This window comes from Rhizobacter sp. P2_G4, assembly GCF_056403575.1.
The window spans coordinates 1,285,079-1,340,010 of the sequence record NZ_JBFUFG010000001.1 but is presented as its reverse complement, the minus strand read 5'-3'; the positions used below and the strand labels follow the sequence as shown (position 1 = coordinate 1,340,010).

At 66.5% G+C, this 54,932-nt stretch carries 54 protein-coding genes (2 of these 54 running past the window's edge); 36 read left to right on the top strand and 18 right to left on the bottom strand.

What is annotated here, in order from left to right; translation table 11 throughout:
• Positions 1–398, top strand: the 3' portion of a protein-coding gene (locus AC1DYS_RS06265; protein ID WP_477897096.1) for an SDR family oxidoreductase. 352 nt of this gene lie to the left of the window's left edge; only the last 398 of its 750 coding nucleotides appear in the window; the start codon falls outside the window, past its left edge; it ends in the stop codon at positions 396–398.
• 41 nt (positions 399–439) lie between these two features.
• Here AC1DYS_RS06265 and AC1DYS_RS06260 read toward each other — a convergent pair whose 3' ends face one another.
• Both AC1DYS_RS06260 and AC1DYS_RS06255 read right to left on the bottom strand, forming a co-directional pair.
• Complete coding sequence (locus tag AC1DYS_RS06260; protein WP_477897094.1) at positions 440–1,450, bottom strand: alpha/beta hydrolase; 1,011 nt, start codon at positions 1,448–1,450, stop codon at positions 440–442.
• A 52-nt stretch (positions 1,451–1,502) separates the two neighbouring features.
• Entirely contained in the window at positions 1,503–2,456 is a 954-nt protein-coding gene (locus AC1DYS_RS06255) for a LysR family transcriptional regulator (RefSeq protein WP_477897092.1), read from the bottom strand.
• Between the two features lie 87 nt (positions 2,457–2,543).
• On the opposite strand from AC1DYS_RS06255, the gene AC1DYS_RS06250 reads away from it, so the two are divergent.
• The gene (locus AC1DYS_RS06250) at positions 2,544–2,921 is read left to right on the top strand and encodes a nuclear transport factor 2 family protein (protein ID WP_477897090.1); all 378 of its coding nucleotides are present in this window, start codon (positions 2,544–2,546) and stop codon (positions 2,919–2,921) included.
• Positions 2,918–3,937 (top strand): zinc-dependent alcohol dehydrogenase family protein, encoded by a 1,020-nt coding sequence (locus AC1DYS_RS06245; protein ID WP_477897088.1) that lies wholly within the window; start codon positions 2,918–2,920, stop codon positions 3,935–3,937. The genes AC1DYS_RS06250 and AC1DYS_RS06245 overlap by 4 nt, the downstream gene beginning before the upstream one ends.
• Before the next feature lie 7 nt (positions 3,938–3,944).
• Here the strand turns inward: AC1DYS_RS06245 and AC1DYS_RS06240 are convergent, their stop codons facing one another.
• Positions 3,945–4,952, bottom strand: coding sequence for an NAD(P)H-binding protein (locus tag AC1DYS_RS06240; protein WP_477897297.1), 1,008 nt, complete (start codon positions 4,950–4,952; stop codon positions 3,945–3,947).
• Positions 4,953–5,047: 95 nt separating this feature from the next.
• Between AC1DYS_RS06240 and AC1DYS_RS06235 the strand changes: the two genes are divergently transcribed.
• The 3 genes from AC1DYS_RS06235 (at position 5,048) to AC1DYS_RS06225 (ending at position 7,328) form a co-directional block, all read left to right on the top strand.
• Positions 5,048–5,968 (top strand): LysR family transcriptional regulator, encoded by a 921-nt coding sequence (locus AC1DYS_RS06235; protein ID WP_477897086.1) that lies wholly within the window; start codon positions 5,048–5,050, stop codon positions 5,966–5,968.
• Between the two features lie 102 nt (positions 5,969–6,070).
• The gene (locus tag AC1DYS_RS06230) at positions 6,071–6,463 is read left to right on the top strand and encodes a COG4315 family predicted lipoprotein (protein WP_477897084.1); all 393 of its coding nucleotides are present in this window, start codon (positions 6,071–6,073) and stop codon (positions 6,461–6,463) included.
• A 196-nt stretch (positions 6,464–6,659) separates the two neighbouring features.
• Positions 6,660–7,328, top strand: coding sequence for a L,D-transpeptidase (locus AC1DYS_RS06225; RefSeq protein ID WP_477897082.1), 669 nt, complete (start codon positions 6,660–6,662; stop codon positions 7,326–7,328).
• Between the two features lie 22 nt (positions 7,329–7,350).
• Here AC1DYS_RS06225 and AC1DYS_RS06220 read toward each other — a convergent pair whose 3' ends face one another.
• Together AC1DYS_RS06220 and AC1DYS_RS06215 are read right to left on the bottom strand one after the other, a co-directional pair.
• Positions 7,351–8,043, bottom strand: a complete 693-nt coding sequence (locus AC1DYS_RS06220) for a Bax inhibitor-1/YccA family protein (protein WP_477897080.1) — start codon at positions 8,041–8,043, stop codon at positions 7,351–7,353.
• A gap of 51 nt (positions 8,044–8,094) precedes the next feature.
• Positions 8,095–8,856 carry a TerC family protein gene (locus AC1DYS_RS06215; protein WP_477897078.1) on the bottom strand — a complete coding sequence of 254 codons (762 nt, stop codon included), beginning with the start codon at positions 8,854–8,856 and terminating at the stop codon, positions 8,095–8,097.
• Positions 8,857–8,948: 92 nt separating this feature from the next.
• Between AC1DYS_RS06215 and nhaR the strand changes: the two genes are divergently transcribed.
• The 9 genes from nhaR (at position 8,949) to AC1DYS_RS06170 (ending at position 17,324) form a co-directional block, all read left to right on the top strand.
• A complete protein-coding gene (nhaR, locus tag AC1DYS_RS06210; RefSeq protein WP_477897076.1) occupies positions 8,949–9,839 on the top strand; it encodes a transcriptional activator NhaR in 891 nt (296 codons plus the stop codon).
• A 643-nt stretch (positions 9,840–10,482) separates the two neighbouring features.
• Positions 10,483–11,157: a hypothetical protein gene (locus AC1DYS_RS06205; RefSeq protein WP_477897074.1), complete on the top strand. Its 675-nt coding sequence runs from the start codon at positions 10,483–10,485 to the stop codon at positions 11,155–11,157.
• Positions 11,154–11,879 carry an ABC transporter ATP-binding protein gene (locus AC1DYS_RS06200; RefSeq protein ID WP_477897072.1) on the top strand — a complete coding sequence of 242 codons (726 nt, stop codon included), beginning with the start codon at positions 11,154–11,156 and terminating at the stop codon, positions 11,877–11,879. Before AC1DYS_RS06205 ends, AC1DYS_RS06200 begins: the two co-directional genes overlap by 4 nt.
• A complete protein-coding gene (locus AC1DYS_RS06195) occupies positions 11,876–13,108 on the top strand; it encodes an ABC transporter permease (protein ID WP_477897070.1) in 1,233 nt (410 codons plus the stop codon). Before AC1DYS_RS06200 ends, AC1DYS_RS06195 begins: the two co-directional genes overlap by 4 nt.
• Positions 13,109–13,152: 44 nt before the next feature.
• Positions 13,153–13,893 (top strand): outer membrane lipoprotein-sorting protein, encoded by a 741-nt coding sequence (locus AC1DYS_RS06190; RefSeq protein ID WP_477897068.1) that lies wholly within the window; start codon positions 13,153–13,155, stop codon positions 13,891–13,893.
• Positions 13,894–13,895: 2 nt separating this feature from the next.
• Positions 13,896–15,155, top strand: a complete 1,260-nt coding sequence (locus AC1DYS_RS06185) for a hypothetical protein (protein ID WP_477897066.1) — start codon at positions 13,896–13,898, stop codon at positions 15,153–15,155.
• Positions 15,156–15,239: 84 nt separating this feature from the next.
• Entirely contained in the window at positions 15,240–15,989 is a 750-nt protein-coding gene (locus AC1DYS_RS06180; protein ID WP_477897064.1) for a class I SAM-dependent methyltransferase, read from the top strand.
• Positions 15,986–16,732 (top strand): sulfite exporter TauE/SafE family protein, encoded by a 747-nt coding sequence (locus AC1DYS_RS06175; protein ID WP_477897062.1) that lies wholly within the window; start codon positions 15,986–15,988, stop codon positions 16,730–16,732. Before AC1DYS_RS06180 ends, AC1DYS_RS06175 begins: the two co-directional genes overlap by 4 nt.
• A 94-nt stretch (positions 16,733–16,826) precedes the next feature.
• Positions 16,827–17,324, top strand: coding sequence for a GFA family protein (locus tag AC1DYS_RS06170; protein WP_477897060.1), 498 nt, complete (start codon positions 16,827–16,829; stop codon positions 17,322–17,324).
• A gap of 7 nt (positions 17,325–17,331) precedes the next feature.
• On the opposite strand, the gene tesB is transcribed toward AC1DYS_RS06170, so the two are convergent.
• Complete coding sequence (gene tesB, locus AC1DYS_RS06165) at positions 17,332–18,207, bottom strand: acyl-CoA thioesterase II (protein WP_477897058.1); 876 nt, start codon at positions 18,205–18,207, stop codon at positions 17,332–17,334.
• Between the two features lie 165 nt (positions 18,208–18,372).
• Here tesB and AC1DYS_RS06160 point away from each other — a divergent pair, with 165 nt between their 5' ends.
• Positions 18,373–19,482 carry a phospholipase A gene (locus AC1DYS_RS06160; RefSeq protein ID WP_477897056.1) on the top strand — a complete coding sequence of 370 codons (1,110 nt, stop codon included), beginning with the start codon at positions 18,373–18,375 and terminating at the stop codon, positions 19,480–19,482.
• A gap of 31 nt (positions 19,483–19,513) precedes the next feature.
• Here the strand turns inward: AC1DYS_RS06160 and AC1DYS_RS06155 are convergent, their stop codons facing one another.
• Entirely contained in the window at positions 19,514–23,092 is a 3,579-nt protein-coding gene (locus AC1DYS_RS06155; protein ID WP_477897054.1) for an indolepyruvate ferredoxin oxidoreductase family protein, read from the bottom strand.
• Between the two features lie 192 nt (positions 23,093–23,284).
• Between AC1DYS_RS06155 and AC1DYS_RS06150 the strand changes: the two genes are divergently transcribed.
• On the top strand, positions 23,285–23,869 hold the full coding sequence (locus AC1DYS_RS06150; protein ID WP_477897052.1) for an Lrp/AsnC family transcriptional regulator: 585 nt from the start codon (positions 23,285–23,287) through the stop codon (positions 23,867–23,869).
• A 60-nt stretch (positions 23,870–23,929) separates the two neighbouring features.
• Here AC1DYS_RS06150 and AC1DYS_RS06145 read toward each other — a convergent pair whose 3' ends face one another.
• Positions 23,930–25,891 (bottom strand): acid phosphatase, encoded by a 1,962-nt coding sequence (locus AC1DYS_RS06145; RefSeq protein WP_477897050.1) that lies wholly within the window; start codon positions 25,889–25,891, stop codon positions 23,930–23,932.
• A gap of 154 nt (positions 25,892–26,045) precedes the next feature.
• Here AC1DYS_RS06145 and AC1DYS_RS06140 point away from each other — a divergent pair, with 154 nt between their 5' ends.
• The 11 genes from AC1DYS_RS06140 to AC1DYS_RS06090 all read left to right on the top strand — a co-directional run bounded on the left by AC1DYS_RS06140 (position 26,046) and on the right by AC1DYS_RS06090 (position 39,052).
• Positions 26,046–26,966, top strand: coding sequence for a LysR substrate-binding domain-containing protein (locus AC1DYS_RS06140; RefSeq protein WP_477897048.1), 921 nt, complete (start codon positions 26,046–26,048; stop codon positions 26,964–26,966).
• Positions 26,967–27,206: 240 nt separating this feature from the next.
• On the top strand, positions 27,207–29,312 hold the full coding sequence (locus AC1DYS_RS06135) for a bifunctional rhamnulose-1-phosphate aldolase/short-chain dehydrogenase (protein WP_477897046.1): 2,106 nt from the start codon (positions 27,207–27,209) through the stop codon (positions 29,310–29,312).
• Positions 29,313–29,331: 19 nt separating this feature from the next.
• The gene (gene rhaI / locus AC1DYS_RS06130) at positions 29,332–30,624 is read left to right on the top strand and encodes an L-rhamnose catabolism isomerase (protein ID WP_477897044.1); all 1,293 of its coding nucleotides are present in this window, start codon (positions 29,332–29,334) and stop codon (positions 30,622–30,624) included.
• A gap of 133 nt (positions 30,625–30,757) precedes the next feature.
• Entirely contained in the window at positions 30,758–31,687 is a 930-nt protein-coding gene (gene rhaS, locus AC1DYS_RS06125; RefSeq protein ID WP_156154290.1) for a rhamnose ABC transporter substrate-binding protein, read from the top strand.
• Positions 31,688–31,829: 142 nt separating this feature from the next.
• Entirely contained in the window at positions 31,830–33,386 is a 1,557-nt protein-coding gene (locus AC1DYS_RS06120; RefSeq protein ID WP_477897042.1) for a sugar ABC transporter ATP-binding protein, read from the top strand.
• A complete protein-coding gene (locus tag AC1DYS_RS06115; RefSeq protein WP_477897040.1) occupies positions 33,383–34,366 on the top strand; it encodes an ABC transporter permease in 984 nt (327 codons plus the stop codon). The genes AC1DYS_RS06120 and AC1DYS_RS06115 overlap by 4 nt, the downstream gene beginning before the upstream one ends.
• Positions 34,363–35,346 carry an ABC transporter permease gene (locus tag AC1DYS_RS06110; protein ID WP_477897038.1) on the top strand — a complete coding sequence of 328 codons (984 nt, stop codon included), beginning with the start codon at positions 34,363–34,365 and terminating at the stop codon, positions 35,344–35,346. Before AC1DYS_RS06115 ends, AC1DYS_RS06110 begins: the two co-directional genes overlap by 4 nt.
• Positions 35,346–35,660 carry an L-rhamnose mutarotase gene (locus tag AC1DYS_RS06105; RefSeq protein WP_477897036.1) on the top strand — a complete coding sequence of 105 codons (315 nt, stop codon included), beginning with the start codon at positions 35,346–35,348 and terminating at the stop codon, positions 35,658–35,660. The genes AC1DYS_RS06110 and AC1DYS_RS06105 overlap by 1 nt, the downstream gene beginning before the upstream one ends.
• Positions 35,661–35,670: 10 nt before the next feature.
• Entirely contained in the window at positions 35,671–36,969 is a 1,299-nt protein-coding gene (locus tag AC1DYS_RS06100; RefSeq protein WP_477897034.1) for an FGGY-family carbohydrate kinase, read from the top strand.
• A 107-nt stretch (positions 36,970–37,076) separates the two neighbouring features.
• On the top strand, positions 37,077–38,153 hold the full coding sequence (locus tag AC1DYS_RS06095) for a GGDEF domain-containing protein (protein WP_477897032.1): 1,077 nt from the start codon (positions 37,077–37,079) through the stop codon (positions 38,151–38,153).
• Positions 38,150–39,052 carry an EamA family transporter gene (locus AC1DYS_RS06090; RefSeq protein WP_477897030.1) on the top strand — a complete coding sequence of 301 codons (903 nt, stop codon included), beginning with the start codon at positions 38,150–38,152 and terminating at the stop codon, positions 39,050–39,052. The genes AC1DYS_RS06095 and AC1DYS_RS06090 overlap by 4 nt, the downstream gene beginning before the upstream one ends.
• Before the next feature lie 654 nt (positions 39,053–39,706).
• On the opposite strand, the gene AC1DYS_RS06085 is transcribed toward AC1DYS_RS06090, so the two are convergent.
• The 7 genes from AC1DYS_RS06085 to AC1DYS_RS06055 form a co-directional block, all read right to left on the bottom strand.
• Positions 39,707–39,979 (bottom strand): DUF2164 domain-containing protein, encoded by a 273-nt coding sequence (locus AC1DYS_RS06085; protein WP_477897028.1) that lies wholly within the window; start codon positions 39,977–39,979, stop codon positions 39,707–39,709.
• A 17-nt stretch (positions 39,980–39,996) separates the two neighbouring features.
• Positions 39,997–40,944 (bottom strand): branched-chain amino acid ABC transporter permease, encoded by a 948-nt coding sequence (locus AC1DYS_RS06080; RefSeq protein WP_477897026.1) that lies wholly within the window; start codon positions 40,942–40,944, stop codon positions 39,997–39,999.
• Between the two features lie 4 nt (positions 40,945–40,948).
• The gene (locus AC1DYS_RS06075) at positions 40,949–41,836 is read right to left on the bottom strand and encodes a branched-chain amino acid ABC transporter permease (RefSeq protein ID WP_477897024.1); all 888 of its coding nucleotides are present in this window, start codon (positions 41,834–41,836) and stop codon (positions 40,949–40,951) included.
• Between the two features lie 202 nt (positions 41,837–42,038).
• Entirely contained in the window at positions 42,039–43,244 is a 1,206-nt protein-coding gene (locus AC1DYS_RS06070; RefSeq protein WP_477897022.1) for an ABC transporter substrate-binding protein, read from the bottom strand.
• Between the two features lie 30 nt (positions 43,245–43,274).
• On the bottom strand, positions 43,275–43,979 hold the full coding sequence (locus AC1DYS_RS06065) for an ABC transporter ATP-binding protein (RefSeq protein WP_477897020.1): 705 nt from the start codon (positions 43,977–43,979) through the stop codon (positions 43,275–43,277).
• 1 nt (position 43,980) lies between these two features.
• Entirely contained in the window at positions 43,981–44,760 is a 780-nt protein-coding gene (locus tag AC1DYS_RS06060) for an ABC transporter ATP-binding protein (protein ID WP_477897018.1), read from the bottom strand.
• Positions 44,757–45,575, bottom strand: a complete 819-nt coding sequence (locus tag AC1DYS_RS06055) for an IclR family transcriptional regulator (protein WP_477897016.1) — start codon at positions 45,573–45,575, stop codon at positions 44,757–44,759. Before AC1DYS_RS06055 ends, AC1DYS_RS06060 begins: the two co-directional genes overlap by 4 nt.
• 275 nt (positions 45,576–45,850) lie before the next feature.
• Here AC1DYS_RS06055 and AC1DYS_RS06050 point away from each other — a divergent pair, with 275 nt between their 5' ends.
• The 6 genes from AC1DYS_RS06050 (at position 45,851) to queC (ending at position 50,379) form a co-directional block, all read left to right on the top strand.
• Entirely contained in the window at positions 45,851–46,390 is a 540-nt protein-coding gene (locus AC1DYS_RS06050) for a cytochrome b (protein WP_477897014.1), read from the top strand.
• Positions 46,391–46,406: 16 nt separating this feature from the next.
• Positions 46,407–46,973 (top strand): YceI family protein, encoded by a 567-nt coding sequence (locus AC1DYS_RS06045; protein WP_477897012.1) that lies wholly within the window; start codon positions 46,407–46,409, stop codon positions 46,971–46,973.
• Between the two features lie 42 nt (positions 46,974–47,015).
• Complete coding sequence (locus AC1DYS_RS06040) at positions 47,016–47,582, top strand: YceI family protein (RefSeq protein WP_477897010.1); 567 nt, start codon at positions 47,016–47,018, stop codon at positions 47,580–47,582.
• A gap of 113 nt (positions 47,583–47,695) precedes the next feature.
• A complete protein-coding gene (locus AC1DYS_RS06035; protein WP_477897008.1) occupies positions 47,696–48,307 on the top strand; it encodes a YceI family protein in 612 nt (203 codons plus the stop codon).
• A 57-nt stretch (positions 48,308–48,364) separates the two neighbouring features.
• Positions 48,365–49,645 carry a glutamate-5-semialdehyde dehydrogenase gene (locus tag AC1DYS_RS06030; RefSeq protein WP_477897006.1) on the top strand — a complete coding sequence of 427 codons (1,281 nt, stop codon included), beginning with the start codon at positions 48,365–48,367 and terminating at the stop codon, positions 49,643–49,645.
• Complete coding sequence (queC, locus tag AC1DYS_RS06025; RefSeq protein ID WP_477897004.1) at positions 49,642–50,379, top strand: 7-cyano-7-deazaguanine synthase QueC; 738 nt, start codon at positions 49,642–49,644, stop codon at positions 50,377–50,379. Before AC1DYS_RS06030 ends, queC begins: the two co-directional genes overlap by 4 nt.
• Before the next feature lie 217 nt (positions 50,380–50,596).
• Here the strand turns inward: queC and AC1DYS_RS06020 are convergent, their stop codons facing one another.
• Positions 50,597–51,283, bottom strand: coding sequence for an ArsR/SmtB family transcription factor (locus AC1DYS_RS06020; RefSeq protein WP_477897002.1), 687 nt, complete (start codon positions 51,281–51,283; stop codon positions 50,597–50,599).
• A complete protein-coding gene (locus AC1DYS_RS06015) occupies positions 51,280–52,035 on the bottom strand; it encodes a sulfite exporter TauE/SafE family protein (RefSeq protein WP_477897000.1) in 756 nt (251 codons plus the stop codon). Before AC1DYS_RS06015 ends, AC1DYS_RS06020 begins: the two co-directional genes overlap by 4 nt.
• A gap of 105 nt (positions 52,036–52,140) precedes the next feature.
• Between AC1DYS_RS06015 and AC1DYS_RS06010 the strand changes: the two genes are divergently transcribed.
• Both AC1DYS_RS06010 and AC1DYS_RS06005 read left to right on the top strand, forming a co-directional pair.
• Positions 52,141–52,734, top strand: coding sequence for a LemA family protein (locus AC1DYS_RS06010; RefSeq protein ID WP_047487319.1), 594 nt, complete (start codon positions 52,141–52,143; stop codon positions 52,732–52,734).
• Between the two features lie 13 nt (positions 52,735–52,747).
• Complete coding sequence (locus AC1DYS_RS06005; protein WP_477896997.1) at positions 52,748–54,631, top strand: M48 family metalloprotease; 1,884 nt, start codon at positions 52,748–52,750, stop codon at positions 54,629–54,631.
• An 18-nt stretch (positions 54,632–54,649) separates the two neighbouring features.
• Here the strand turns inward: AC1DYS_RS06005 and AC1DYS_RS06000 are convergent, their stop codons facing one another.
• Positions 54,650–54,932 carry the 3' portion of a BLUF domain-containing protein gene (locus AC1DYS_RS06000; protein WP_477896995.1) on the bottom strand. Its footprint extends 137 nt past the window's final position, so the window shows 283 of its 420 coding nt (coding positions 138–420); its start codon lies off the right edge, out of view; the stop codon is at positions 54,650–54,652.

Sequence of the window (54,932 nt, the reverse complement as noted above, 5' to 3'; positions counted from 1 at the left end):
AGATCCAGGCCCTGCTGCCGCTGCTGAAGCCGGGCGCGTCGATCGTGATCAACGGCTCGATCAATGCCCACCTGGGCATGCCCAACTCGTCGGTCTACGCAGCGAGCAAAGCAGCGCTGATTTCGCTGGCGAAGACGCTGTCAGCCGAACTGCTGCCACGCGGCGTGCGCGTGAACGTGGTCAGCCCCGGCCCGGTGACCACGCCGCTGTACGGCAAGCTCGGAATGGACGCGAAGACGCTCGAAGCCACCGCCGCACACATCGAAAGCCAGGTACCGCTGGGCCGCTTCGGCACGCCGCAAGAGATCGCCTCGACCGTGCTGCACCTCGCGGCGCCGGAGTCGGCCTTCATCGTCGGCACCGAGATCATTGCCGACGGGGGCATGAGCCAGCTGTGAAGCTGGCGGTGTCAAGGTGCCAGCTTTGAAGCCGGCGGCGTTCAAGGGGCCTGCGGTGCGCTGCGGGCCTGCTTGATCACGTCGAGCGTGGCGTCGATGACGGCCCGCGGCTTGTCGACATGGATGGAGTGGCCGGCGCCCGGCACCAGCCGGTTGCTGCCCCGCGTCGACAGCTTGGCGATCTCGTCGTGCATGGCGTTCACCTCGCGCTCCGCCGCCTTGTTCAGCTCGCTCTGCGGCTTGCCCGGCGGCTGGAACGGGCTCTTGCCTCGGGTGAGATAGGCCAGCGGCAGGTTGCCGAAGCTCTTGCGCACTGCACGCAGCTGGTCGGCGCTGATCGTCTCGTGGTCTTCTTCCGACTGGTTGGCCTCCCAGTACCCGACGCTGGCGCGCTTGCTCAGGTACGCCTTGGCGAGGCTGCCCGTGAGCATGGGCGGTGGCTCGCCCACGCACTGCCCGTGCAACTCGCTGCCCGGCACCAGCCCGCCGCGCTGTGCGGCCGCGGTGCAGGCTTGGCTGATCTTGGCGTACTCGCCCATCAGCTTGCCATAGAGGCCGTCAGTGACGCGATTGAGCCGCGAGGTTTCGTCTTCATGCCCGGCGTCGACGAGCACAAGGCCGGCCACTTCTTTCGGGTACGTGTAGGCATAGAGCTGCACCGTCATGCCGCCATACGAGTGGCCGACGAGCACGTAAGGCGGCTTGATCCCGGCGCTCGACAGCAGGCGGTGCAGGTCGTCCATCGCGTTGGCGCTGGTGCCCGGCCGCGTGCTCACATCGCTGAAGCCGAGGCCGGCGCGGTCGTAGACGCAGGCCCGTGTCTTCGAGGCAATCACCGGCTGCACGCGCAGCCAGTCCCACCCGGCCAGCCCGCTGCCCGAATCGAAGACCACGGTCGGCGAGCCGTTGCCTCTGCAGAAGAGGTTCATCTTGCGGCCGTTGCCGACGTCGACGAGCGTGTTCGGGTGGGCGTAGTCGTCCACGCCGATGAGCGGCGCAGCAAAGGCCGGTGATGCAAGGAGCAGGGCTGCGACGGCGAAGCTGTTTTTCATGAGACGCGTGTCCAAAGGCGTGATCCCAAGACCAGGAGAGCCAACCCGCAGTCTATGCCGCCCTCTGCCGCACCAGTGGGAGGCTGGTGACGCGCGGCGCAGCTTTCTCCAGCACGCGCCAGAGGCGCAATGCCGAGGCTTCGACCTCCTTGCGCCAGATCAGCCGCCACGGCCGGCGCAATGGGCCCGAAGCCAGTCGCCGCGCCACCAGGTCACCGCGCTTCAGGTGCGGCTCGGCCACCCACTCCGACAGCACGCCGATGCCCATGCCTGCACGTGCGAAGTCGACCACGGCTTCGGTGAGCGGCAGTACCTGGTAGTTCAAGGCCGGCTCGCGTGCGGCCGTCATCGGCTTGTGGAACCAGGCCATGTCGCGCGTGGGCACGCGCGAGGTGAGCAGCGTCTCGCCGCGCAGGTCGGCGCGCGCAAGCGAGGCTTTCGCGGCGAGCCGGTGCGAGGCGGCCATCACGAACACCACCTCGTCGGCGAACAGCGGCTTCTCCACCAGGCGGCGGCTGCGCGGCGTGGGGGCTTCGCTGATGAGCGCCACGTCGATGTCGCCGGCCAGCAGCGCGGCGATCGGGTCGCGCGTGCTCTCGATGGCGATCTGCAGGTCGACCCCGGGCAGGCTGGCCTTCAGGCCTTCGATCGCGCTCGGCATCCAGTGGTAGGCGGTGTAGCACTCGCAGACGAGGCGCAGGCGCTGAGCCGGCGTGTCGGGTGCGCACACGCGCGATTCGAGCTCGTGCAGGTCGGTCAACAGGCGGGCGGCACTCTCCAGCAGCGTGCTGCCGGCGGCCGTGGGTTCGAGCCCGCGCTGCGTTCGCTCGAAGAGGCGCACGCCGAGCTTGTCTTCGGCGGCGAGCAGCGCACGGCTGACTGCCGGTTGCGTGAGGTGCAGGCTGGCAGCCGCGGCGGCGGTGGTTCGCGCTGTGGCCAAGGCCAGCACGAGGCGCAGGTCGCGGCTGTCGAGCCGGGCGTTGGGCGGCATGGTAATGCTGTTCATGCATCGAGTGTATGACTCGAATGCGTTGGACGCATCAGCCTCGTTTTCACACACTGCCTCTCACTGCAACACGCCCATGGCATCACCATGACCACCGACCACCTCACCCCTAGCAGCACCGCCGATGTGCTGCAACGCTTCAACCAGGCCTTTCTGGACCACAACCCCGCGGCACTGGCCGGGCTGATCGCGCCCGACTGCGTGGTCGAGCGCTCGCAGCCCACAGCCGATGGCACCCACATCGTCGGCGGCCCGGCCTGCCTCGCGGCATGGCAGGCCATTGCCGCCAACCGCGACGGCCGCTTCGAACTGGAAGACGTGCAGTCGATAGGCGAGCTGGGCCTGATCTTCTGGACGTACTTCAGCGGCCCGAACTTCGGCAACGCGTCGCGCGGGCTGAACGTGATGCGCGTGCGCGGCGGGCAGGTCGTCGAAGCCCGCGGCTACGTGAAAGCCAAGCCATGAAGAGCTATCACATGAGTCTGGGCTCCGGCCTCGATGGCCTGGTGTTGAAGAACCACGACGTGCCCACGCCCGGGCCAGGCGAGGTGCTGGTGCGCGTGCATGCGGTGTCACTTAACTTCCGCGAGCTGAGCATCCTGCTGCGCGGCCGCTACCCGCTGCCGGTGAAGCCCGACGTGATCGCCGCGGCCGATGGCGCGTGCGAGGTGGTGGCGCTGGGCGAAGGCGTGAACCGCACGCTGCTGGGCGACCGCGTGATCGCGTCGATCTTCCCGCAGTGGATGGATGGGCCGTTCGGCATCGCGCAGGCCGCGCAGTTGGGCGGCTCGCTCGACGGCATGCTGACCGAGTACGCGGTGCTGCCCGAGGCGGCGCTGGTGCCCATCCCGCCCCATCTGTCGTACGACGAAGCCGCCACCCTGCCCTGCGCCGGCGTCACCGCGTGGAACGCGCTGACCGGCGGTGGCGTGCCGCTGCAGGCGGGCGACGCGGTGTTGACGCTGGGCTCGGGCGGTGTCTCGCTGTTCGCGTTGCAGCTGGCCAAGGCGAGCGGTGCCCGCGTGATCGCCACCACCTCGAGCGACGACAAGGCCGAGCGCCTGCGCCAGCTGGGCGCCGACGAGGTGGTGAACTACCAGCGCACGCCCGAGTGGGGCGCGGAGGTGCGCCGCCTGACGCAGGGCACCGGCGTGCGGCACGTGGTGGAGATTGGTGGCGGCAGCACACTGGCGCAGTCGCTGAAGGCGGTGGGGTTCAGTGGCGAGGTGGCCTTCGTCGGCACCGCGGCCGGCGGCGAGAGCCTGTTGGATGCGAACGCGCTGTTCGCCTCGTGCGCCACGCTGCGCGTCATCGCAGCCGGTCACCGCGCGCACTTGGCGCAGATGGCGCGGGCGGTGTCGCAGAGCCGCATCCGCCCGGTCATCGACCGCGTGTTCGAGTTCGGCGACACGCCGCAGGCCTTTGCGTACTACGCGCGGCAGCAGAGCTTCGGCAAGGTAGTGATCCGCGTCGCTTCGTGAACGCGGCTCAACTCGCTTGCAGGCGGGCCGCAGCCGGGTCTGCAATATCCAGGCAGCCCAGGCCTTCAAGCGTGATGCGGACTGCCTCGTCCCATGGCGTGTGCGGCTCGTGGCCCAGCAAAGCGAGCAGGCGCGCGTTGCCCATCTGCACCGGCTGCTGCCACAGGTAGCGCATCTCCTTCATCTCGCGGAACACCGGGACGGACGGCGACGCGAGGACGACCAGCCACCAAGGGAAGCGACTCACCGTGGGCGCTTTGCCGCCGTCGGCGGTGACCACTCGGCGCACCGACTCGGTCATCTGCGAACCGTCTTCATCCCAATGGCCGACCATGTGCACGCGCTCGAACGCCTGCAGCTTCTCTTCACGTTGCAACAGCAGGACCATGGTGCGCGCGACGTCGGGCAGGTAAGCCCACTGATGCCCCACGCCCGCGCGTCCGGGTTGGGTGACACTGCGCACCGGTTTGCCAGGTTTGACCACCCCTTGCGCAAACCAGCTGTTGCCGGCCTTCGGGCCGAAGAAGTCACCGGCGCGCACGACGAGGCTGCGCACACCTTCATCGGCCGCGGCGCGCAGGCGGCGCTCCATCTCGACACGGATGGCGCCCTTGCGCGTGACGGGGCTCTGGGACGATTGCTCGCTCAGCAATGGAAGGGCATCGGGCCCGAAGTTGTAGACCGTGCCTGGCAGCACGATGCGAGCGCCGTTCTCGCGGGCGGCGGCAATGGTGTTGTCCAACATCGGCAGCACGAGCTCGGCCCAGCGTTGGTAGCCCGGCGGGTTGACGGCATGCACGATGACCGAGACGCCCTGTGCGGCGCGGGCCACGTCGGCCGCGTTCATCGCGTCGCCTTCGATCCATTGCAAGCCATCGCCGCGGCCGGAAACGCGCTGCACGTTTCTCACCAGGGCCCGCACCTGCCAGCCCGCCTGGCGCAGCTGCGTGGCCACCTCGCCGCCGATGCCGCCGGTGGCGCCAAGAACCAAGGCCGTCTTGCTGTTTGCATTCATGTTCATCGCGATCTCCTGTGTTGGTGATGCCAGTTTCGGGCGAAGCGCGTTCAAATGGAATTGCTCAACATATTGGTATTGCCATACATTTATGCATGACACAAGACAACCCGAGCTGGGAGCTCTACCGCACATTTCTCGGCGTGCTGACGCAGGGCTCGCTCTCCGGAGCCGCGCGCGAGATCGGCATCGCACAACCCACCGTCGGCCGGCACGTCGATGCCCTGGAGAAGGCGCTCGGGCTGGTGTTGTTCACTCGCTCGCAGGTAGGCTTCTTGCCGACCGAGGCGGCGCTTGCCTTGCGCCCGCTGGCCGAAACCATGGCCAGCACCGCGGCCGCGCTGCAGCGCGTTGCCAGCGGCCAGGCCGAAGGGCAAGGCGCTCGCGGCACGGTGCGCATCACCGCGAGCGAGATCGTCGGCGCCGAGGTGTTGCCACCCATCCTCGCGAAGCTGCGACAGGCCCAACCCGAGTTGACTGTCGAGCTGGTCACGACCAACGAGCTGCAGGACTTGCTGCGCCGCGAGGCCGACATCGCGGTTCGCATGGCCGAGCCCAAGCAGGGCGCGCTGGTGGCCAAACGCATCGGCGCCATCGAGATCGGCATGTACGCACACCGCGAATACCTGGCGCGTTGCGGCACGCCGCGCACCGAGGCCGAGCTGGCCGGCCACACACTGATCGGCTTCGACACCGAAACGCCTTATCTTCGCGCGGCGGGCAAGTTGATGGGTGTGCGCCGAGAGATGTTTCACTTTCGGTGCGACAGCGACGTCACCCAGCTCGGCGCCATCCGCGCCGGCTACGGGGTCGGCATGTGCCAGGTGGGCCTGGCCCGCCGCGACGATCGCCTGGTGCGCCTGCTGCCCAAGCGGTTTTCGCTGCAGCTCGACACCTGGCTCGCGATGCACGAAGACTTGCGAGACAGCCCGCGCTGCAAGCTGACCTTCCAGGCACTGGCCAAGGGCCTGAGCGAGTACATCGGCAAAAGCCGGCCGGCCGCAACCGAGTCGTAAGCCCGTGGGATGAAACCGCAAGGCAGCTGCGTATACGGGGCTGGAGACACTGCCGGCGCCTGCCGGTGGCGCCCATCAACCCCAGCCCACGGAGCCCGCACCATGATCTTTCGTTCCAGCCTCACTTCTCTCGCCCTCGCCAGCCTGCTGGTCGCAGCCGGTTGCTCGTCCATGCCGATGATGTCCAGCGCACCGACGACAACCACCGACGGCGTGCTGACCGGCAAGAACGGCATGACGCTCTACACCTTCGACAAGGACACCGCCGGTACCGGCAAAAGCGTTTGCAATGGTCCTTGCGCCACCAACTGGCCGCCTCTGATGGCCGCCGCCGACGCCAAGGACTCACGCGACTACACCGTGATCACCCGCGACGACGGCGGCAAGCAGGTCGCCTACAAGGGCAAGCCCCTGTACTTCTGGGCCAAGGACGCGAAGGCGGGCGACAAGACCGGCGACGGCTTCAACAACGTCTGGCACGCCGCCAAGCCCTGAGAACGGCTGAACCAGCCCAGCCCCGCAGGGCCGGCGGGCGGCATGGCTTATGCCGCCCTTTCACCCGCGACTTCGTGCGTTTGTTAACGATTTATCAAAGACTGTATCGATCACTTCTCCGTAGCATTCCGGGCTGAAGAAGCGGCTCGCAGTTGCGCGCGCGGCGAACAGCGAGATCGATATGCAGTTTGGCGGGTTGGCCCTTCTCGGGCTGGTGGTGGCGAGCAGTCTGGTGTCACCGAGGGCCGCGACGGCTGCGTCGCTCGACATTGCAGCGGTACCCCCCGCAGTACGCCTCTCCGAACCCGCTGCGGCCCTGACCGCCGACGCCCGCTACGTCGCCGAGTGGGCGCTTCAATCCAACGACAACCAGAACCGGCCGTTCGCCGTGGTCGACAAGAAGGCTGCGCGCATTTACGTCTTCGATGCCGAAGGCCAACTGGTCGGTGCGGCCAATGCACTGCTGGGCCAGGCGCCTGGCGACCATTCGGTGCCGGGTGTGGGTGACGGCGATCTGTCTCGCATCCCGCTGGCCGACCGCACCACGCCGGCAGGCCGTTTTGCGTCACAACCCGGACGCAACCTCAGCGGCGAAGCCATCGTCTGGTTCGACTACAACGCGGCGCTCGCCATCCATCGTGTGCGGCCCGGCGCGTCGCAGGGGCAGCGCCTGGAACGCCTGGCGTCTGGCACGCCGGCAGATAACCGCGCGTCGCTCGGCTGTGTGGTGGTGATGCCCGAGTTCTACGACAGCGTGGTGCTGCCCACCTTGGGCCAGCACCGCGGCGTGGTCTACGTGCTGCCCGAGCTACAGCCCGTGCAGGCGATGTTCGGCACGGCCCAGCCGGTCGCGCAGCAGCGCTGACCGGTCAGGCGGCCGACGATCCTTACTCGTCCCGGCCGCCGAAGATGCCCAGCAGGGCGAGCAGCGACTGGAACACGTTGTAGATGCTCAGGTAAACGCTCAGCGTGGCGGTGATGTAGTTCGTCTCCAGCCCGTCTTGCACGCGCTTCAGGTCGTGCAGGATGAAGGCCGAGAAGATGCCGATCGCAACCACCGACAGCGTGATCATCAACGCGCTCGACTGCAGGAAGACGTTGGCGATACCCGCCACCAGCAGCATGATTGCGCCGATGAAGAGCCACTTGCCCATGGCCGACAGGTCACGCTTGATGACCGACGAGAGCGAGGCCATGCCGAGGAAGATTGCCCCGGTACCGGCAAAGGCCGTCATCACCAAGCCCGCGCCATTCGACAGACCCAGCACGCTGCCGACCAAGCGCGACAGCATCAGCCCCATGAAGAAGGTGAAGCCCAGCAGCACCGGCACGCCGGCTGCGGAGTTCTTGGTCTTCTCGATCGCGAACATGAAGCCGAACGCACCCGCGAGGAAGACGACCAGGCCGATGCCCGGCGACATGGCACGCGTGATGCCCGTGGCCACGCCGATCCAGGCGCCCAGCACCGTGGGCACCATCGACAGCGCCAGCAGCCAGTAAGTGTTGCGCAACACGGTGTTGCGCTGTTGAACCGAGCCGGCGCCATAGGCCGTCTCAAGAGTTCGTACGTCGTAGGTCATGTGAAGTCCTTTCAGGAACAACGGAGAAAACAGCGGTCTATCAGGAAGAAATCAAGACGATGAAAGAGCCAACAACTGGCGCTTGCGACGCGCTCTGATATTGAGCACTTCAACGCCCAATGAGAAGCCCATCGCGGCATAGAGGTAACCCTTGGGAATGTGCACCTCGAAGGCTTCCGCAGTGAGCGCCATGCCCACCATCACCAGGAAAGACAGGGCCAGCACCTTGACCGACGGGTGAGCGTCGACAAAGTCACCGATCGGCTTGGCCGCGAACAGCATCACGCACACCGAGGCAACCACCGCAGCGACCATCACGCCGAGCTGGTCGACCATGCCGACGGCCGTGATCACCGAATCAAGCGAGAACACGATGTCGATCACCGCGATCTGGCCCACGATGCCCCACAGCAGCTTGGCGCTGGCTTCCTTGGTCGTCACGGTCTCAACTGCGGCGCCCGGGGTGCCGTCCAGTTCGCGCGCTTCCACTTCCACGAAGATCTCATGTGAGGCCTTGTAGAGCAGGAACAAGCCGCCCAGCAGCAAGACCAGGTCGCGCCCGCTGATGCCTTGGCCGGCCACGTGGAACAGGTCGTTGTTGAGGCTCATCACCCAGCTCAGCGAGAACAACAACAACAGGCGCGTGGCCATGGCGAAGCCCAGACCGAGGCGGCGGCCCAGGTCGCGCTGATGCGCGGGCAGGCGGCCCACCAGGATGGAGATGAAGATGATGTTGTCGACCCCGAGAACGATTTCGAGGGCGGTGAGCATCGCGAAAGCGATCCAGAGGTTGGGGTCGAGTAGGAATTCCATGGGTGTGAAATTTAGGTTCAGCAACACTTCGCGTAAAGTCGCCATTTTGGAAGCGTGACTTCGAGAAAACCGAACTGACGCCGGGGCAGCCCATGAATTTCAAGCATCTTTACTACTTCTGGGCCACGGCCAAAGCCGGCGGGGTGATGCGGGCGGGCGAGCAGTTGCACACCACGCCGCAAACCCTCTCCGCGCAGATCAAGTTGCTGGAAGACCGGCTGGGCTGCGCTTTGTTCCGCAAGAGCGGCCGGCGCCTCGAGCTGACGGAGCAAGGCCGCACGGCGCTCGGTTACGCCGACCAGATCTTCGCGCTGAGCGCCGAGCTCGAACGCGCCATTGGCGAGGCCAAGCAGGGCCCGACCTCGCTGGACTTTCGCGTGGGCATCGCTGACCAGGTACCGAAAGCCATTGCCTATCGGCTGATCGAACCTGCGCTCGGCGTGACCGGCGTGCGGCTGATCTGCCACGAAGGCAAGATGCAAGACCTGCTGGCCCAAATCTCGGTTCACCGCCTCGACCTCGTCATCGCCGACGAACCCATGGGCAAGAAGCTCAGCGTCAAAGCGTTCAACCACGCGCTCGGCACCACGGCCATGAGTTTCTTCGCGACGCCGGCGTTGTCGGCCTCGCTCCAGGGCCGCTTCCCGAAGTGCCTCGACGGCGCGCCGATGCTGATGCAAGGCGTCACCTCCGCCATGCGCCAGCGGCTGGAGCTGTGGCTCGCCGAACAGGGGCTGCGGCCGCGGCTGATCGGCGAGTTCGACGACGCGGCCTTGATGAAGGCCTTCGGCGGCGAAGGCCAGGGCGTGTTCATGTCACCCACCGTCCTGGAAGACGAAACCTGCACGCAGCATGGGGTGACAGTGCTGGGACGCACGACCGAGTTGGTCGAAGAGTTTTTTGCGATCTCGGTGGAACGGCGATTGACGCACCCGTGTGTAGTGGCAGTGACCGAGGCTGCGCGGGGGCGGTTTCTTTCTTAGGTTTTTCCGTTTCGCGTTGATGCTTCTTCTGCCTACCCAGCGGGTGCGCCGGGTCTCGCTGCGCGCCCTGGCGCCGAGGCGAAGCGAGGCGTGATGGGGAAGTTGCGAAGCAACGACCGCATTGCTCTTGGGCCCCGTGGGTGGCGTCGAGGAGCGCAGGGCTTTGGGGCCGCGTGCGCAGCACGCTTCGTCCTCTGACTTCGCGCGGCTGTTTGAGCGCAGCGGCCAAAGGCCGCGAAGCGAGTTCGGCGCGAGGCCCCAAAACCCGAGCACCGCAGAGCAGTCGGCCACAGGCCGACCGCCACCGTCGGGTCCCCCTTTCTTTGCTTACTTTCTTTCGGGGAAGCGAAAGAAAGTGAGTCGGCTGTCGGGACGACATCCCGACTCGGCCTCACGCAGTGAACAGGACTACGACAAAGCGGCGCAGCAATACCTCAGCCTAAGCGGCTGAAGGGTGCACGACCAAAGACTTCGCCCAGCTGCTCATCGAGAGCGACATAGCGCCACAGCTCCCCACTCGCGCCGCCAGCCCCCCATTTCGCGACATCCCACAGCCTCCCATCGCATCCGAACAGCGCCCCACGCCCCACCTCCTTAGCCTGACGGTGTTGTCACTCAACGCCCGCCACCTCAGGAGGTTTCCATGGCCACTGCCACCCGCTTTGCTTCTTCTCCACGCCGCAGCCTGCTGCTCGCAGCGCTCGCCATCGCGCTGTCTGCATCAACGGGCATGGCGATCGCCGCTACCACCGACGCCCAGTTCCAATCCGCCTTCCAGACCTTCCAGGCCGCACAAAAAGGCGATGAAGCCGCGGTCGAGCGCGCCGCCGAGCAGTTCAACGACTTGCTGAAAGCCGACCCCGGCCAGCCGATGCTGATGGCCTATGCCGGCGCGGCCACCGCGCTCAAAGCCAAGACGACGATGCTGCCGTGGAAGAAGATGAGCCAAGCGGAAGACGGCCTCGCGATGATCGACAAGGCGCTGGCGTTGCTGCAGCCCGTGCACGACACCACGCTGCTGAACCGCACGCCGGTGAGCCTGCAGACGCGCTTCACGGCGGCCAACACCTTTCTCGGCATGCCCTCGATGTTCAACCGCGGCACCCGCGGCGCGAAGCTGCTGGCCGATGTGCAGAACAGCCCGCTGTTGTCGCAGGCGACCCCCGGCTTCCAGGGTGCGGTGCTGATGCGCGCGGCCGAACTCGCGGCCAAGGAATTCCGCACCGCCGACGCACGCCGCGACCTCACCGACGTGATCCAGCGCAGCCTGCCGCAGGCCGAGGCCGCCAAGGCGCAACTCGCCGGGTTGCCGCAATGAAGAACCCACCCGCGGTCTCTGCCGTGAACGCTGCGCCGGTGATCGAGCTGCGGGGCGTGCACAAGACCTACCGGCTCGGCGCCCACGTGGTGCCGGCGCTGCAAGGCATCGACCTGCAGGTCTACCCCGGCGAGATGCTGGCACTGACCGGCCCCTCGGGCAGCGGCAAGAGCACCATCCTCAACCTCGCGGGTCTGATCGACTCGCCCGATGCCGGCGAGATCCTGCTGCGCGGCGAGCGGGTCGACACGCGCGACGAGAAGCGTGCCGCACTGCTGCGCCGCGATGCGCTCGGCTTCGTCTTCCAGAGCTTCAACCTGGTGCCGGTGATGACGGTGGCCGAGAACGTCGACTACCCGCTGTTCCTCGCCGGCGTGCCTGCGGCCGAGCGCAAACGCCGCGTGGCCGAGGTGCTCGAATCGGTGGGCCTGCAAGACCACGCGAAGCACCGGCCCGACGCACTTTCAGGCGGGCAGCGCCAACGGGTGGCGATTGCGCGGGCCCTGGTCAAACGCCCGCAGCTCGTGATCGCCGACGAGCCCACCGCCAGCCTCGACTCGCGCACCGCCGACCAGGTGCTCGACCTGATGCGCGAACGCGGCCACGCCGAAGGCGCCGCTTTCGTGATCGCTACGCACGACCACCGGCTCACGCGTCGCTGCGACCGCATCGTCGCGTTGCTCGACGGCCGCATCACCGAACCGACGGAGGCAATGCAATGAACGCCCAGTGGCTCAAGTTCGCCTTTCTCAACACGCTGCGCAACCGCCGGCGTTCCGTCGTCACCGTGTCGATCGCGGCGCTGGGCACCGCGGCCATCCTGCTAGCCGGCGGCTTTGCCATCTTTACCTACGACGCGCTCGCTCAATCGTCGGCCCGCAACACCGGGCACCTGATCATCGGCAAGCCCGAGCAGTTCACGAAGGACGAAGCCACGCCACTCGAGCACGGACTGGACAACGCCGATGCGCTCAAGGCGAAGCTGCTCGCCGATGCCGACGTGCGCGCGGTGTTGCCCAAGGTCGAGTTCAGCGGGCTCATCAGCAACGGCGACAAGTCGACGGTGATGATGGCCGTGGGCGTGTCGCCCGATGACGAGTTCTCGGTCAAGGGCCCATTCCTGCGCATCACGATGGGTGACGTGCTGAGCGGCGGCGGGGGAGGCACAAGCGCGGCCAGCTTGCAGGTGATGCTCGGCGAAGCGTTGGCGCGGAGCCTCAATGCCAAGCCTGGCAGCAGTCTCACGCTGCTGGCCAGCACGACCGACGGCGCACTCAACGCGATGGACGTGCAAGTGAAAGGCACCTTCTCGACCGGCGTGCCCGAGATCGACAAGCGCCTCGTCTACACCGACGTGCTCACCGCTCAGAAGCTGCTCAACACGCAGCGCGTGAGCAGCCTCGGCGTGTTCCTCAACCGCATGGACCTCACGCTGCCGGCGCAGGCGCGCATTGCCGCGGAGCAGCCGCAGCTCACGGTGCAGACCTGGGTCGACCAAGCCACTTTCTACCAAGGCGTGAAGGCGCTCTACAACCGCATCTTCGGCGCACTGGGCGTGATCATCGGCGTGATCGTGGTGTTCGTCGTCACCAATGCGATGGCCATGGCGATCATCGAGCGCACCCGCGAAATCGGCACGCTGCGCGCGATGGGCACGCTGCCCGGTCAGCTGCTGCGCACGCTGGCGCTCGAAGGCATGGTGCTCGGCGGCGCCGGCGCCGTGGTGGGTGCAGCCATTGCGCTGGCCGTGAGCGTGGTGCTCTACATGGTGCCAGTGCAGATGCCACCGCCTCCCGGCCGCTCGACCGGCTACCCGCTCAACATCGCCATCGACCCGTCGCTGTACGTCGTGACGCTCGTCGTGATGGTGGGCCTGGCGATGCTGGCCTCGGCCTGGGTCGCGCGCAAGACGGTGCACCAGCCGGTGGTCACTGCACTGGCCCACACCTGAGCTCATACACACCCATCTGCCTTCGCTTCAACCCAAGGACAAGCATGAACTCCTTTCAACACATTGCACTGGCCGCGTTGCTGCTGACGGGTGTGCAAGCCCACGCCCAAGGCACGGCGGATCTGCTCAAGGCCACCGACCGCTACCGCATGAGTGCAAGCAACATGCAGGTCGACACGCAGATCAACACCTTCAACACCGATGGCTCGCCCGACAAGGAGCGCCGCTACACAGTGTTCGCGCAGGCCAACCACCAGTCGCTGGTGCTGATGCAGAGCCCGGCAGAGAAAGGCCAGAAGGTGCTGATGCTGGCCGACGACTTCTGGCTGCTGATGCCGAACAGCCAGCGCCCGCTGCGCATCACGCCGATGCAGAAGCTGCTCGGTGACGCGTCGACCGGGGACATCGCCACCATGAGCTGGGCCGAGGACTACACCGCACAGCTCGTCGGCGACGAGACCTGCGGCGACGCACCGTGCACCCACCTCAGCCTCACGGCGGCACGCAAAGGCGTCACCTACGCCCGCATCGAGCTGTGGATCGGCAAGACGCGGCACGAGCCCTTGAAGGCCGACCTGTATGTGCAGTCCGACAAGCTCGCCAAGCAGGCCCGCTTCGTGATGGACAAGCCCGGCGCACCGACGGCCGTGTCGGAGATGGTGTTGCGCGACCAGCTCAGCAACCACAAGGAAACACGCGTTCGCTACCTTTCGCGCAAGGAGCGCACGGTCCCCGAGGCCTGGTTGAACCCAATGTTCCTCGCCCGCAACCCGAGCCTGGACTGACCGTGTCCAACGCCATTCGATTCGCTGCCGGTGCGCTGGCAGCCAGCGTGAGCGTGGGCGCCTGGGCCGATGCCGACTTCAGCGGCCAGCTGCGCCTGCGCGTGGACGACCGCCAGGCCTCCACGCAAGGCCCGCTAGCCCAAGCCGCGCAACTCGCGCCGCAGTTGATCGCGCTGCCCGCCAGCTCGGGCTCGATCGAAACCGAGCTGCGCGGCCGCTGGAACCTGCTGAGCGCCGCCGTGGCCTTGCGCCAGGAACGGCCCGAGTCGACGGCATGGCACAGCGACGCCACGGTGAACGAGCTCTATGCCTCGGGCGACGCCGGTGGCTGGCAGTTCAGCGCCGGCCGCAAGATCGTCGCGTGGGACGTGGGCTACGGCTTCCGCCCGAACGACGTCGTGCAGCAGGAAGCGCGTCGCACCTTGCTCATCAGCACGCAGCAAGGCCGCGCGCTGGTGCAGGCGGAGCACTTCGATGCGCACACCGCCTGGTCGCTGGTGTGGGTGAACCCGCAGCGCGCAACCGAGGGAGACGCGTCACAAGCATTCGGTGCCGACGAGCAGGCGCTCGCAGCGCGCGTCTACGCCCACGTCGGCGCCGCCGACTGGCACGGCTTCGCACGCTGGGGCCAGCACACGCGCAGCAGTCTGGGYGCCGCGACCTCGTGGGTCGCGAGCGACAGCCTCGAGTTGCACGCGTCCGTGCGCTGGGCCGAGCGGGCCGACGTGCTGGCCATCGACCCATCGGCGCAAGGCCTGGTCGGCAGCAGCCCCTATCGCGTGACCACGCAGAACAACCGCCAGCAGCTCCTGCTGGGCAGCACTTGGACAGCCGAGAACAAGCTGAGCCTGATGGCCGAGTTCTGGTACGACGGCACCGCTGCGTCCGACGCGCAATGGGATGCCTGGAACGCACGCAACCAGCAGTTGACGCAGGCCTGGGTGCCCGGTGGTCCCGATGCATTGCGCCGCGGCGGGGCCGGCAACCTCGGCTGGCAGGCGCAAGCCTTCGGTGGGCAAAGCCTGCGCCGCCAAAACGTGTTCGTGCGCGCCTCGTGGGACCACGAAGGCTGGCAGCCGAGCATCGACATGCTTTACATGCCCGCCGACCGCGGCCGCGTGATCACCGCAGCGCTGGGCTGGCAGGGCGACCGGCTGCGGGTCGACGCCGGCATGCGCGTGAATGCCGGGCCGGGCGATTCGGTGGCCGCACAACTGCCGGTGAAGCGAACGGCGTTCGCCGCGCTGACCTGGGCGTTCTGAATCAGATCCCGCAACTGGCGTCGGCTGGACAAGACATGGAGCAGCCCTTACGCTGCAACGCCCTGCGGCGGGCTCGCCCTCAGCATGACGACCGACTTCTACGACCAACTCACGCCGCTGTACCACCTGGTCCACCAGGACTGGAACGCCAGCATCAAACTGCAAGGCGAGCAACTCGCTGGCCTCATCGGATCGCACTGGCCCGGCAGCCGCAAGCTGCTCGATGTGTCATGCGGCATCGGCACCCAGGCCCTCGGCCTCGCGATGCGTGGCTATGCGGTCACCGCGTCTGACCTGTCGCCCAACGAGATCGTGCGTGCCGGCCACGAGGCCGCGCTCCGCGGCGTGGACCTGGCGCTGTCGGTGTGCGACATGCGGCAGGCCCATGCACACCACGGCTCCGGCTTCGACGTGGTGATCTCCGGCGACAACTCGCTGCCGCACCTGCTCACCGACCACGACATCGTCACGGCGCTGAAGGAAATGCGGGCCTGCCTGCGCGAAGGCGGCGGGTGCCTCGTCACCGTGAGGGACTACGAGCGCGAGGAGCGCGGCAAGAACCTCGTCAAGCCCTACGGCACACGCCTCGTCGACGGCCGCCGCTACCTGCTGTTCCAGGTGTGGGACTTCGACGATGAGCACTACGACCTGAGCTTCTTCTTCGTCGAAGAAGACCTGTCGACGCGCGAGGTCACGACGCACGTGATGCGATCACGCTACTACGCGGTGTCGACATCGAAGCTGACGGCGCTGATGCGAGAGGCGGGCTTCGAGGATGTACGGCGCCTGGACGGCGTCTTCTATCAGCCCGTGCTGATCGGCACACGGGCATGACAAACCAGATCTGGCTTCTCATCGTCGGCGCCATGGTCGCCGGTTTCGTTCAAGGTCTCTCGGGCTTCGCGTTCGGCATGGTCGCGATGTCGATCTGGGTCTGGGGCGTGGAGCCGCACCTGGCGGCGGTGATGGCCGTGTTCGGCGGACTGACGGGGCAGGTGTTTTCCGCCATCACCGCGCGGCGGGGGTTGCGCGTGGCAGCACTGTGGCCACTTCTCGCCGGTGCGGTGGTGGGCATTCCCATCGGCGTGGCAGTGCTGCCGCTGCTGAACCCGGCGCTGTTCAAGCTGACGCTGGGTGTGCTGCTCATGGTCTTCTGCCCGGCGATGTTGATGGCGCAGCGCTTTCCACGCATCCAGTTCGGTGGTCGTCTCGCGGACGGCGTGGCCGGCGCAGCCGGCGGCGTGATGGGCGGCATCGGCGGCTTCACCGGCGTGATTCCCACGCTGTGGCTCACGCTGCGCGGGCTCGACAAGGAGACGCAGCGTAGCCTGATCCAGAACTTCAACCTCGCAGCGCTTTCCATGACGATGGCGACCTACCTCTTCACCGGCGTGGTCACGCGAGAGATGCTCCCGCTCTTTGCGCTGGTGGCGCCGGCGCTGATCATCCCCTCGCTGCTAGGCGCCCGTTTGTACGTGGGCCTGAGCGAGAGCAGCTTTCGCCGCGTCGTACTCACACTGCTGACTGTGTCGGGCGTGACGATGGTGGTTTCGTCCGTGTCGTCCTTGTTGCGCTGAAGCCTGTGCCATACGGTATTCGCGGGATCGTCTTGACGAGCCCTCGGCTCGGCGTGCAGCATGGGATTGCTTGGCACCGAGACACCACGACGAGATGAACACAGACGACGCCACGACCTTCGAAGGGGGCTGCACCTGCCGCCAAGTGCGCTACCGCATGACGGACACGCCCTTGTTCGTGCACTGTTGCCATTGCCGTTGGTGCCAGCGCGAGACGGGTGCTTCGTTCGCGCTCAACGCGATGATCGAGGCCGACCGCGTGCAACTCGTCAGCGGCGAGCCTGACCGGGTGCTCACGCCATCTGAGAGCGGGCTCGGGCAGACCATCTGCCGCTGCCCGAGCTGCCACGTGGCGGTGTGGAGCCACTATGCCGGCTCCGGCGATTCGGTGTGCTTCGTGCGCGTCGGCACGCTCGACGAACCGGACCGCTTTCCGCCGGACATCCACATCTTCACCGCGTCGAAGCAGCCCTGGGTCTTGCTGCCGCCCGGCACACCGGCGGTGGCGGAGTACTACAAGGCCTCGGAGCTGTGGCCAGCCGAGAGCCTGGCGCGGCGTGCGGCGCTGAAGGCCGCGCAGAAGTCGGCCTGAAGGGAATTCAGGCCTGCGTCTTCGGTGGCTGCGGACGCATCAGCCCTTCTTGCGCGACCGAGGCGATGAGCCGCCCGTCTTGCGTGTAGATGCTGCCGCGGCAAAAGCCGCGTGCACCGTGGGCGGCCGGCGAGTCGGTGGCATAGAGCAACCACTCGTCCATGCGGAACTCGTCGTGGAACCACATCGCGTGATCGAGGCTCACGGCCTGCACGCTGCCGTTCATGAAGCTCAGGCCGTGCGGCAACAGGGCGGCATGCAGCAGACCGAAGTCGGACGCATACGCGAGCATCGCCTGGTGCAGCACCGGGTCGTCGGGCAGACGGTCGGAGGCGCGCAGCCAGGCGTCATCGCGCGGCGCACGCGTCTGCGGGTTGAACGGGTCGTGTGGCACGCACTGGCGGATTTCGATCGCCGTCTCGGCATGCAGCACGGCACGCATGTGCGCGGGCCATTTGTCGATGTTCTGGCGCCGCAGCTCGTTCACGCTCGTCAAGCCCTCCGGGCCCACCACCTTCGGCATCTCGGCCTGGTGCACAGGGCCGTCTTCCTTTACATGGAACGAGGCGGCGAAGTTGAAGATCGGCTGCCCGTGCTGGATGGCGACGACGCGGCGCGTGGTGAAGCTGCCGCCGTCGCGGATGCGGTCGACGTCATAGACGATCTTCGCGGCCTTGTCGCCGGGGCGCAGAAAGTAGGCGTGCAGCGAATGCACGCTGCGCGAAGGCTCGACGGTCAGCGCCGCCGCCATCAGGGCCTGGCCGAGCACCTGGCCGCCGAACACGCGTGGGCTGCCGATGTCACCGCTCACGCCGCGAAAGAGGTTGTGCTCCAGCTGCTCGACCTGCAGCATCTCGACGAGTTCCTGGACGTGCGCTTTCATGGGGGGATGATCTCATGGCACTGCCTGTGCTTGCGCGGTGGGACGCTCACGAAACCCTGCAATCACGCCGGTACATGCGCCGCCTTTAACATCGCCGCTGCCGTTTTTCAGCCGGTTCCTTCCGCCTGCTCTTCAGACCCGTTTCTCCCAACCTGGCCCACGCCGTTGTCGAACTCACACGCCCGCCCCACACACCTGGCACGCCTGGCCGTGCCCTTGCTGTCCACCGTGGTGCTGAGTGCGCCCGCGTTGGCCCAAACCGAAGCCCTCCCGACGCTGCACGAGTGCGCGGCCATCGGCCCCGCAGCCGACCGGCTCGCCTGCTACGACAAGCTGGCTGGGCGCGCACCTTCGGCCCCGGCCGCCTCGATCATTCCGGCCGAAGCGGCGCCGGCGCCCACGTCGACGCTGTCCGCGAAAGACGTGCCGGGTGCGCCGACGCAACGCGCCGACCCGAGCCTGCTGTCCAGCTACTGGGAGCTCGAGCCCGAAGACAAGCGCGGCACCTTCAACCTGACTGGCTATCGCGCCAACTACGTGCTGCCGTTCCACAAGACCAGCCGCATCAACCGGGCGCCGCAATCGCCCACGCAGGCCGCCGTGTCGCAGCCCAACTACCGCAGCGTCGAGGCCAAGTTCCAGATCTCGCTGCGGACCAAGGTGCTGCAGGACGTGGGCCTGCCCGGCGGCGACGTCTGGCTGGCGTTCACGGAACAGGCCATGTGGCAGATATGGAACGGCCGCGACTCCAAGCCCTTCCGCAACACCGACTACGAGCCCGAGGTGATCTATGTGGCGCCGGTGCCCAAGTCATGGCGTGATCTGCCCTTCGGCTGGCAGTGGCGCTTCGGCCAGTTCGGGCTGGCGCACCAGTCCAACGGGCAGTCCGACCCGCTGTCGCGCAGCTGGAACCGCGTGTACCTGGGCACCGGCTTCGAGCGCGGCGACTGGACCGTGACGGCCCGCGGCGTGCAACGGCTGAACGAGCCCTACGCCACCGACAACAACCCTGATCTCATCGACTACCGCGGCCGCGCCGAGCTGCAACTCGGCTGGACGCCGGGCGCCGCCACCACCTCGCTGCTCTACCGCAGCACCTTGCAGAACGCGAAGTACGGGGCCCTGCAATTCGAGTGGACCTACCCGCTCAATCGGAATCAGCCGAATGGCGTTCGCTGGTTCGTGCAGGCGTTCCGCGGCTACGGCGAAACGCTCACCGACTACAACTTCCGCCAGACCAGCATCGGCGCCGGCCTCACCTTCATGCAGTTCTGACGGCGCAGCCCGGAGGGCTGCGCCGCATTGATCAGGCCGCGTGCTGCTGCGCGCCCGAACGCCACTCGTTCATCAGCGCGACCCACTTCGGGCGTGCCGCAGCGAGGTGGCGGTCTTTCACATGGCCATAGCCGCGGATATCTTCCGGGATGCTCGCGATGGCAACTGCCAGCTTGTGGTTGCCGGCGTTCAGCCCGCGCAGCACCTCATCGATGCTGTCGCGGTACTCGCCGATCAGCGCGCGCTCGGTCTTGCGCTCTTCGGTGCGACCAAAGGGATCGAAGGCGGTACCGCGCAGCCCCTTCAGCTTGGCGAGCACGCGAAACGCGCTGAGCATCCATGGCCCGAAGCTTTGCTTCACCAGTTCACCCTTCTCGTTCTTCTTGGCGATCGCCGGTGGGGCGAGGTGGTAGTGGAGCTTGTAGTCGCCTTCGAACTGCGAGGCCACCTTGTCGAGGAAGCTCTTGTCGGTGTGCAGGCGCGCAACCTCGTACTCGTCCTTGTAGGCCATCAGCTTGAACAGGTAACGCGCGACTGCTTCGGTGAGCTTGCTGCCGCTCTTATCACTGACCAAGGGTGACTCGGCAGCACGCACCTTCTCAACGAAGGCCTTGTACTCCGCGGCGTAGGCCGCGTTCTGGTAGCCGGTGAGAAAGTCCACGCGCTTGGCAACCATGTCGTCAAGGTTCGGGCTCTTGCGAACGAACTCGATCACCTGGGCCGTCTGTGTCATCGAGCGCAAGGCGGCCAGGTCGTGCGCGGCGCGGCGGCCCCATTCGAAGGCGGCCTTGTTGTTGTCAACCTGCACGCCGTTGAGTTCGATCGCGCGCATCAGCGACGCGTAGCCCAGCGGCACGCGGCCTTGCTGCCACGCATAGCCCAGCATCAACGGGTTGGTGTAAAGCGAGTCGCCGATCAGTTGCACCGCGAGCTGCTCGGCGTCGAACGAGCCGAAGTGCGCCAGGCCCACGGCCGCCGCAATCGCCGCCTCGCAGCTCGCGCCGGGGAACTGCCAGTCCGGATTGGTCACGAAGGCCGCCGTCGGCGAGCCGTGCGTGTTCAGCGCCACATAGGTGCGGCCCTCGCGCATCACCGCGAGCGTGCTCTTGTTGGCAGCGACGATCGGGTCGCAGGCGATCACCAGGTCGGCCTCGGCCATGCCGACCTTGGTGGTGTGGATCGCCTCCATGCGGTTGGCGATCTGGATGTGGCTCCAGGTGCTGCCGCCCTTTTGCGCAAGTCCGGCCGAGTCTTGCGTGACGATGCCCTTGCCTTCGATGTGCGCGGCCATGCCCAGCAGCTGGCCAATGGTGATCACGCCGGTGCCGCCGACGCCGGCGACGACGATGCCCCAGGCGTCGTCAGCCATCGGTAGCACCGGCTCGGGGATCGCCGCCATCGTGAACGGGTTGGGCCGTTCGGTCTTGCCCTTCTTCGCCGATTTGAGCTGCCCGCCTTCCACCGTGATGAAACTCGGGCAGAAGCCCTTCACGCAGGAGTAATCCTTGTTGCAGCTGTTCTGGTTGATGCGGCGCTTGCGGCCGAACTCGGTCTCGACCGGCTCCACGCTCAGGCAGTTGCTTTGCACCGAGCAGTCGCCACAGCCTTCGCACACCAGCTCGTTGATCACCACGCGCTTGGCGGGCTCGACCAGCGTGCCGCGCTTGCGGCGTCGGCGCTTCTCGGTGGCGCAGGTCTGGTCGTAGATGATGGCCGTGGTGCCCTTGATTTCGCGGTACTCGCGCTGGATGCGGTCGAGCTCGTCGCGGTGGTGCACCGTCACGCCGGGCGCGAGCGCCACGCCGTCGTATTTGTCGGGGTCGTCGCTCACGATGCACAGCGCGGCCACGCCTTCGGCCTTCAGGCTGTTCATGATCTGCAGCACCGAGTGGCCCTCGGGCCGCTCGCCCACGCGCTGGCCACCGGTCATCGCGACCGCGTCGTTGTAAAGCACCTTGTAGGTGATGTTCACACCTGCCGCGATGCTCTGGCGGATCGCCAGGCTGCCGCTGTGGAAGTAGGTGCCATCGCCCAGGTTCGCAAAGATGTGCTGGTCGGTGGTGAACGGTGCCTGCCCGACCCAGGGCACGCCTTCGCCACCCATCTGCGTGAAGGTGCTGGTGCTGCGGTCCATCCACACCACCATGTAGTGGCAGCCGATGCCGGCCACCGCGCGAGAGCCTTCGGGCACCTTGGTGCTGGTGTTGTGCGGGCAGCCGCTGCAAAAGAACGGCAGGCGGTCGCCGCTTTCGACCTTCATGGTTTGCAGGCTGCGTTCCTTGGCCTCGATCAGCGCCAGGCGTGCGTCGATGCGCGCGGCAGTATCAGCATCCACGCCCAGCTTCTTCAGCCGCTTGCCCACTGCCTTGGCGATGATCGCTGGCGTGAGGTCGGCCTGCGCGCGCAGCAGCCAATTGCGCGCCGGGTTGGGCTGCGACCACTCGCCGCCGCTCTGGTCGTTCTCGGCCTCGTCGAACTTGCCCAGCACGTTGGGCCGCACATCGGGCCGCCAGTTGTAGAGCTCTTCCTTCAGCTGGTATTCGATGACCTGGCGCTTCTCTTCGACGACCAGGATCTCTTGCAGGCCTTGTGCGAAGTCGCGTGTGATGGTGGCCTCGAGCGGCCACACCACGTTGACCTTGTGCAGGCGAATGCCGAGGCGGCGGCATTCGTCATCTGAGAGGCCGAGGTCGTGCAGCGCCTGGCGCGTGTCGTTGTAGGCCTTGCCCGAGGCGATCAGGCCGAAGCGGTCGTTCGGTCCGCTGATCACGTTGTGGTTCAGCTTGTTGGCGCGCACATAGGCCAGCGCGGCGTACCACTTGTGGTCCATCAGCCGCGCTTCCTGTTCGAGCGGCGCGTCGGGCCAACGAATGTGCAGGCCGCCTTCGGGCATCACGAAATCTTCGGGCAGCACGATGTTCACGCGGTCGGGGTCGACGCTGATGCTTGCCGACGATTCGACGATCTCCTGGATCGTCTTCATGCCCGCCCACACGCCCGAGAAGCGGCTCATCGCGAAGGCATGCAGACCCATGTCGAGGATGTCTTGCACGCTGGACGGAAAGAACACCGGCAGCCCGCAGGCCTTGAAGATGTGGTCGCTCTGGTGTGCCGCGGTGCTGCTCTTGGCGATGTGGTCGTCGCCGGCCAGCGCGATCACGCCGCCGTGCTTCGCGGTGCCGGCCATGTTGGCGTGCTTGAACACATCGGAGCAGCGGTCCACGCCCGGGCCCTTGCCGTACCAGATGCCGAACACGCCGTCGAACTTCTTGCTCTGCGGGTAGAGATCGAGCTGCTGCGTGCCCCACACCGCGGTCGCACCCAGCTCTTCGTTCACGCCCGGCTGGAACACGATGTTTTGTGCGGCGAGGTGTTTCTTCGCTTGCCACAACGCCTGGTCGTAGGTGCCGAGCGGCGAGCCGCGGTAGCCGCTGATGAAGCCACCGGTATTGAGGCCGGCCATCGCATCGCGCGTGCGCTGCAGCATCGGCAGCCGCACGAGGGCCTGCACGCCGCTCATGAAGGCCTGGCCACTGGGCAGGCTGTACTTGTCGTCGAGGGAGACGCTTTCCAGCGCCTTGCGGATCGATTCGGGTAGCGGGGCGTTCATCGTTCAAGACTCCTTTGGGAGCGTGCGTTCGGTGATGCGCGCACGCCGGCTTGTGGCCAGCGAGGCACAGGGCTGCGCGGGTAAGGGATGCAATCAGTGTAGGGATTCAGCGCGCGCAAGTCCTTTCTTTGTTTGCCACGCAGACGGGGGTCAGAGCAATAATCTTGCTGAATGTTCAACCGATTGCAGCAAATGGCGCTCAAAAGACCCATATCAGGGAAAACCAGCAAGCCCTTGGAGCCACCCTCGCCGGAGCCGGCGCACGAGGCCTCGCACGGCGCAAGCCTTGATCGCTATGACGTGCTGATCCTGCGCGAGTTGCAGCAAGACGCGCGTTTGTCGAACACCGAATTGGCCGCCCGCATCGGCCTCTCGGCCGCACCCACCTGGCGGCGCGTGAAGTGGCTCGAAGACCAGGGCTACATCACCGGATACCGCGCGGAGATCGACCGCCGCAAGATCGGCCTGGGCGTGCTCGCCTTCGTGCGGGTCGACGCCGACCGCAACACCGGCACCGCCACGCGCGCACTCGAAGACGCCATCCGCCGCCTGCCCGAAGTTATCGCCTGCCACTACATCTCAGGCGCCGGCACCTTCGAGTTGCAGGTGATGGTGACCGACCTGGACGCCTTCTCGCGCTTCTCGATCGAGACCCTGCTCAACCTGCCGAACGTGAAGGACGTGCACACGAGCTTCTCGCTCGGGGAGGTGAAGGCGGGTGCCGCGCTGCCCCTGGGGCATCTGCGGGCGGCGAGCCCGGAGAACGCGGGCTCCTAGGACGAGAGCTGTCGTTCGAGGCGCAGAAAGCCGCGGCTTCCTGCGCCTCCTGCTACCGCATCAGGCGTCGATGCGCAGCACAACGCCCGTTGCGGTGTAGGTCGGCGTGACCTTGAATCCATCGACCGTGATGGCCGTGAACTGGCCGTGCACGGCGCTGCCACTGATCACACTGAGCGTGTCGCCGACCGCCGGCACGAAGCCCGGCTTGAAGCGGATGTTCAGCGTGCCGCCGGCCAGCGTGACGACGCCGGTGGTGGTGATGCGCCCGGCGCCGCCGCTGCCGAGGTTCAGCGTCAGCGTCGTGCCTGCCAGTTGGGTGTAGGCGCCGGACAGGCTGAGTGCGGTGTCGGCTGCGCACACGAGCGTGCCGCCAGCGAGGTACACATCACCGGCGCCCAAGGCGCGGGCCGAGCTGGCTTGCAAGACGCCGGCGCCGATCTGCGTGCCGCCGCTGTAAGCGTTGGCGCCCGTTAGCGTGAGGGTGCCGCTGCCCAGCTTGGTCAGCTTGCCGGCACCGCTGATGTCGTTGCCCCAGCTGTCGGCGGCGTTGAAGCCACCCACGCTCGCGTCCATGGTGACGGCGACGTCGCCGTTGAACGCGGCGTAACCATCCGCGGCAGCGAAAAGGTTCAGGCGGCCCCAGCCTTCGGCGTCGTCCAGAACCGGGTAGCCCGACGGCAGCGCAGTCGTCTTGAGCACCACGCGGCGTTGCGCTGCATCGAGGTAAGGCAGGCGAGTTTCAAGCAGCACCTCGGCGCCCTTGGGCACGGTGGCCGGCCGGGTCGTGTCGCCGGTTTGCGTGAAGCCGTAGGTGAGCAGGCGCAGGTAGCTGGCCTTATTCGTGGCGTGGTCCGCGAAGCGGTCGGCGTCGACGCCCTGCGAGTGCGCGTAGTCCTTGAACGCCGCCAGGCTGGTGCTGCCCACCGCGGCCATCAGCGTGTCATGGGCCTGCGTGTAGGCGGCAGCACGAGCCGTCTTGTTGATGCCGGTGGACAGGCTCGCCGCGGCGACGGCCTGTGCGTGCACGCGGCCGCCGATCACGTCCAACGGGGAGTGCATGCCCGCGTAGATGCGGTTCTCGCCCAGTTCGAGCCCCCGGGTCAGCAGCTCCTGGTACCGCTCGGGCAGCACATAGGCCAGGGCGATCGCATCGCGGGTGGCCTCGGCCGCGTGGCCGCTGATGAAGCCGCCGTCGGTGGTCGGCGTGCTGCTCTTGGCGGGCTCGAGTGCCGGCACCACCTTCACGCTGCTGCTCCAGCGCCAGGGCCGGGCGTACTTGTAGAAGCGCTTGGCCGGCTCGGTCGAGCCGTTCTCGCCGATGTTGCCCACGAAGTCGACCACGCTGCCGAAGCTGGCATTGGCACTGCCACCCACGCCGTTGTTGTTGCCCTTGTCGTTGTAGACAACGGTGGTGGCATCGGCAGCGATGTCGGTGATCGTGGTGGTCTGCTGAGCGGCCGCGCGCCAGGCCGCCGTGAGCGGGCCCATGCCGTCGACCACGCTGTAGCCCTTCTGGCGCCGGTCATCGAGGTAGGCGGCCAGCTCTTGCGACGGCGTGCGCGCGGCCGTCGCGTCCACCACATATTGAATGTTGGCGTTCAGCACCGAGGCGTTGACTGCTGCGCCGTCTGTCGCATCACCCGGAATGCCAGACCAGCTCGATGTGACGACGGCCGGGAAGCTGCCGTTGGCCGCGGCCGTCACACCGGCGTCGACGATCAAGGTGCTGGGCGTCCACAGGTTGAGGAAGCCATCGACCACGCGAACGCCGGCGTTGGTTTCCCTCGTTGCGTAGCGTGCGTCGCCGCGCTGGTTGGTGAAGGCGTAGTCCACGAAGGGCAGCGTGGTCGCTTCATCGGCCACCGGCGCGCTGTCGGTCGTGCCCAGGCCCTGGGGCGCCTTCGGAATGCTGAGTTCGGGGGTGGGGGTGCTGTCGCTGTCACCACCGCCGCAGGCCACGAGGGCAAACGCGGCAATGAGGCTGGTGATCAGGGTGCGCTGGGCAAACGTGGAAGGCATGTGGCAAACGTGTGAAGAGTTCGTGAGGGAAGCCCGCTGGGGCCGGGCTGGCGCGAATCTAGGGTTGCGGGATGACAGCGCCGTGAATGTGTTGCCGGCGCGCAGCAGTGAACTGGCCAAGGCGTTGACCAGCGTTGCCCTAAGCTCATCGCCCATGAAGAACCTGACGCTGCGCCAGCTGCGCGCCTTCGAGGCAGCGGCATCGACCCTGAGCTTCTCGCGCGCCGCGGAGCAGCTGAGCCTCACCCAGCCGGCAATCTCGATGCAGATCCGCCTGCTCGAAGACGACGTGGGCATGCCGCTGTTTCGCAAGCAGGGCCGGCAGCTGCAGCTCACCGATGCCGGGCAGGAGCTGCTGCGCCATGCGCGCACGGTGCTCACCGTCATCAAGGTGGCCGAAGACTCGCTCACCTCGCTGCAGGGCAGCACGCGCGGCCAGCTGCACCTGGGCGCGGTACCGACGGCGAACTACTTCGCGCCGCTCTTGATGATGGCGTTCCGGCAGCGCTTCCCCGAGGTCAAGCTCAAGTTGTCGGTCGACCGGCGCGACGCGATCCTCGCGATGCTCAACGAGCACCGCATCGACGTGGCCATTGCCGGCTACCCACCCTCCGAGGCCGACGTGGAGGCCGAGGCCTTTGCGCGCCACCCGCACTGCATCGTCGCGGCACCCGACCATCCGCTGGCCGGCCAGCGCGGCATCGTGTGGGAAGCGCTGCGCGCCGAGCCGTTCATCTTCCGCGAGCCGGGCTCGGCGACGCGCGGCTTTCTTGAGCACCTGCTGCAGGCGCAGTCGCTGCAGGTCAACGTGACGATGGAGCTGTCGGGCAACGAGACCGTCAAGCAGGCGGTGATGGCCGGCATGGGCATCAGCTTCATGTCGGCGCATGCCTTCCAGATCGAGCTGGCGGCCGGCCGCATGGCGGTGCTCGACCTCGTGGACATGCCCAAGCTGCTCGACTGGTGCCTGCTGCACCGGCGCGAGAGCGTGCTGTCGGGCGTGAACGCCGCATTCCGCGAATTCGTGCTGGAGCACGGTGCTTCGCTCACGCGCTGCGAGGTCACACCCGGGTAGCCCCGGTGCTGAAGCCGCCGCGTGGCCGCTTGTGCCGCGCAGCAATCTTCAGTGTTTTCCCGAGCGCCACACGGCGCCAGGCACCGTCGCGCAGCAGCGGTCGCCAAGGCCACGGGGCAAGGCAGTGCGACACCACCCATGCATCAGCGTTTCTTGGGATCAAGATAAGAAAGTGCTGGTTGTCCTTATGCATGCCGACCACTAGATTTCGCCTCGACCCCTTTGCCTTTGAGACGCGACATGCCCGAGCCCACACAGCCCCTGCCCTTCCCCACCTGGGACGCCGACCACGCCGCCCGCCTCGATGAGCCCGGCCGGCTGCTCTACCGCTCCAACCTGCTGGGCTCCGACCTGCGCATCACCAACTACGGCGGCGGCAACACCTCTGCCAAGCTGATGCAGCGCGACCCGCTGACGCAGCAAGAGGTGGAAGTGCTGTGGGTCAAGGGCTCCGGCGGCGACCTCGGCTCGATGAAGCTCGATGGCTTCTCCACTCTCTACTTTGACAAGCTCAAGGCGCTGCAGAAGATCTACCGCGGCCCGGAGCACGAAGACGAGATGGTGGGCTACCTGCCGCACTGCACCTTCAACCTCAACGGCCGTGCGGCCAGCATCGACACTCCCCTGCACGCCTACCTGCCGTTCAAGCATGTGGACCACATGCATCCCGATGCGGTGATCGCCATCGCGGCGATGGAAAACAGCCGCGCGCTCACGCAAACCATCTTCGGCGGCACCGTCGGCTGGCTGCCCTGGCGCCGCCCGGGCTTCGAGCTCGGCATGATGCTGCAGCGCTACGTGGCCGACCACCCGGGCCAGCGCGGCCTCGTGCTCGCCGGGCACGGCCTCTTCACCTGGGGCGACGACGCGCGCAGCTGCTACGAGAACACCGTCGGCGTGATCCGCGACGCGCAGCAGTGGCTGCAAGCCGAGCGCAGCGAACGCAAGCTCGTGAGCTTTGGCGGCACGAAGCGCGAGCCGATGGCGGGCGCCGAACAAGATGCGCTGCTGGCACGCGTGCTGCCGGTGCTGCGCGGCTTGGTCTCGCGCTCGGGCCACAAGCTCGCGCACGTCGACCGCTCGGCCGTGGTGCAGGAGTTCGTCAACAGCCGCGAGCTGGAACGCTTGGCGGCGCTGGGCACCTCCTGCCCCGACCACTTCTTGCGCACCAAGATCCGCCCGCTGATCGTGCCGGAGTCGCTCTACGCGCTGCAGGGCAAGGCGCTGGCCGATGCGGTGGAAGAACGCCTGGCCGCCTACCGCGCCGACTACAGCGCCTATTACGAACGCTGCAAGCGGGCCAACAGCCCGGCGCTGCGCGACCCGAACCCGGTGATCGTGCTGCTGCCCGGCGTGGGCATGGTGTCGCTGGCCAAGGACAAGGCCACCGCGCGCATCGCGAGCGAGTTCTACGTCAACGCCATCAACGTGATGCGCGAGGCCGACACGCTGGACAAGTACGTCGGCCTGCCCGAGCAGGAAGCCTTCGACATCGAGTACTGGCTGCTCGAAGAGGCCAAGCTGCAGCGCATGCCCAAGCCCAAGCCGCTGGTGGGCAAGGTGGCGCTCGTCACCGGCGGGGCTGGTGGCATCGGCCGGGCCATCATCGAGCGCATGCTCGCCGACGGCGCCTGCGCGGTGCTGCTCGACATCGATTCCGAATCGCTGGCCCAGGTGGGCGCCGAGCTGCAGAAGCGCTTCGGCCGCGACGTGGTGCGAACGGTGGTGTGCGACGTGACGGATGAGGCCGCGGTGCTCGCCGCCTATGTGCAAGCCACCATCGAATACGGCGGCATCGACATTCTCGTCTCGAACGCCGGCATCGCCTCGGCCTCGCCGATCGAAGACACGACGCTCGCGCTGTGGAACCGCAATCAGTCGATCTTGAGCACCGGCTACTTCCTGGTCGGCCGCGAGGCCTTCCGCGTGATGAAGGCGCAGGGCGTGGGCGGCAGCATCGTCTTCATCGCCAGCAAGAACGGCATGATCGCGAGCAACCAGGCAGCCGCCTATTGCGCGGCCAAGGCCAGCGAGATCCAGCTCGCCCGCTGCTTTGCGCTAGAGGGTGCACCACTCGGCATACGCGCTAACGTGGTCAACCCCGACGCGGTAATACGCGGCAGCAAGATCTGGACGGGCACCTGGAGCCAGGAGCGCGCGGCCGCCAACAAGATCAGCGAAGACGAGCTCGAGGCTTTCTACCGCGACCGCTCCATGCTCAAGCGCAGCGTGTTGCCTGAAGACATTGCCGAAGCCACCTATTTCTTCGCCTCCGAGCTGTCGGCCAAATCCACCGGCAACATCCTCAACGTGGATGCAGGCAACCTTGCCGCGTTCCCTCGTTGACCTGACCCAGGAGACCGCCATGGCCACCCCCTTGATCGCCACCAGCCTGATCGAGTCGCACAACGCGGCGTTGAAAAAACGCGTGCTCGACGACTACGAAACCCTCGGCGAGCAACTCGCCCGCCGAGATGTGGACATCGAGCCCATCCGCCGCCAGGTGGCTGCGTTCACCGTGGCCGTGCCTTCGTGGGGCGTGGGCACCGGCGGCACGCGCTTCGCCCGCTTCCCCGGCCGCGGTGAGCCGCGCCACGTGTTCGACAAGATCGAAGACTGCAGCGTGATCCAGCAACTCGGCCGCTGCACACCCACCGTGTCGCCGCACTTCCCGTGGGACACCACCAGCGACTACCGCGCGCTGCGCGAGCACGCGGCCGACTACGGCCTCGCGTTCGACGCCGTCAACTCGAACACCTTCTCCGACCAGAAGGGCCAGCCGCTGAGCTACAAGTTCGGCAGCCTCACGCATGCCGACCCGGCCGTGCGTGCGCAGGCCGTGGCGCACAACCTCGAGGTGATCGACATCGGCCGCCAGCTCGGCAGCCAGGCCATCACGGTATGGATCGGCGACGGCGCCAACTTCCCCGGGCAGCAGCACTTCCGCCGGGCCTTCGACCGCTACCTGGAGAGCACGCGCAAGATCTATGCGGCGCTGCCGGCCGACTGGCACATGTTCCTCGAGCACAAGATGTTCGAGCCGGCGTTCTACGCAACCGTCATCCAGGACTGGGGCTCCAGCCTGCTGGCTGCGCAGACGCTCGGGGACAAGGCGCGCTGCCTGGTCGACCTGGGCCACCACGCGCCGAACGTCAACATCGAGATGATCGTCGCGCGGCTGGTGCATGCGCGCAAGCTCGCGGGCTTCCACTTCAACGACAGCAAGTACGGCGACGACGACCTGGACAGCGGCAGCATCAACCCCTTCCAGCTCTTCCTGGTGTTCAACGAGCTGGTCGATGCGGCACAGAGCAACGTGCCCGACTTCCAGCCGGCCTACATGCTCGACCAGTCGCACAACGTCACCGACCCGATCGAGAGCCTGATGACCAGTGCCGCTGCGGTGCAGCGCTGCTACGCACAGGCGCTGCTGGTGGACCGCAAGGCGCTCACGGCGTACCAGGACAGCAACGACGTACTGATGGCGTCGCAGACGCTGAAGCAGGCTTACCAGACCGACGTGACGCCGATCCTGCAGCGCGTGCGCCTGGAGGCCGGTGGTGCGATCGATCCGGTGGCGGCCTACCGCGCCAGTGGTTACCGCGACCGCGTGGCGGAGATCCGGCCCGCCGCCGGCCCGAGCAGCGGCATCGTGTGAACGTGTTCCAACGGGCCGCCACGAGCGGCTCACCTTCCCGATAGCAACAAAACCATTAGGAGACAAACCCGTGAAGAAACCCATCCAAGTCCTTCTGTCCGTTCTGCTGTGCGCGGCCTTCGCACCGTCGGCCATGGCGGCCGACAAGATCGCGCTCGTCGTCAAGAGTCTCGGCAACGGCTTCTTCGATGCGGCCAACCAGGGCGCGCAAGAGGCGGCCAAGGAGCTGAAGGACGTCGAGATCATCTACACCGGCCCGGCCAAGGCAACCGCCGAAGGGCAGATCGAGATCATCAATTCGCTGATCGCGCAAAACGTGAAGGCCATCGTCATCAGCGCCAACGACCCCGACGCGCTGGTGCCGGTGATGAAGAAGGCCATGGCGCGCGGCATCAAGGTCATCTCTTTCGACTCCGGCGTGCGCAAGGACGGCCGCCAGATGCACCTGAACCCCTCCTCCAACGCACTCATCGGCGAGAAGCTGGTGAAGATGACGCAAGACGCCGTCGGCCCGACCGGCGAGATCGCCGTGCTCTCGGCCACCGCGCAAGCCACCAACCAGAACATCTGGATCGACGAGATGAAGAAGGTGCTGGCCAAGCCCCCGTACACCGGCTTGAAGCTCGTGAGCGTGGTCTACGGTGACGACCAGACCGACAAGAGCTACCGCGAAGCACAAGGCCTGTTCAAGAGCTACCCGAACCTGAAGGCCATCGTCGCGCCCACGACCGTTGGCGTGGCAGCAGCCGCCAAGGCGGTGCAGGACGAGAAGAAGGTCGGCACGCTGTTCGTTACCGGCCTGGGCTTGCCCTCGGAAATGGCCGGCCACGTGAAGAGCGGCGCGGTGAAGTCATTCGCGATCTGGAACCCGATCGACCTCGGCTACTCGGCCATCTACGCCGCCCACCAGTTCGTGCACGGCAAGGTGAAGGGCGAGGCGGGCGAGAAGGTGTCGCTGGGCAAGGTGGGCACGGTGACGCTGGATGCGAATACCGAAGCAGCAATGTCCGAGCCGTTCACCTACGACGCAACGAACGTAGAGAAATTCGCAAAGTTTTTTTAGCCCCCCAGTCGCTGCGCTCCTGCCCCCAAGGGGCGCCACCCAGCGGACTGGCAAAGCCAGATCCGCGGGTGTTGCTGGATCAAGAGGCTGCGCGGGTCGGCCCTCTTGCCGTTATTCGCCACGCTGACCACGATACCGACTCATGAGTACCGACTTGCTGCAGCTTCGCGGCATCCACAAGCGCTACGGCGCCACCCACGCGTTGCGCGGGGTTGATCTCGACCTGCAACGCGGCGAGGTGCTGGCGCTCATCGGTGAGAACGGCGCCGGCAAGTCCACGCTGGTGAAAATTCTCACCGGGGTCGTGGCGCCGGATGACGGCGAGATCGCGCTCGACGGCAACGTACACCGCTTTGCCCATGCACAAGCATCGCAGGCGGCCGGTATCGTGGCCGTGCACCAAGAGACGGTGATGTTCGACGAGTTGAGCGTCGCCGAGAACATCTTCATTGGCCGCCATCTGCAGCGCGGCCCGTTCATCGACTGGCCTGCCATGAACGCGCAGGCCGCGCGGGTGCTCGAACAGATCGGCGCGCGCTTCGGCGCTACCGCGCTGGTAAAGAACCTGAGCCTGGCCGAGCGGCACCTGGTGGAGATTGCGCGGGCGCTGTCGCAAAAGGCCTCGGTGGTCATCCTCGACGAACCCACCGCCGCGCTGTCCCAACAAGAAATCCGCGACTTCTACGGCCTGGTGCGCACGCTGCGCGACCAAGGCGTCGGCGTCATCTTCATCACCCACAAGTTCGACGAAGTCTTCGCCGTGGCCGACCGCTACCTGGTGCTGCGCGACGGCGCCTCGGTGGGCCGCGGTCACATCGCCGAGGCCAACGAAGCCGAGCTGGTGCGCTTGATGGCGGGCCGCGCGATCGAACAGATCTACCCGCCCATTCCGAATGTTCCGAGCGAACTCGGCGAGGCGCTGATGCAGGTGCGCGGCCTGTCGCACCCAACCGAGTTCGCCGACCTGTCGTTCAGCCTGCGGCGTGGCGAGATCCTCGGCTTCTATGGCCTCGTGGGCTCGGGCCGCAGCGAAGCCATGCTCGCGCTGATGGGCCTGAACCGCGAGGCCAGCGGTGAATTCGAGGTCGAGGGCCGGCGCTACCGGCCGCAAAGCCCGGGCGACGCGATCGCCGCCGGCATTGCCTACGTGCCCGAGGAGCGGCAGCGCCAGGGCGGCATCCTGAGCTTCTCTGTGCAGCACAACATCAGCCTCGCGGGGCTCTCGCGCTTTGCGCGTGGGCCGTGGCTGTCGAAGCTGCGCGAGTCGGAGCTGTGCGCACGCATGACCGAGCGGCTGCGCATCAAGGCCGGTTCGCCCGACACACCGATGTCGGGCCTGTCGGGCGGCAACCAGCAGAAGATGGTGATCGCCAAGTGGCTGGGGCTGAACCCGCGCATCGTGATCCTCGACGAGCCGACGAAGGGCATCGACGTGGGCGCCAAACAGGCCGTCTACCAGCTGATCGCCGAGATGGTGTCACAGGGGCTGGCGGTGATCCTGGTGTCGTCGGAGCTGCCCGAGGTGATGAACCTCGCGCACCGCGTGATCGTGATGCGGCGCGGTCGGCAGGTGGCCGAGTTCGCGCACGGCAGTGCCGATGCAGAAGCGGTGGTGGCGGCGGCTTCGGGCATTGCTGCGCCGGTGAACCTGGAGCTGGTCGAGCGGCCTGCCCCTGCGTTCCGGGAGCTGGCGGCATGAGCAGTCTCCTGTCTCTGCGCCGCGAGTGGGTGCTGCTGGCCATCATCGTTGGCATCGCCCTGGCCGTGGGTGCGCGCGCACCCGTGTTCCTCAGCTGGCGCAACGGCATGGACATCGCCAACGACTCGGCCATCCTCGCCATCCTGGTGATGGGCCAGATGCTGGTGCTGCTGACACGTGGCGTGGACCTCTCGGTGGCCTCCAACCTTGCACTCACCGGCATGGTGTGCGCCCTCGCCGGCCGATCGTTCCCGGAGATGGGCGTGGTCTCGCTGGTCGCATTGGCCATTGCTGTCGGCACCCTGCTCGGTGCCATCAACGGCTGGCTGATCACGCGCTTCTCGCTGCCGCCGATCGTGGTGACGCTGGGCACGCTGTCGGCCTACCGCGGCGCGATCTTCGTGGCGAGCCATGGCGCTTGGATTTCGGACCAGAACATCCACCCCGTCATCAAGGGCCTTCCGCGCGAACAGTGGCTGGGCCTGCCTGCCTTGGTCTGGATCGCGATCGTGGTGGTGCTCGCGATGGCGGTGTTCTTGCGCTGGCGGCGCGAGGGGCGCGAGATCTATGCGCTGGGCGGCAACCTGCATGCGGCGGCGTACGTGGGCATTCCGGTGCAACGCCGTCTGATGCTGGTGTATTCACTGTCGGGTGCGCTGGCCGGCTTGGCAGGCTTGCTGTGGGTGGGCCGCTATTCCATCGCCTTCACCGAACTCGCCTCGGGCTACGAGCTGACCGTGATCGCCGCCTGCGTGATCGGCGGCGTGAGCATCGGCGGCGGTGTGGGCACGGTGGCCGGTGCGGCACTGGGCGTGTTGTTCATCGGTGTGGTGAACGGCGCACTGCCGGTGATCCAGGTCTCGCCGTTCTGGCAGCAGGCGATTGCCGGTGTGGTAATCCTGGTGTCGGTGGTGTTGAATGCCGGTGCCCAAGGCCGTAGCGGCCGCTTGATCCTTGAACGACGCGAGGTGCCCGCATGAACGCCTTCGGCATCTGGGAGCGTGTGCTGCTGGCCTTGCTCGTGCTGTTGCTCGCGGGCTTCGGCCTGGGTCTCGACGGCTTCATGACGCCGTATGCGCTGGCCGACAGCACCTTCAACTTCAGCGAGAAGGGCCTGCTGGCACTCGCGATGGCGTTGCTGATCGTCGCTGGCGAGATCGACCTGTCGATCGCGGCGATCATGGCGCTCAGTTCGCTGACGATGGGTCTCGCGATGAAGGCCGGTGCCGGCTTGCCGCTGATGTTGCTCGCCGCCTTCGCCACGGGTGGGCTGGCGGGTGCGCTCAACGGTTGGCTGGTCACCGCCTACCGGCTGCCGTCGATCGTGGTCACCATCGGTACCTTGTCGCTCTACCGCGGCATTGCGCTCGTGGCGCTGGGCGACCAGGCCATCACCGGCTACCCAGAACCGCTGTCGGTGCTGGGCAATGGCTACCTCGGCGACCTGATCGGCGTGCCGTGGTTGATCGTGCCGCTGGAGTTCATCGTCTTCCTGCTGATGGCCGTGGCGGTCGGCACGCTGCTGCACCGCACGGTGGTGGGCCGCCGGGTGTACGCGATCGGCGCCAACCCGATCGCATCGCGCTTCTCGGGCATCGAGGTTGACCGCTACCGCTTCTGGCTGTTCGTGTTCGCCGGCCTCGCCGCGGCGTTGGCAGCGGTGATGCTGACCGGGCGCATCGGCAGCACACGCCCCAACATCGCACTGGGCTGGGAGCTCGATGCAATCACCATGGTGATCCTCGGCGGCGTGGCGATCGAAGGCGGGCGCGGCAGCATCGTCGGCACCGTGCTGGCGGCCTTGCTGATGGGCATGTTTACCTTTGCGCTCGGCATGGTGAACGTCTCGGGCATCGTGATGTCGATGCTGATCGGCGTGCTGCTGGTGATCGCGATGGTGCTGCCTCGCCTCGGCCTGGCAAGGTGGTGGCGGCCGCGTGCCGCCGCGGCGGGTGCCTGATGGAGCAGATCGCCTTTCGCATGCGGCTGCGCCCCGGCCAGGCGGCCGAGTACAAGCGCCGGCACGATGCCCTGTGGCCCGAGCTGGCGACGCTGCTGCACGAATCGGGTGTGCGCGACTACAGCATCTTTCTCGATGAAGAAAGCCTCGCCCTCTTCGCCGTGCTGCGCCGCACCGACGGCCACCGCATGGACGCTTTGCCGCAGCACCCGGTGATGCAGCGCTGGTGGGCGCACATGGCCGACCTGATGGAGACCGAGCCTTCGCTCGCGCCGCAGGTGACACCGCTGCAGCCGATGTTCCATCTGCCGTGACGTTGCCACCATGACGCTGGATTGCAGTGCCGTGCTCGACGTGGGCAAGACCCATGTGAAGCTGCGCGTGTTCGACGCAGCAGGCCAGGTGGTCGAGCAGCGTGACCGGCCCAACCAGGGCGTGAGCAGCCCGCAGGGCTACACCGCACTCGACACCAACGGCATCGAAGCCTGGCTGTGGGACAGCCTGGCCTCGCTCGCGCACCGTGCGCGCATCGGCCGGCTCATCGCCACCACGCATGGCGCTGCATTCGCGGCGCTCGACGACGACGGCCTGGTGCTGCCGATGGTCGACTACGAGTTCGACGCCTATGCCGACCAGCGCAAGGCCTACGCGCTTGCCGTAGGCGACTTGCGCGAGACCTTGTCACCGCACCTGCCGATGGGCCTGAACGCGGCACGGCCGTGGTACTGGCAGGCGCGCGAGTTTCCCGCTGAGTTCTCGCGTGCCCGCACGCTGCTGCCGTACCCGCAGTACTGGGCCTGGCGCCTGAGTGGTGTCGCCGCCAGCGAGGTGAGTTCGCTTGGCTGCCACACGCACCTGTGGTCGCCCGCGAACCGCGGCTGGTCGCGGCTGGCTCAAGAAGAAGGATGGGCGCACCGCTTCGCACCCATACGTTCGGCCTGGGAGGTGTTGGGCCCGCTGCGACCCGAGCTGTCGCAGCGCCTGGGTCTCTCGCGCGATTGCGTGGTGCACACCGGCGTGCACGACAGCAACGCGTGTCTCGCGCGCTACCTGCACCGCTGGCCAGCGATGACGCTGGTGACGTCGGGTACCTGGACGGTGGTGATGGCCTGCGGTGGCCGCACCGATGCGCTCGACCTGTCCAGCGACATGCTGGCCAATGTGTCGGTGGCACAAGACGCCGTGCCCACCGCCCGCTTCATGGGCGGCCGAGACCACGCGGCGCTGTGTGCCGGCGCCCCGCCGGACGCCGCCCGCGCCTCGCTCGTGCAGGTGCTGAACGACGAAGGCATTCGGGCGCTGTCGACACCGCAGGGCCCGCAGGTGCTGCATGGCGAAGTGGATGTCACCGCGCAACTGGCTGAGGCCTTGAGTGCGCCTGAGCGCGCGACGCTGGCGTCGCTCTACTGTGCGCAGATGACGGCGTCGCGCGTGTGGGTGCTGGATGCACCGTCTCCCCTGGTCATCGAAGGGCCGCTCGCGCGCAATGCCGCCTTCATCGACTGCCTGTCGGCACTGCTGCCCGAGCACGATTGCCGCGTGGCAGACGACGAGGTCGAAGGCACGGCGCGCGGCGCGGGGATGCTGATGCATTGGAATGAAGCGACGGGCCGCGATTCCTAAGCGAACGACAGAAACCGTGATGTTTGGGGACGGGGCCGGACGCTGCTAACCTCCGCTCCGTGCAGACCGACCCCGCTCTCGCTCCGGCCAGGACTTCCTGGGCGGACATGCTTTTGGGCACCGAGCCCAAGCAGAGGCTGAGATTGGTGCAGTGCGGCACGGCCATGTTGCTGGTACTGGGCAGCGTGCTCAACATGCACTACCTGGTGTGGGCCGGCATCGCGCCGGCGGCGCCGACGGCCTGGTGGACCTCGGTGCTGGTGGGCGGCTTCGCCATCTTCTTCTTCGTCATCCGCAGCGGGCGCAACCTGCGCTTTGCCGAACCCTCGCTCACCGTGCCACAGATGGTGTTCGCCATTTTGTGCGGCGCAGCAGCGTATGCCATTGCAGGCCGCGGGCGGGGTGGCGCCTTCCCGATCCTGATGGTGATCTTCATGTTCAGCATGTACTCGCTGGCGCCGATCACGGTGCTGCGCACCAGCTTCTTCGCGGTGGCGGTGTTCGGCATCACCATGGCCACCATGGCACACCTCGAGCCGGCGGTCTACCAGCCGGCGGTGGAGTGGGGTCACTTCATCATGATCGCAATCATGGTGCCGGCGATCGCGGTGCTGGCCGGCCAGCTGAGCCGCCTGCGCGACCGCTTGCGGCGCCAGAAGAAAGACATCGCCACCGCGCTCGCACGCATCCAGGAACTGGCCACCCGCGACGAGCTCACCGGCCTCATCAACCGCCGCCACATGCTCGAGCTGATGGAGCAGGAGCGCCAGCGCGGCGTGCGCTCGGGCCAGTCGTTCTGCATCGCAGTGATCGACATCGACGACTTCCACGACATCAACGAGCGGCATGGCCACGCGTTCGCCGACCAGCTGCTGCGGCGCTTTGCCAACGAGGCGCTGAACGTGATCCGCATCTCCGACCTGCTGTGCCGGTGGGACGGCAAAGAGTTCTTGCTGATGCTGTCGAACACGCGGGCGTCGCTCGGCCGCACGAGCGTGGAGCGCCTGCGCGACCGCATCAAGGGCTTGTCGGTGGAAGTGCAAGGCGCCGCATTGCACATGAGCTTCTCGGCCGGCGTGACCGAACACCGCGCCGGCGAGACCGTGGCCGAGACGGTGCAACGTGCCGAGCTGGCCTTGCTGAACGCGAAGGCAGGCGGCCACAACCGCGTCGTGCTCACGTGACCCACGCCACACCCCCGTGGCGGCACCTGCTGCTGGCACTCGCCGTGGTGGCCGTGTGGGGCACCAACTTCGTCGTCATCAAGACGGCACTGGCTCATCTGCCGCCACTGCTTTTTGCCGCGCTGCGCTTCGCGCTCGCGTTCTTCCCGGCGGTGCTGTTCCTGCCCCGGCCCGCGGCGTCCGTGCGCAACCTTGTGGCCTACGGCTTGTTGATCGGTGTCGGCCAGTTCGCGGTGCTCTACATCGCGATGAAGGGGAACATCACTCCCGGCCTGGCCTCGCTGGTCATCCAGACGCAGGTGTTCTTCACCATCGTGCTGGCCATGCAAGTGGCACGCGAACGCGTGCGGCCTTACCAATGGCTCGCGCTGCTGCTGGGCGCTGCCGGCATTGCCGTCATCGGCGCGCACACCGACGGCAACACCAGCGGGCTCGGCTTGCTGATGGTGCTGGCCGCGGCCTTCAGCTGGGCGTGCGCCAACATGGTCAGCAAACGCGCCGGCAGCATCAACATGCTGTCGTACGTGGTGTGGTCGAGTGCTGCTGCGGTGCCACCGCTGGTGGCGTTGTCGCTGCTGTTCGAAGGCTGGCCTGCCATCGAGACGGGCTTGCGTCATGCGGACGCGCTCACCTGGTGGGCGGTGGCTTGGCAGGCGGTCGGGAATACGTTGTTCGGGTATGCGGCGTGGGGCTGGCTGCTGTCTCGGCATGCTGCGGCGAGCATCACGCCGATGGCTTTGCTGGTGCCGGTGTTTGGGATGGCGACGGCGAGCTTGATGTTGGCGGAGCCTTTGCCGGGGTGGAAGTTGGCGGCGGCGGCGTTGGTGTTGTGCGGGTTGGGGTTGAATATGTTGTGGCCACGGGTGAGGGGGCGTTTTGCCTCCGCCCGGTCAGACTGAGGTATTGAAGCCCTGTGCCTGCATTCGCATGCCGGTCTTGTTCATTGCGTGAGGCCGAGTCGGGATGTCGTCCCGACAGCCGACTTACTTTCTTTCGCTTCCCCGAAAGAAAGTAAGCAAAGAAAGGGGGACCCGACGGTGGCGGTCGGCCTGTGGCCGACTGCTCTGCGGTGCTCGCGCTTTGGGGCCTCGCGCCGAACTCGCTTCGCGGCCTGCGGCCGCTGCGCTCAGACAGCCGCGCGAAGTCAGTTGACGAAGCGCGCTGACGCGCGCGGCCCCAAACCCCTGCGCTCCTCGACGCCACCCACGGGGCCCAAGAGCAATACGGTTGCTTCGCAAACATCCCCATCCACACCTCGCTTCGCCTCGGCGCCAGGGCGCGCAGCAGCCCATCGCGACATGGAGACGATGCGCAGCGAGCCGAGCGGTGGGGTACTTTGAACAGGTGTTCCGTGGTCCGGATCTATCCGCAGGCGACAAGTCGCGGAAGGAAGCAACCGAAGCGGTACAGCAAAGTGGAGAGCGTCTTTGCTTTGGTTACTTTCATTTGACGCGACAAATTAAAGTGACTCGCCCGCCGGGGCGATCACCCGGCGCACCCGCCGGCAGGCGGAAGAATCAACTACGCGAAGCGGCAAACAACAAGGCCAAGCCTTACTTCACCTTCCGCGACCGCTCCACCTTTCGCCAATACTGAAACTCATCCTCATGCAGCTCGATATCGAGCTCCGCAACCCGCGCCTGCAACCGCTCCTGCACTTCAGCCACCGCCTGGTTGTAGACCAGCGGCCCGATCTCTTCGAGAAAGAACCCGAGCAACGCCGCAGCAGCGATGTTGCCGATCTTCTCCTCCATGTTCTCGGAGAAGTAGCGCTCGATCGAGGCCACCGCTTCCTTGCGCGCTTCCTTCGGAATCTCGATGCCCATCGAACGCTCCTGCAGCCTCAGGCCTTGCGCCGCTGCTGCCAGGCGATCAGCTCGCCGACGAAGCCGCGGCGGAAGGCGATCACGCAGACGACGAAGATCACGCCGATGATCACGGTGACCCAAGAGCCCACGCGGTCGGCGAGAAAGTTTTGAAGGCCAATGATGGTGAAGGCCCCCACCACCGGGCCGGCGAAGGTGCCGAGGCCGCCGAGCAGGGTCATCAGGATCACTTCGCCCGAGAGCGACCAGTGCACGTCGGTCAGTGTGGCGAAGCCGAGCACGGTCGTCTTGAGCGAGCCAGCCAGGCCGGCCAGCGCGGTCGACAACACGAAGGCCAGCAGCTTGTAGCGGTCGACGTCGTAGCCGAGCGAGATGGCACGCGGCTCGTTCTCACGGATGGCCTTGAGCACCTGGCCATACGGTGAATGCACGATGCGCAGGATGAACAAAAACACCGCCACGAACACGGCCAGCACCAAGTAGTACATGGCGACGTCGTTGTCCATCGGCAGCAGGCCGAAGAGCTTGCCGCGCGGCACGCCTTGCAGGCCGTCTTCACCGCCGGTGAAGGGCGCTTGCAGGCAGACGAAATAGATCATCTGCGCCATGGCCAGCGTGATCATCGCGAAGTAGATGCCCTGGCGGCGGATGGCGATCAGCCCGACGACCAGGCCAAGCAGCCCCGCGAGCAGCACGCCGGCGACGATGCCGAGTTCGGGCGACCAGCCGGCGCTGCGCACCAGCCAGCCGGTGACGTACGCCGCTGATCCGAGGAAGGCCGCATGGCCGAAGGACAACAGGCCGGTGAAGCCGAGCAGCAGGTTGAAGGCGCAGGCAAAGATCGCGAAGCACAGCGCCTTCATCATGAAGATGGGGTACAGGCCGACGAAGGGCGCGATGGCCAGCAGCACGAACGCCGCCGCCCAGACGAGGCGTGCGTTGCGGGTTTGGGTGGGCAGATTCATCGGGCTATTTCTCTTTGCCGAACAGGCCGGCCGGGCGAATCATCAGCACGATGGCCATGATCACGAAGACGACGATGCTCGAGGCCTCGGGATAGAACACCTTGGTCAAACCCTCGATCAATCCGAGCGCAAGGCCGGTGAGGATGGACCCGAGGATGGAGCCCATGCCACCGATCACCACCACCGCGAACACCACGATGATGAGGTTGCTGCCCATCAGCGGCGTGACCTGGATCACCGGCGCGGCAAGCACACCGGCGATGGCGGCCAGCGCGGCGCCCGAGGCATAGGTGAGCATCACCATCAGCGGCACGTTGATACCGAAGGCCTGCACCAGCGCCGGGTTCTCGGTGCCGGCGCGCAGCGTGGCGCCGAGCCGCGTCTTCTCGATCAACACCCAGGTGCCCAGGCAGATCAGCAGCGATGCAAGCACCACCCACGCGCGGTAGTTCGGCAGCACCATGAAGCCGAGGTTGGTGGCGCCCTGCAAGGCCTCGGGCACCGGATAAGACTGGCCCGACACGCCGAACTGCTCGCGGAACACGCCTTCGGCAATGAGCGCCAGACCGAAGGTCAGCAACAGCCCGTAGATCGGGTCGAGCTTATAGAGATGCCGCAGCAGCGTGCGCTCGATCACCACGCCGAGCACCCCCACCACCAGCGGCGCGATCACCAGTGCGAACCAGTAGTTGATGCCGAACTGCTCGAGCGCGAACCACGCCGCGTACGCGCCGATCATGTACAGCGCGCCGTGCGCGAAATTCACGATGCCCAGCAAGCCGAAGATCACCGCCAGGCCGAGACTCAGCATCGCGTAGAACGAGCCATTCACCAGGCCCAGCATGAGCTGGCCCATGAAGGCCTGGATCGGGATGCCAAATATTTCAGTCATGAATGGACTCGCACAAGCGAAGCTAAGTGCACATCAAGCAACGCCCGCGGATCCGGCTTCGCCGGTCCGCTGGGTGGCGCCCCTTGGGGGCTGAGCCCGGGCACAAACAGTCCTGTGGACTGTTTGTGCCTGGCGAAGGGCAGTGCCGTCAGGCACTGCGCGGTCTGCAAGACGGAGCGAGAGCGACTGGGGGGCCGTCATTTCATTTCCACGAGGCGCACTTCGACTCAGCCTTGGTCGTCCAAGCCTCTTCACCCTTGAAGGTCTGGACCACCTTGTAGTAGTCCCACGGCTCGGTCGATTCCTTCGGTGTCTTGACCTGCATCAGGTACATGTCGTGCACCATGCGGCCGTCGTCGCGGATGAAGCCGCCCTTGGCGAAGATGTCGTTGATCTTGGTCTTCTTCATCTGCGCGAGGACCTTGTCCGGGTCGTCGGTGCCGACGGCCTTGACGGCATTCAGGTAATGCAGCGTGGCCGAGTAGTCGCCAGCCTGCAGGGACGACGGCATGCGCTTGATCTTCTCGAAGAACTTGCGGCCCCAGGCGCGGGTCTCGGCGTCGCGGTTCCAGTACCAGCTGTCGGTGAGGTACATGCCTTGCGTGGCGTTCAAGCCGAGCGAGTGCACGTCGTTGATGAACATCAGCAAGCCCGCGAGCTTCATCGTCTTGGTGACGCCGAACTCGTTGGCCGCCTTGATGCTGTTGATGGTGTCGCCACCCGCGTTGGCCAGGCCGAGGATCTGTGCCTTGCTCGACTGCGCCTGCAGCAGGAAGGACGAGAAGTCGCTCGCCGACAGCGGGTGCTTGACCGAGCCGACGATCGTGCCGCCCGCGGCCTTGACGACCGCCGACGTGTCGTTCATCAGCTGCGCGCCGAAAGCGTAGTCGGCCTGCAGGAAGTACCAGGTCTTGCCGCCGGCCTTCACCACGGCGTTGCCGGTACCCTTGGCGAGCGCCACGGTGTCGTAGGCCCAGTGCACGGTGTAGGGTGAGCACTGCTCGTTGGTCAGCGCCGAGGTGGCGGCACCGATCGAGATGAAGAGCTTCTTCTTCTCGAGCGCCACTTTCGACATGGCCAGGCTGGTGCCGGAGTTGGTGCCGCCGATCAGCATGTCGACGCCGTTGGTGTCGAACCACTCGCGCGCCTTGGCGGCCGCGATGTCGGGCTTGTTCTGGTGGTCGGCGTAGACCAGCTCAACGTTCTTGCCGTTGATCTTGCCGCCTGCATCCACGATGGCCATCTTGATGGCCTCGACGCCGCCAGGCCCGTCGATGTCGGAATACAACCCCGACAGGTCGGTGATGATGCCGATCTTGATCACATCACCCGACACCTGGGCATGGGCGGGCGCCAGTGCCGCAGCACAGACGAGTGAGCAGGCGGTGGCAATTTTTTTGAGTTTCATCAATGTCTCCATCAAAGGTGGTTGAGGATTTCAGACGCCCAGGTACTCGTGGAGCTGGGCGAGTCGATCGGGTAACTGTGCTTGGGTGAACTCTTGCAGGATGCGGCCGTGTTCCATCACCAGGAAACGGTCGGCCAGCGGCGCGGCAAAGCGGAAGTTCTGCTCGACCATCACGATGGTGTAGCCCTGCTTGCGCAAGGCCACCACCATCTCACCGAGCTTCTGCACGATGACGGGCGCGAGCCCTTCAGAGATCTCGTCGAGCAGCAGCAGCTTGGCACCGGTGCGAAGAATGCGCGCCACCGCCAGCATCTGCTGCTCGCCGCCTGACAGGCGCGTGCCCTGGCTGCCGGCGCGCTCCTTCAGGTTGGGGAACATCGTGTAGATCTGGTCGATGCTCATGCCACCGTCCGCAAGGCGCGGCGGCAGCATCAGGTTCTCTTCGGCCGACAGCGTGCTGAAAATGCCGCGCTCTTCAGGGCAGTAGCCGATGCCCAGCCGCGCAATGCGGTGGGTGGACATCGCGATCGCCTCCTGCCCGCGGATGCGGATGGAGCCCTTGCGCGAACCGATCAAGCCCATGATGGCGCGCATCGTGCTCGTGCGGCCGGCACCATTGCGCCCGAGCAGCGTCACGACTTCGCCTTCGTCGACATGGAAGTTCACGCCGTGCAGCACGTGCGATTCGCCGTACCAGCCCTGCAGCTCGCGAACTTCAAGGAATCGAGTGGCCATCTCAGTGGGCTCCCTGGAGTTCGACGTTGGCTGTACCCATGTACGCTTCAATGACGGCCTGGTTCTTCGACACTTCGGCATACGGCCCTTCGGCCAGCGTGGCGCCGCGCTGCAGCACGGTGATGGTGTCGGCAATGCTCGACACCACGCTCATGTTGTGCTCCACCATCAGGATGGTCCGGTTGGCCGACACCTTCTTGATCAGCTGGCGGATGCGGTCCACGTCTTCGAGGCCCATGCCCTGCGTGGGCTCGTCGAGCAGCATCAGTTCGGGCTCCATCGCCAGCGTGGTGGCGATCTCGAGCGCACGCTTGCGGCCGTAGCTCAATTCCACGGTTTCCTTCTCGGCATAGGCTTCGAGGTCGACCTCGCGCAGCAGCTGCAGCGCGCGCTCGTTCAGCGTGTGCAGCGACCTCTCGGGCTTCCAGAAGTGGAACGAGGTGCCAAGCTTGCGCTGCAGGGCCACGCGCACGTTCTCGAGCACGCTCAGGTGCGGGAACACCGCCGAGATCTGGAACGAACGGATGATGCCGCGCCGCGCAATGTGCGCCGGGCGGTCACGGGTGATGTCGCCGCCGTTGAAGAGAATCTGCCCCGAGGTCGGCGTGATGAACTTGGTCAACAGGTTGAAGCAGGTGGTCTTGCCGGCGCCGTTGGGGCCGATCAGCGCATGGATCTGGCCGCGCTTGACCTTCAGGTTCACGTTGTTGACGGCCACGAAGCCCCTGAACTCCTTGGTCAGGCTGCGCGTCTCGAGGATGGTGTCGTTCGGCTGGTTCATTTGGTTTTCTCGGGCGTGGCGGCGCCCAGCCGCTGCGACAGTTGGCGGGCCACGTCGATCACCGCATCGCGCTGCTGCGCGACAAAGCGCGGCTTGAGCGAGGCCTTCTGCAGGCAGATGCCGACACCGGCCACCACCTCGCCCGAAGCGTCGAACACCGGCGCGGCCATGCAATAGACGCCCTGGCGCACCAGCTCGTCGTCGATGCTGTGGCCGCGCTCGCGGGTCAGCGCGAGTTCGTGCATCAGCTCGCTTCGGCGCATGGAAGGCTGGTTCAGAAAGGCAGGCAGGCGCGCGGTGGGGAACAGGCGCTTGACCTGCGCCTCGTCGTGAAAGGCCAGCATCGCGCGGCCGGTGGCGGCGCGGTAGGCCGGCAGCCGCATGCCGACGCTGAAAGCCAGGCCCAGCGGACGGGAACCGTTGCGCACCGCCACGTAGACCACGTCGGCACCGTCGAGCACCGACAGGATCACGGTTTCTTGCGGCGCGGCAGGCATGCTGTTCCACAGCCGCTCGAATTCCTGTGCCGGCGATGTCTGCGCGGCGAAAGCATTGGCCAGGCCCATCACGCGTGGCCCGATGAAGAAACCGCCATCGTCCTGACGCCGCAGATAGCCCAGGGCCGTGAGCGTGTTGCACAGCCCGTGCACGCTGCTCTTGGGCAGGGACAGGCTGCTCGCGAGCTTGCCCAGGCTCATCGCCTCACGCTCTTTCTCCAACAGGTCGAGCAGCGCCATTGCGCGCGCCACGGCCGGTACCAGCGCGGGCTTGGCGAGCGGCGCTGCAGCAGTGGGCGGGGGGGCGGTTTCGAGCATGTGGCAGGTCGTGAGAAAGTTCAGCCCGTTGAATAGGATTCGATCCTTCGAACTCGGGCTGGCAGTCTACGAGCGGGACACGCTGCGTGGCACATGTGAGCGGGCGCTCCCCGGGAAAGTCCGCTCAGGGTTTGCACGTTGATATTTATGCGTAAGCTGCGTCCGTCCGCAGGCCCTGCAACGTATGTGAACGGGTGCATCGTCCAAAAATTTGAACACTCACAACAAGCCCGATGAACCGGAGAAGCCATGTGCCCACTTAGAGTCCAACCCTCATGAACACGACCGCGCAACGCTACAGCCCCTTCGCCATGCTCCTGCACTGGGTGCTGGCTTTGGCCATCATTGGGTCGTTTTCGATGGGCGTGTACATGTCGGACCTGCCCTTCTCGCCACAGCGGCTCAAGCTCTACAACTGGCACAAATGGGCCGGCGTGACGATTCTTGCCCTTTCGGCCTTGCGCCTGCTGTGGCGCCTGACGCACAAGCCGCCCGCCGACATTCCCATGCCCGGCTGGCAGCGCAGCGCAGCGCATGGCACCCACATCCTGCTGTACGTGCTGTTCTTTGCCGTGCCGTTGGTCGGCTGGGCTTACAGCTCGGCGGCGGGCTTCCCCATCGTGTGGTTCGGGGTGCTGCCTCTGCCGAGCTTCGTGCCCGTCGACAAGGAGCTGGCCGAGGCCATCAAGCCCTGGCACGGGTACCTTGCCTTTGCGATGGCTGCCCTGGTGCTGATGCACGTGGCTGCCGCTCTGAAACACCAATTGATCGACCGTGACGGCTTGCTGTCTCGCATGTGGCCTACCGGCCGCTGAACAAGGAGGAGAGACCATGAAGACCTATCTGATGGTGGCCGCACTGGCCGCCATGTCAGCCACTGCCTTCCCGGCCTGCGCGCAGCAGAAGCTCGTTCCGGCGCAAAGCGAGATCGCTTTCTCGAGCAAGCAGATGGGCGTGCCCGTCGACGGCAAGTTCAAGAAGTTCGACGCGCAAGTCGCCTTCGACCCCAAGAAGCCCGAAGTCTCGAAGATCGCTTTCACGATCGACCTCGCCAGCGTGAGCATCGGCTCCAGCGAAACCGAAGCCGAGGTGGCCAAGCCTGATTGGTTCAACACCAAGAGCTTTCCGCAGGCCACCTTCCAGTCGAGCGGCGTGAAGGCCACCGGCCCGGGCAAGTTCGAGGTGGCCGGCACGCTGGCCATCAAGGGCGCGAGCCAGAACGTGGTCGTGCCGGTGACCGTGGCGCAAGCCGGCGGCACCACCACCGCCACCGGCGCCTTCGGCATCAAGCGCCTCGATTTCAAGATCGGCGACGGCGACTGGAAAGACACCTCGATGGTCGCGAACGAAGTTCAAGTGAAGTTCAAGCTGAACCTCACTGGCGTCCCCGCTCTCTGATTCCCAACCCCCCCTCACCCCCTCCCACCTGGAAACCTGTTCATGACCAAAACCCTCATTGCCGCCGCCTTGTTCGCTACCGTCGGCCTGGCCCAGGCGCAAAGCGCGACGTACGCCGTCGACCCGACGCACACCTTCGTGACTTTCGAAGCCAAGCACTTCGGCACCAGCACGCTGCGTGGCCGCTTCGACAAGAAGGAAGGCACGGTTGCGTTCGACAAGGCGGCCAAGACCGGCAAGGCCGAGATCACGATCGACACCACCTCGATCAGCACCGGCGTGAGCCCGCTTGATGGCCACTTGAAGAGCAAGGACTTCTTCAACGCAGCCGAATTCCCGACCGCCAAGTTCGTCGGCGACAAGTTCACCTTCAGCGGCGACAAGGTCACCTCGGTCGAAGGCACGCTGACCATGCGCGGCAAGACCAGCCCGGTCACGCTGACCGCGACCAACTTCAACTGCTACACCAACCCCATGCTCAAGCGGGAGGTCTGCGGCGGCGACTTCGAAACCACCATCCAGCGCAGCCAGTGGGACGTGAGCTACGGCCTGCCCGGCATCCCTGACAGCACGCGCCTGCTGATCCAGATCGAAGCCGTCAAGCAGTAAAGCGGCTCTTGTCGTCATTCCCGCTTTCGCAGGAATGACGACCAGCAGCATGGTCAAGTCAAGGCGGGGCCGATCTGGATGACGGCCGGCAGCGACAGCGAGGCACGAACCCCATGGCTTTGATCATGCTCAAGCGATGTTTCCCCCTCTCCGCGCCCACGGGTGCAGGCCGCGCGGCTGCCTGCCTGCTGCTTGCAATGAGCTCGTTTGCCGCCACGGCGCAAGGTGTCACCTACAACGTCGACCCAGCCCACTCGCACGTGCACTGGGAAGTGCTGCATTTCGGCACCTCGACCAGCCGCGGGCGCTTTGACGACATCGCTGGCAGCCTGCAACTTGACCCGGCCGGCACCGGCGAGGTCTCGATCAGCATCAACACCGGCTCGGTGAACACCGGCGTGGCACCGCTGAACAGCGTGCTGCGCACCGGCTACCTGAGCACCGACGTGTTCCCGCAGGCCTACTTCGTCGCCAACGGCTGGCGCTGGAAGATGGATGCGCCGCTGGAGGTGCGCGGCGAACTCACATTGCACGGCGTATCACGCCCGGTCACGCTGCGCGCACCCCTGCTGCACTGCTACACCCACCCGATGCTGAACCGCGAAGTCTGCGGCGCCGACCTCGAAGGCGACCTCAAGCGCAGTGATTTCGGCATCACCGACGGCCTGCCCTTCATCGCCGACAAGGTGCACCTGGTGATCCAGGTCGAAGCCATCCGCAACTAAGTCCGCTGACCACGGCATGAACGTGCCGCTATTCATCGGCTGCGCGACAATGCCCGGATGACTGCCCTCGAACTGCAAGCCACCATCGCCCACATGGGCGCCGCCGCCCGTGCCGCCAGCGCGAAGATGGCCGCAGCGCCGTCTGCATCGAAGAACCTCGCATTGACGGCACTGGCCCGCCTGCTGCGCCATGAAACGGCGGCGCTGGCCGAGGCGAACCAGAAAGACATCGCCGCAGCGCAAGCGGCAGGGCTTGCCGCCCCGCTGGTCGATCGCCTGCGCCTCACCGACAAGGTGATCGCCACCGTGGCTGAAGGTTGCGAGCAGATCGCCGGCATGCCCGACCCGGTCGGCGAGATCACGAACGTGCGCCAGCGGCCGAGCGGTATCAGCGTGGGCCAGATGCGCGTGCCGCTGGGCGTGTTCGGCATGATCTACGAGAGCCGGCCCAACGTGACCATCGAGGCGGCGTCGCTCGCCATCAAGAGCGGCAACGCCTGCATTCTGCGTGGCGGTTCGGAGGCGATCCATTCCAACCTGGCGCTGTGGAAGCTGGTGCAGGCCGCATTGGTCGAGGCTGGCTTGCCGCCCGACGCAGTGCAGCTGGTGCAGACCACCGACCGCGCTGCCGTGGGCTACCTGATCGCTTCGCCCGAGTCGGTGGACGTGATCATTCCGCGCGGCGGCAAGGGGCTGATCGAGCGCATCAGCCGCGAGGCCAAGGTGCCGGTGATCAAGCACCTGGACGGCAACTGCCATGTGTACGTCGACGCCATCGTCGATCTCGAGATGGCGGTGCGCGTGACCGACAACGCCAAGACGCAGAAGTACAGCCCCTGCAATGCGGCCGAGTCGCTGCTGGTGCACGAAGCGATTGCGCCAACCTTCTTGCCGAAGATCGGCGCGGTGCTCGCGGCCAAGGGCGTCGAGATGCGCGTCGATGGCGCGAGCCTCACGCTGCTACAGGGCGTGCCACAAGCGAAGCTGACGCCAGCCACCGAACAGGACTGGAGCGAGGAGTACCTCGCGCCCATCATCAGCGTGAAGGTGGTGGCCAGCCTCGACGAGGCCATCACCCACATCAACCGCTACAGCTCGCACCACACCGACGCCATCCTCACCGACAGCCACAGCCACGCGATGCGCTTCCTGCGCGAGGTTGATTCGGCCAGCGTGATGGTGAACGCGAGCACGCGTTTCGCTGACGGCTTCGAGTACGGCCTGGGCGCCGAAATCGGCATCAGTACCGACAAGTTCCACGCCCGCGGCCCGGTCGGGCTGGAAGGGCTCACGTCGATGAAGTGGGTCGTGCTCGGCCAGGGAGAAATTCGCTCATGACCCCCCGCCGCGCGCTCGTGCTCTTCTCCGGGGGCCAAGACTCCACCGTCTGCCTGGCCTGGGCGCTCGAGCGCTACCCGTATGTCGAGACCATCGGCTTCGACTACGGCCAGCGCCATGGCGTCGAGCTCGAATGCCGGCTGGCCGTGCGTTCGCAGCTGTACACCAAGTTCCCGCAGTGGGGCGGCCGGCTGGGTGAAGACCACCTGATCGACCTGTCGCTGCTGGGCCAGCTGTCGGACACCGCGCTCACGCAAGAGCGCGCCATCGAGATGAACGCGACCGGCCTGCCCAACACCTTCGTGCCGGGCCGCAACCTGCTGTTCTTCACCTTCGCTGCCGCCATCGCCTACCGCCGCGGCCTGAACGTGCTGGTTGGCGGCATGTGCGAAACCGACTACTCCGGCTACCCCGATTGCCGCGACAACACGCTGAAGTCGCTGCAGGTGTCGCTCAGCCTTGGCATGGACACGCCCATGGGCATCGAGACCCCGCTGATGTGGCTCGACAAGGCACAGACCTGGGAGCTCAGCGCCACGCTGGGCGGCGAGCGGCTGAACGAGCTGATCGTCGAACACACGCACACCTGCTACCTGGGTGACCGCGAGCACCGGCACGAGTGGGGCTATGGCTGCGGCCAGTGCCCGTCTTGTGCGCTGCGGGCGCGGGGCTATAAAGCCTGGCGTTCAAGCGGTGCCTCTTCGTTCCAGGCTACTGACCGAATGGATTTATAGGGTCCCCCAGTCGCTGCGCTCCTGCCCCCAAGGGGCTGAGCCCGGACACATCTTGTCCAGTGGACAAGATGTGCCTGGCGAAGGGTCGGGCGTCCTCGCCCGACGCGGCCTGCAAGGCCCGCCTGGCGGACCGGCAAAGCCGGATCCGCGGGCGTTGCTTGATGGATGCTTCGCTGCGCTCGCATGGGTTCGCTCGACCTGTGCACCGAGCAAAACGTCAGGACACTCCAACGACCCAAGGTGCCAGTGCCTTTGTCCCTGAGGGCGTCAGCTGCAAGGCCCTGGAATCCTTGACTTTGCGCAGCCATGACTTCGCGACCGCGTGTTCCAGCAGCGCCACTGCCAGCGTGCCGGCGAGGTGGTCGCGGCGCTCGGACCAATCGAGGCAGGGATAGGCGAAGCGGCGGGCGGTGCGGGATGAAGGCAGTTCGAGGCCGAGGGCGGCGAGTTCTTCGCGGCCGGTTTCGCTGAGCTCGAAGTGGCCGTCGACGGGGACGAGGGTTCCGCGGGCGAGTAGGCCGTCGAACAACTTCACGCCGAGTTCGCCGGCGAGGTGGCTGTAGCAGGTGCGGGCCGCCTTCAGTGGCTTGTAAGGGCCCTGCTCCCACTTGTCGGCGCTCGCACTGCGCTCGGCCACGAGCGACAGGGCTTCGAGCGCATGGGCAATGTCGGCGTCGGCCAATCGAAAGTAGCGGTGCCTGCCCTGGGTGCGCGCGACCACCAGTTCGCTGTCGACCAGCTTGGCGATGTGCGTGCTCGCGGTTTGCGGTGTCACGCCGGCTGCTTGCGCCAACTCGCCGGCGGCGAGGAACCCGCCGCCCATCAGCGCCGACAGCATGCGGGCGCGCGTGGGGTCGCCGATCATCGCGGCGACCTTGGCGAAGCGGGGTTCGGGTGAAGTCACAGCGCAGAGCGTAAAACAAGGTAGCCGCCCAAGGCCAGCAGGCCGCTGAAGAAGACCTTCTTGAACACGTCGGGTTGAACGCGCAGGCGCACCCACTGGCCGAGCGCCATGCCGAGCAAGGCGGGCAGCAGCGCCAGCAAGGAGCCCACCGCATTGCCCATCTCCAGCGCGCCGCCACTGCGCAGGCTCAAGGCCAGCGCGATCGTCGACACCAGGAACGAGATGCCGAGCGCGCGCACCAGGTCCTCCTTCTCCAGCCCCAGCGCATTCAGATACGGCACCGCAGGGATCACGAACACGCCGCTGGCCGCGGTGACGAGGCCGGTGGCCAGGCCGACCACCGGCGACAGCCAGCGCTCATGCTGCGCCGGCACATGCAGCCGCACCTTCAAGAGACCGAGCAACGCATAAGCCATCAAGGCCACGCCGAGCGCCGCGGTGACACGCGCCGAACCACCGCCCTGCCCTGTCAACCAACCGGCGCCGGCCGCGATGCCGAGGCACACGCCCGCCAGCATCGTGGCCATGCGCCGCACCAGCGCCCACCACCCTGGGCCGAAGATCTGCCACAGGTTGGTGACGAGGGAAGGCAGCACCAGCAGCGCCGCGGCCTGGGCCGGTGGCATGGTCACGCTGAGCAATCCCATTGCCACGGTGGGCAGGCCCATGCCGATGACGCCTTTGACGAAACCTGCGAGCACGAAGACGGCGGCACCCAGGGCGAAGAGGGAAAACGAGTCGATTGAGTTCATAAGTCACATCATGTCGGCCTGAGGCAGGCGGATGCTTCGGGCTGGACCGAAGTGTTTGTTCCCCGTCGTATAGAGTCCGCTCGGTTCAAACCGGAGGAGCCAAACATGAGCACCACGCAAATCGTGAGCTGGATCGTCCTCGCCGTCATCGTCTTCTGGGGCGTCGGCGCCTACAACCGCCTGGTTCGTCTGCGCAACGTGATCGGCAACTCGTTTGCCCAGATCGACGTACAGCTCAAGCGGCGCTACGACTTGATTCCCAACCTGGTGGAAGTAGCGCGCAAGTACGCCGCCCACGAACGCGAAACCCTGGAGGCCGTGACGGCCGCCCGCAACCAGGCCAAGGCCGCCGCCGACGTGGCGCGCACCCGCCCCGCCGCAGCGGGTGCCATCACCAGCCTGACGATGGCCGAAGAGGTGCTCGGCACCGCGATGGGCAAGCTGATGGCGCTGGTCGAGGCCTACCCGGAGCTGAAGGCCGACCAGAGCTTGCGCGAGCTGGCCGAAGAACTCACGAGCACGGAGAACAAGGTGGCCTTCTCGCGCCAGCTGTTCAACGACGCGACGCTCGACTACAACAACGCGGCCCAGCAGTTCCCCACCAACCTGATGGCCAATCTGTTCGGCTTTCGCGCCGCTGCCATGCTGCAGTCCACCGCGAACGACGCCGAGCGGGCCGCGGTGCGCGTGCAGCTCTGACTAAGCCGCTGTCGTGAGGTTTCGCCAGCAGCAGGACGACGCGCGCCGCGCCACCCAGCAGCTGCTGGCGCTGTTCGCTCTGCTGCTGCTCGCCCTGGTGGTGGCCGTCAACGGCCTGCTGCTGGGCGTGTGGTGGCTGCTTGCCTTGTGGCTGCCGTTCGACCTGCCGACCTTGTTCTTCGAGACCAACACAGCCGTGGTGCTGCTGTTCGTGCTGGGCGGTGCGTGGGTCGAGCTGGGGCGGCTGCGCCAGGGCGGCGGCTCGCACGTGGCCGAGTGGGCCGGCGGGCGGCTGCTCACCGACCCGCGCGACCTGGGCGAGCGCCGCCTGCTCAACGTGGTCGACGAGATGGTGCTGGCCAGCGGGCTGCCGCGCCCCGCGGTGTTCGTGCTCGAGCGCGAGGACGCGATCAACGCCTTCGCGGCCGGCTGGTCACCTGAGACCTCGGTGGTGGCGGTGACGCGCGGCGCGCTGCAGCGCCTGACCCGCGACGAGCTGCAAGGCCTGGTCGCTCACGAGTTCGGCCACATCCACCAAGGTGACCTGCGACTCAACATGCAGCTGCTCGCGCTGGTGTGGGGTTTGTCGCTGGTGCATGGCTACGGCGTGTCGCTGCTCGAGCCAGACGAGTCCGACCGCCGCTCGGCCTTCGGCGTGCTGGTCGGCCCGGTCTTCGTGGCCGCCGGCCTGCTGGGTTGGATCGCGGGCCAGCTCCTGCAGGCCGCCGTGTCGCGCCAGCGCGAACTGCTGGCCGACGCCTGCGCGGTGCAGTTCTCCCGCAGCCGCGATGGGCTGGGCGGCGTGCTGCGCAAGGTCTGGCACCAGCTGCTCAAGCGCGAAGACAAGCTCACCCGCGTGCCGGCCCGCCTTTTGGCCGCCATGCTGCTGCAGGCCCCGCCGAGCTGGCTCGCCACGCACCCGCCCTTGCCCGACAGACTGCGCCGCTTGTATGGCCGCGGCATGGAGCCCCTGCCGGCGCCCGTGCTGGCAAGCTCCGACGCCGTGGACGAACCCTACCGGCCCGCCGCACCTTCTCCCCTCCCGATGGCCTCGGCTGTCGCCTATGCTGTTCCCATGGCCGATCAACACGCTCCCACCCCGCCCGCCAACCCCGTGCCGCGCGCCGCCGTCACCAGCGACGAAGAGCGCGAAGCCATCGACCGGCTGTCACGCCTCAATGGCCCGGGTGAACTGCGCGCGACCATCCTGGCCCTGCTGCTGACCCCCGGCAGCCAGCGCGAGCGCCGCGCCTGGCAAGACGAAACCCGTGGCCTGAGCACCGCCCAGACCCTGCGCAGCGAAGTGAAGAAACTCGGCCCTGCCGTGCGGCTGCCCTGGCTTGAGAACCTGCTGGCGCGCGTGGCCCGCGCCCCGCTGCTCGACCGGCAGACGCTGATGGAATCGGCCCGCCGTGTGATGGCCGCCGATGGCCAGGTGCGCCCGATCGACCGCCTGCACCTGCTGCTGATGCGCCAGCGCCTGGGCGAGGCGCAAACCGTCAAGCCCTCGACCGATGCGCACAACGACATGGCGCAGCTCTCGCTGCACACGCTGCGCCAGATCGCGGCTCTGACCGCCTTCTTGGCGCGCCTGCTGCCCGATGGCGAAGCCTGGTACGCGAGCGTCATGCACCCTTGGCTGAAGGACGCGGCACTGCCGCCCTGCGAGGCACCGGATGCAGATCACCTGGTGCATGCGCTTCAAGACGTGCAGGCCCTGCCCTGGATGTTGAAGCCGGTACTCGTGCGCGCCTGGCTCGACGCTGCCCTGCTGCACAAGGACTCCAACGCGCTGGCCCCCGAAGCGGCCGACGCCCTGCGGCTCGCGAGCCAGCTGCTCGACTCGCCGCTGCCGCCCGAGCTGGCGCGGCACTACGTGGAGCCGGCCGCAGCCTAGAAGCCTGTGGAGCCCGAGCTACGACACCACCGATGCGGTGGCGACCAGTTCGTTGAACAAGGCCATCGACACGGTGCCCGACACCGCATACGGGTCGAGAGTCGCGGTGTCGGAGTACTTCAGCAGCAGCGCCGGGTTCAGCATGGACAGGTTCACCTGCCCCATGACCCAGCCGGCGAATTTGCGTTCACCGATTTCCTCGAAGCTGAGCAAGGCCACATCGTGGTGCCGAGGGTCGCAGGCAATGCGGTTGTAGAGCAGGCTGACCGGGAGGCGGCCTCCTTCGAGCACCTGCAGGAAC

Bases quoted from the DNA above. Each gene is read 5' to 3' on its own strand.
- rhaS (WP_156154290.1), top strand. From the start codon at position 30,758: ATGGCGGCCGACAAGATCGCGCTCGTCGTCAAGAGTCTCGGCAACGGC.
- AC1DYS_RS06050 (WP_477897014.1), top strand. From the start codon at position 45,851: ATGAACACGACCGCGCAACGCTACAGCCCCTTCGCCATGCTCCTGCAC.
- AC1DYS_RS06070 (WP_477897022.1), bottom strand. From the start codon at position 43,244: ATGAAACTCAAAAAAATTGCCACCGCCTGCTCACTCGTCTGTGCTGCG.
- AC1DYS_RS06120 (WP_477897042.1), top strand. From the start codon at position 31,830: ATGAGTACCGACTTGCTGCAGCTTCGCGGCATCCACAAGCGCTACGGC.
- tesB (WP_477897058.1), bottom strand. From the start codon at position 18,207: ATGAAAGCGCACGTCCAGGAACTCGTCGAGATGCTGCAGGTCGAGCAG.
- AC1DYS_RS06085 (WP_477897028.1), bottom strand. From the start codon at position 39,979: ATGGGCATCGAGATTCCGAAGGAAGCGCGCAAGGAAGCGGTGGCCTCG.
- AC1DYS_RS06065 (WP_477897020.1), bottom strand. From the start codon at position 43,979: ATGGCCACTCGATTCCTTGAAGTTCGCGAGCTGCAGGGCTGGTACGGC.
- AC1DYS_RS06080 (WP_477897026.1), bottom strand. From the start codon at position 40,944: ATGAATCTGCCCACCCAAACCCGCAACGCACGCCTCGTCTGGGCGGCG.
- AC1DYS_RS06240 (WP_477897297.1), bottom strand. From the start codon at position 4,952: ATGAATGCAAACAGCAAGACGGCCTTGGTTCTTGGCGCCACCGGCGGC.
- AC1DYS_RS06035 (WP_477897008.1), top strand. From the start codon at position 47,696: ATGGCTTTGATCATGCTCAAGCGATGTTTCCCCCTCTCCGCGCCCACG.
- AC1DYS_RS06150 (WP_477897052.1), top strand. From the start codon at position 23,285: ATGGCGCTCAAAAGACCCATATCAGGGAAAACCAGCAAGCCCTTGGAG.
- nhaR (WP_477897076.1), top strand. From the start codon at position 8,949: ATGAATTTCAAGCATCTTTACTACTTCTGGGCCACGGCCAAAGCCGGC.
- AC1DYS_RS06045 (WP_477897012.1), top strand. From the start codon at position 46,407: ATGAAGACCTATCTGATGGTGGCCGCACTGGCCGCCATGTCAGCCACT.
- AC1DYS_RS06205 (WP_477897074.1), top strand. From the start codon at position 10,483: ATGGCCACTGCCACCCGCTTTGCTTCTTCTCCACGCCGCAGCCTGCTG.
- AC1DYS_RS06195 (WP_477897070.1), top strand. From the start codon at position 11,876: ATGAACGCCCAGTGGCTCAAGTTCGCCTTTCTCAACACGCTGCGCAAC.
- AC1DYS_RS06135 (WP_477897046.1), top strand. From the start codon at position 27,207: ATGCCCGAGCCCACACAGCCCCTGCCCTTCCCCACCTGGGACGCCGAC.
- AC1DYS_RS06055 (WP_477897016.1), bottom strand. From the start codon at position 45,575: ATGCTCGAAACCGCCCCCCCGCCCACTGCTGCAGCGCCGCTCGCCAAG.
- AC1DYS_RS06140 (WP_477897048.1), top strand. From the start codon at position 26,046: ATGAAGAACCTGACGCTGCGCCAGCTGCGCGCCTTCGAGGCAGCGGCA.
- AC1DYS_RS06170 (WP_477897060.1), top strand. From the start codon at position 16,827: ATGAACACAGACGACGCCACGACCTTCGAAGGGGGCTGCACCTGCCGC.
- AC1DYS_RS06060 (WP_477897018.1), bottom strand. From the start codon at position 44,760: ATGAACCAGCCGAACGACACCATCCTCGAGACGCGCAGCCTGACCAAG.
- AC1DYS_RS06095 (WP_477897032.1), top strand. From the start codon at position 37,077: ATGCTTTTGGGCACCGAGCCCAAGCAGAGGCTGAGATTGGTGCAGTGC.
- AC1DYS_RS06235 (WP_477897086.1), top strand. From the start codon at position 5,048: ATGACACAAGACAACCCGAGCTGGGAGCTCTACCGCACATTTCTCGGC.
- AC1DYS_RS06215 (WP_477897078.1), bottom strand. From the start codon at position 8,856: ATGGAATTCCTACTCGACCCCAACCTCTGGATCGCTTTCGCGATGCTC.
- AC1DYS_RS06230 (WP_477897084.1), top strand. From the start codon at position 6,071: ATGATCTTTCGTTCCAGCCTCACTTCTCTCGCCCTCGCCAGCCTGCTG.
- AC1DYS_RS06245 (WP_477897088.1), top strand. From the start codon at position 2,918: ATGAAGAGCTATCACATGAGTCTGGGCTCCGGCCTCGATGGCCTGGTG.
- AC1DYS_RS06260 (WP_477897094.1), bottom strand. From the start codon at position 1,450: ATGAAAAACAGCTTCGCCGTCGCAGCCCTGCTCCTTGCATCACCGGCC.
- AC1DYS_RS06200 (WP_477897072.1), top strand. From the start codon at position 11,154: ATGAAGAACCCACCCGCGGTCTCTGCCGTGAACGCTGCGCCGGTGATC.
- AC1DYS_RS06250 (WP_477897090.1), top strand. From the start codon at position 2,544: ATGACCACCGACCACCTCACCCCTAGCAGCACCGCCGATGTGCTGCAA.
- AC1DYS_RS06175 (WP_477897062.1), top strand. From the start codon at position 15,986: ATGACAAACCAGATCTGGCTTCTCATCGTCGGCGCCATGGTCGCCGGT.
- AC1DYS_RS06180 (WP_477897064.1), top strand. From the start codon at position 15,240: ATGACGACCGACTTCTACGACCAACTCACGCCGCTGTACCACCTGGTC.
- AC1DYS_RS06110 (WP_477897038.1), top strand. From the start codon at position 34,363: ATGAACGCCTTCGGCATCTGGGAGCGTGTGCTGCTGGCCTTGCTCGTG.
- queC (WP_477897004.1), top strand. From the start codon at position 49,642: ATGACCCCCCGCCGCGCGCTCGTGCTCTTCTCCGGGGGCCAAGACTCC.
- AC1DYS_RS06040 (WP_477897010.1), top strand. From the start codon at position 47,016: ATGACCAAAACCCTCATTGCCGCCGCCTTGTTCGCTACCGTCGGCCTG.
- AC1DYS_RS06220 (WP_477897080.1), bottom strand. From the start codon at position 8,043: ATGACCTACGACGTACGAACTCTTGAGACGGCCTATGGCGCCGGCTCG.
- AC1DYS_RS06105 (WP_477897036.1), top strand. From the start codon at position 35,346: ATGGAGCAGATCGCCTTTCGCATGCGGCTGCGCCCCGGCCAGGCGGCC.
- AC1DYS_RS06145 (WP_477897050.1), bottom strand. From the start codon at position 25,891: ATGCCTTCCACGTTTGCCCAGCGCACCCTGATCACCAGCCTCATTGCC.
- AC1DYS_RS06075 (WP_477897024.1), bottom strand. From the start codon at position 41,836: ATGACTGAAATATTTGGCATCCCGATCCAGGCCTTCATGGGCCAGCTC.
- AC1DYS_RS06010 (WP_047487319.1), top strand. From the start codon at position 52,141: ATGAGCACCACGCAAATCGTGAGCTGGATCGTCCTCGCCGTCATCGTC.
- AC1DYS_RS06255 (WP_477897092.1), bottom strand. From the start codon at position 2,456: ATGAACAGCATTACCATGCCGCCCAACGCCCGGCTCGACAGCCGCGAC.
- rhaI (WP_477897044.1), top strand. From the start codon at position 29,332: ATGGCCACCCCCTTGATCGCCACCAGCCTGATCGAGTCGCACAACGCG.
- AC1DYS_RS06190 (WP_477897068.1), top strand. From the start codon at position 13,153: ATGAACTCCTTTCAACACATTGCACTGGCCGCGTTGCTGCTGACGGGT.
- AC1DYS_RS06015 (WP_477897000.1), bottom strand. From the start codon at position 52,035: ATGAACTCAATCGACTCGTTTTCCCTCTTCGCCCTGGGTGCCGCCGTC.
- AC1DYS_RS06115 (WP_477897040.1), top strand. From the start codon at position 33,383: ATGAGCAGTCTCCTGTCTCTGCGCCGCGAGTGGGTGCTGCTGGCCATC.
- AC1DYS_RS06155 (WP_477897054.1), bottom strand. From the start codon at position 23,092: ATGAACGCCCCGCTACCCGAATCGATCCGCAAGGCGCTGGAAAGCGTC.
- AC1DYS_RS06100 (WP_477897034.1), top strand. From the start codon at position 35,671: ATGACGCTGGATTGCAGTGCCGTGCTCGACGTGGGCAAGACCCATGTG.
- AC1DYS_RS06030 (WP_477897006.1), top strand. From the start codon at position 48,365: ATGACTGCCCTCGAACTGCAAGCCACCATCGCCCACATGGGCGCCGCC.